Annotated in this window: 51 protein-coding genes and 1 tRNA gene (2 of these 52 running past the window's edge); 25 read left to right on the top strand and 27 right to left on the bottom strand. The window is 63.2% G+C overall.

What is annotated here, in order from left to right:
• A protein-coding gene (locus NKH67_RS00510) for a TIGR02302 family protein (protein WP_352471413.1) crosses the window boundary here: on the bottom strand, positions 1-2511 show its 5' portion. It extends 105 nt beyond the left edge of the window; only the first 2511 of its 2616 coding nucleotides appear in the window; it begins with the start codon at positions 2509-2511; its stop codon lies beyond the left edge, outside the window.
• A 212-nt stretch (positions 2512-2723) separates the two neighbouring features.
• Positions 2724-3665, bottom strand: a complete 942-nt coding sequence (locus tag NKH67_RS00505) for a threonine/serine dehydratase (RefSeq protein WP_352502689.1) — start codon at positions 3663-3665, stop codon at positions 2724-2726.
• 50 nt (positions 3666-3715) lie between these two features.
• Between NKH67_RS00505 and NKH67_RS00500 the strand changes: the two genes are divergently transcribed.
• Positions 3716-4018 carry an ArsR/SmtB family transcription factor gene (locus NKH67_RS00500; protein ID WP_352471409.1) on the top strand — a complete coding sequence of 101 codons (303 nt, stop codon included), beginning with the start codon at positions 3716-3718 and terminating at the stop codon, positions 4016-4018.
• 10 nt (positions 4019-4028) lie between these two features.
• Here NKH67_RS00500 and lysA read toward each other — a convergent pair whose 3' ends face one another.
• The 3 genes from lysA to argH form a co-directional block, all read right to left on the bottom strand.
• Entirely contained in the window at positions 4029-5297 is a 1269-nt protein-coding gene (gene lysA, locus NKH67_RS00495; RefSeq protein WP_352471408.1) for a diaminopimelate decarboxylase, read from the bottom strand.
• A gap of 15 nt (positions 5298-5312) precedes the next feature.
• Positions 5313-5519: a hypothetical protein gene (locus tag NKH67_RS00490; protein WP_023677931.1), complete on the bottom strand. Its 207-nt coding sequence runs from the start codon at positions 5517-5519 to the stop codon at positions 5313-5315.
• A gap of 71 nt (positions 5520-5590) precedes the next feature.
• Positions 5591-6991, bottom strand: a complete 1401-nt coding sequence (argH, locus tag NKH67_RS00485) for an argininosuccinate lyase (protein WP_352471406.1) — start codon at positions 6989-6991, stop codon at positions 5591-5593.
• 35 nt (positions 6992-7026) lie between these two features.
• Here argH and tlpA point away from each other — a divergent pair, with 35 nt between their 5' ends.
• The gene (gene tlpA, locus NKH67_RS00480; protein WP_023677933.1) at positions 7027-7710 is read left to right on the top strand and encodes a thiol:disulfide interchange protein TlpA; all 684 of its coding nucleotides are present in this window, start codon (positions 7027-7029) and stop codon (positions 7708-7710) included.
• 2 nt (positions 7711-7712) lie between these two features.
• On the opposite strand, the gene NKH67_RS00475 is transcribed toward tlpA, so the two are convergent.
• A complete protein-coding gene (locus NKH67_RS00475; RefSeq protein WP_352471404.1) occupies positions 7713-10145 on the bottom strand; it encodes a bifunctional diguanylate cyclase/phosphodiesterase in 2433 nt (810 codons plus the stop codon).
• Between the two features lie 296 nt (positions 10146-10441).
• Here NKH67_RS00475 and ugpB point away from each other — a divergent pair, with 296 nt between their 5' ends.
• The 4 genes from ugpB (at position 10442) to ugpC (ending at position 14650) form a co-directional block, all read left to right on the top strand.
• Positions 10442-11752, top strand: a complete 1311-nt coding sequence (ugpB, locus tag NKH67_RS00470) for a sn-glycerol-3-phosphate ABC transporter substrate-binding protein UgpB (protein WP_352471403.1) — start codon at positions 10442-10444, stop codon at positions 11750-11752.
• An 81-nt stretch (positions 11753-11833) separates the two neighbouring features.
• Complete coding sequence (gene ugpA, locus NKH67_RS00465) at positions 11834-12718, top strand: sn-glycerol-3-phosphate ABC transporter permease UgpA (protein ID WP_352471490.1); 885 nt, start codon at positions 11834-11836, stop codon at positions 12716-12718.
• Between the two features lie 8 nt (positions 12719-12726).
• A complete protein-coding gene (gene ugpE, locus NKH67_RS00460) occupies positions 12727-13575 on the top strand; it encodes a sn-glycerol-3-phosphate ABC transporter permease UgpE (protein ID WP_352471401.1) in 849 nt (282 codons plus the stop codon).
• Between the two features lie 7 nt (positions 13576-13582).
• On the top strand, positions 13583-14650 hold the full coding sequence (gene ugpC, locus NKH67_RS00455; RefSeq protein ID WP_352452447.1) for a sn-glycerol-3-phosphate ABC transporter ATP-binding protein UgpC: 1068 nt from the start codon (positions 13583-13585) through the stop codon (positions 14648-14650).
• 22 nt (positions 14651-14672) lie between these two features.
• Here the strand turns inward: ugpC and NKH67_RS00450 are convergent, their stop codons facing one another.
• The 3 genes from NKH67_RS00450 to NKH67_RS00440 all read right to left on the bottom strand — a co-directional run bounded on the left by NKH67_RS00450 (position 14673) and on the right by NKH67_RS00440 (position 18512).
• The gene (locus tag NKH67_RS00450) at positions 14673-15755 is read right to left on the bottom strand and encodes an ABC transporter ATP-binding protein (RefSeq protein ID WP_023677939.1); all 1083 of its coding nucleotides are present in this window, start codon (positions 15753-15755) and stop codon (positions 14673-14675) included.
• A complete protein-coding gene (locus NKH67_RS00445) occupies positions 15752-17335 on the bottom strand; it encodes an ABC transporter permease (protein ID WP_352471397.1) in 1584 nt (527 codons plus the stop codon). Before NKH67_RS00445 ends, NKH67_RS00450 begins: the two co-directional genes overlap by 4 nt.
• Positions 17336-17504: 169 nt before the next feature.
• Complete coding sequence (locus tag NKH67_RS00440) at positions 17505-18512, bottom strand: iron ABC transporter substrate-binding protein (RefSeq protein WP_352471489.1); 1008 nt, start codon at positions 18510-18512, stop codon at positions 17505-17507.
• A gap of 202 nt (positions 18513-18714) precedes the next feature.
• Between NKH67_RS00440 and NKH67_RS00435 the strand changes: the two genes are divergently transcribed.
• Together NKH67_RS00435 and NKH67_RS00430 are read left to right on the top strand one after the other, a co-directional pair.
• The gene (locus NKH67_RS00435) at positions 18715-19257 is read left to right on the top strand and encodes a sigma-70 family RNA polymerase sigma factor (protein ID WP_352489432.1); all 543 of its coding nucleotides are present in this window, start codon (positions 18715-18717) and stop codon (positions 19255-19257) included.
• 7 nt (positions 19258-19264) lie between these two features.
• The gene (locus NKH67_RS00430; protein WP_352471395.1) at positions 19265-19903 is read left to right on the top strand and encodes an NrsF family protein; all 639 of its coding nucleotides are present in this window, start codon (positions 19265-19267) and stop codon (positions 19901-19903) included.
• Positions 19904-19911: 8 nt separating this feature from the next.
• Here NKH67_RS00430 and NKH67_RS00425 read toward each other — a convergent pair whose 3' ends face one another.
• The 7 genes from NKH67_RS00425 to NKH67_RS00395 all read right to left on the bottom strand — a co-directional run bounded on the left by NKH67_RS00425 (position 19912) and on the right by NKH67_RS00395 (position 25465).
• Positions 19912-20790: a 3-hydroxybutyryl-CoA dehydrogenase gene (locus NKH67_RS00425; RefSeq protein WP_023677945.1), complete on the bottom strand. Its 879-nt coding sequence runs from the start codon at positions 20788-20790 to the stop codon at positions 19912-19914.
• A 114-nt stretch (positions 20791-20904) separates the two neighbouring features.
• Entirely contained in the window at positions 20905-21834 is a 930-nt protein-coding gene (locus tag NKH67_RS00420) for an electron transfer flavoprotein subunit alpha/FixB family protein (RefSeq protein ID WP_023677946.1), read from the bottom strand.
• A 155-nt stretch (positions 21835-21989) separates the two neighbouring features.
• The gene (locus NKH67_RS00415; protein WP_023677947.1) at positions 21990-22739 is read right to left on the bottom strand and encodes an electron transfer flavoprotein subunit beta/FixA family protein; all 750 of its coding nucleotides are present in this window, start codon (positions 22737-22739) and stop codon (positions 21990-21992) included.
• A 208-nt stretch (positions 22740-22947) separates the two neighbouring features.
• Positions 22948-23751 (bottom strand): rhomboid family intramembrane serine protease, encoded by an 804-nt coding sequence (locus NKH67_RS00410; RefSeq protein WP_352471393.1) that lies wholly within the window; start codon positions 23749-23751, stop codon positions 22948-22950.
• A 25-nt stretch (positions 23752-23776) separates the two neighbouring features.
• Complete coding sequence (locus NKH67_RS00405) at positions 23777-24358, bottom strand: cob(I)yrinic acid a,c-diamide adenosyltransferase (protein ID WP_352471392.1); 582 nt, start codon at positions 24356-24358, stop codon at positions 23777-23779.
• Between the two features lie 25 nt (positions 24359-24383).
• Positions 24384-24575, bottom strand: a complete 192-nt coding sequence (locus tag NKH67_RS00400) for a twin transmembrane helix small protein (protein ID WP_023677950.1) — start codon at positions 24573-24575, stop codon at positions 24384-24386.
• Between the two features lie 23 nt (positions 24576-24598).
• Entirely contained in the window at positions 24599-25465 is an 867-nt protein-coding gene (locus tag NKH67_RS00395) for an SDR family oxidoreductase (RefSeq protein ID WP_352471390.1), read from the bottom strand.
• Positions 25466-25522: 57 nt separating this feature from the next.
• Between NKH67_RS00395 and NKH67_RS00390 the strand changes: the two genes are divergently transcribed.
• Positions 25523-26377, top strand: a complete 855-nt coding sequence (locus NKH67_RS00390) for a YihY/virulence factor BrkB family protein (protein ID WP_292656768.1) — start codon at positions 25523-25525, stop codon at positions 26375-26377.
• On the opposite strand, the gene NKH67_RS00385 is transcribed toward NKH67_RS00390, so the two are convergent.
• Positions 26344-27234, bottom strand: a complete 891-nt coding sequence (locus NKH67_RS00385) for a DMT family transporter (RefSeq protein WP_352471389.1) — start codon at positions 27232-27234, stop codon at positions 26344-26346. The two genes, NKH67_RS00390 and NKH67_RS00385, sit on opposite strands and share 34 nt — an antisense overlap.
• A 127-nt stretch (positions 27235-27361) precedes the next feature.
• On the bottom strand, positions 27362-28237 hold the full coding sequence (gluQRS, locus tag NKH67_RS00380) for a tRNA glutamyl-Q(34) synthetase GluQRS (protein WP_352471387.1): 876 nt from the start codon (positions 28235-28237) through the stop codon (positions 27362-27364).
• Positions 28238-28359: 122 nt separating this feature from the next.
• Between gluQRS and NKH67_RS00375 the strand changes: the two genes are divergently transcribed.
• Both NKH67_RS00375 and NKH67_RS00370 read left to right on the top strand, forming a co-directional pair.
• A complete protein-coding gene (locus NKH67_RS00375) occupies positions 28360-29001 on the top strand; it encodes a DNA-3-methyladenine glycosylase family protein (RefSeq protein WP_352471385.1) in 642 nt (213 codons plus the stop codon).
• Between the two features lie 129 nt (positions 29002-29130).
• Positions 29131-29688 (top strand): HNH endonuclease, encoded by a 558-nt coding sequence (locus tag NKH67_RS00370; RefSeq protein WP_023677956.1) that lies wholly within the window; start codon positions 29131-29133, stop codon positions 29686-29688.
• Positions 29689-29839: 151 nt separating this feature from the next.
• Here NKH67_RS00370 and NKH67_RS00365 read toward each other — a convergent pair whose 3' ends face one another.
• Together NKH67_RS00365 and NKH67_RS00360 are read right to left on the bottom strand one after the other, a co-directional pair.
• Positions 29840-30358 carry a disulfide bond formation protein B gene (locus NKH67_RS00365; protein WP_352471383.1) on the bottom strand — a complete coding sequence of 173 codons (519 nt, stop codon included), beginning with the start codon at positions 30356-30358 and terminating at the stop codon, positions 29840-29842.
• A gap of 29 nt (positions 30359-30387) precedes the next feature.
• On the bottom strand, positions 30388-30975 hold the full coding sequence (locus tag NKH67_RS00360) for a YqaA family protein (protein WP_352471381.1): 588 nt from the start codon (positions 30973-30975) through the stop codon (positions 30388-30390).
• A 456-nt stretch (positions 30976-31431) separates the two neighbouring features.
• Between NKH67_RS00360 and NKH67_RS00355 the strand changes: the two genes are divergently transcribed.
• The 9 genes from NKH67_RS00355 to NKH67_RS00315 all read left to right on the top strand — a co-directional run bounded on the left by NKH67_RS00355 (position 31432) and on the right by NKH67_RS00315 (position 41135).
• Positions 31432-31516: transfer RNA gene (locus NKH67_RS00355), tRNA-Leu, on the top strand.
• A gap of 643 nt (positions 31517-32159) precedes the next feature.
• Entirely contained in the window at positions 32160-33599 is a 1440-nt protein-coding gene (locus tag NKH67_RS00350; protein WP_352471380.1) for an NAD(P)-binding domain-containing protein, read from the top strand.
• A 24-nt stretch (positions 33600-33623) separates the two neighbouring features.
• Complete coding sequence (locus tag NKH67_RS00345; RefSeq protein WP_352471378.1) at positions 33624-34799, top strand: acyl-CoA dehydrogenase family protein; 1176 nt, start codon at positions 33624-33626, stop codon at positions 34797-34799.
• 13 nt (positions 34800-34812) lie between these two features.
• Positions 34813-36168 carry an LLM class flavin-dependent oxidoreductase gene (locus NKH67_RS00340; RefSeq protein WP_352471376.1) on the top strand — a complete coding sequence of 452 codons (1356 nt, stop codon included), beginning with the start codon at positions 34813-34815 and terminating at the stop codon, positions 36166-36168.
• 7 nt (positions 36169-36175) lie between these two features.
• On the top strand, positions 36176-36517 hold the full coding sequence (locus NKH67_RS00335; protein ID WP_352471375.1) for a DUF3088 domain-containing protein: 342 nt from the start codon (positions 36176-36178) through the stop codon (positions 36515-36517).
• 4 nt (positions 36518-36521) lie between these two features.
• A complete protein-coding gene (locus NKH67_RS00330; protein ID WP_352471374.1) occupies positions 36522-37703 on the top strand; it encodes an acyl-CoA dehydrogenase family protein in 1182 nt (393 codons plus the stop codon).
• Positions 37700-39055: an LLM class flavin-dependent oxidoreductase gene (locus NKH67_RS00325; RefSeq protein WP_352471372.1), complete on the top strand. Its 1356-nt coding sequence runs from the start codon at positions 37700-37702 to the stop codon at positions 39053-39055. The genes NKH67_RS00330 and NKH67_RS00325 overlap by 4 nt, the downstream gene beginning before the upstream one ends.
• A 74-nt stretch (positions 39056-39129) precedes the next feature.
• The gene (locus NKH67_RS00320) at positions 39130-40224 is read left to right on the top strand and encodes an LLM class flavin-dependent oxidoreductase (protein ID WP_352471371.1); all 1095 of its coding nucleotides are present in this window, start codon (positions 39130-39132) and stop codon (positions 40222-40224) included.
• Positions 40225-40274: 50 nt separating this feature from the next.
• Positions 40275-41135 carry an NADPH-dependent oxidoreductase gene (locus NKH67_RS00315; protein WP_352471369.1) on the top strand — a complete coding sequence of 287 codons (861 nt, stop codon included), beginning with the start codon at positions 40275-40277 and terminating at the stop codon, positions 41133-41135.
• Between the two features lie 31 nt (positions 41136-41166).
• Here the strand turns inward: NKH67_RS00315 and gcvA are convergent, their stop codons facing one another.
• Positions 41167-42177, bottom strand: coding sequence for a transcriptional regulator GcvA (gene gcvA / locus NKH67_RS00310; protein WP_352471368.1), 1011 nt, complete (start codon positions 42175-42177; stop codon positions 41167-41169).
• A 342-nt stretch (positions 42178-42519) separates the two neighbouring features.
• Between gcvA and NKH67_RS00305 the strand changes: the two genes are divergently transcribed.
• Both NKH67_RS00305 and NKH67_RS00300 read left to right on the top strand, forming a co-directional pair.
• Positions 42520-44115 (top strand): ABC transporter substrate-binding protein, encoded by a 1596-nt coding sequence (locus NKH67_RS00305; RefSeq protein WP_352471367.1) that lies wholly within the window; start codon positions 42520-42522, stop codon positions 44113-44115.
• A gap of 96 nt (positions 44116-44211) precedes the next feature.
• On the top strand, positions 44212-45807 hold the full coding sequence (locus NKH67_RS00300) for an ABC transporter substrate-binding protein (RefSeq protein WP_352471366.1): 1596 nt from the start codon (positions 44212-44214) through the stop codon (positions 45805-45807).
• A gap of 80 nt (positions 45808-45887) precedes the next feature.
• Here NKH67_RS00300 and NKH67_RS00295 read toward each other — a convergent pair whose 3' ends face one another.
• Positions 45888-47327, bottom strand: a complete 1440-nt coding sequence (locus NKH67_RS00295; protein ID WP_352471365.1) for an FAD/NAD(P)-binding protein — start codon at positions 47325-47327, stop codon at positions 45888-45890.
• A 181-nt stretch (positions 47328-47508) separates the two neighbouring features.
• Here NKH67_RS00295 and NKH67_RS00290 point away from each other — a divergent pair, with 181 nt between their 5' ends.
• Complete coding sequence (locus NKH67_RS00290; protein ID WP_502893705.1) at positions 47509-48870, top strand: LLM class flavin-dependent oxidoreductase; 1362 nt, start codon at positions 47509-47511, stop codon at positions 48868-48870.
• Entirely contained in the window at positions 48867-49958 is a 1092-nt protein-coding gene (locus NKH67_RS00285) for a rhodanese-like domain-containing protein (RefSeq protein ID WP_352502691.1), read from the top strand. Before NKH67_RS00290 ends, NKH67_RS00285 begins: the two co-directional genes overlap by 4 nt.
• 36 nt (positions 49959-49994) lie before the next feature.
• Here the strand turns inward: NKH67_RS00285 and NKH67_RS00280 are convergent, their stop codons facing one another.
• Genes NKH67_RS00280 through NKH67_RS00260 form a run of 5 tightly spaced genes read right to left on the bottom strand, consistent with a single transcriptional unit; the run spans position 49995 to position 56401 of the window.
• Positions 49995-51257 carry an FAD-dependent oxidoreductase gene (locus NKH67_RS00280; protein WP_352471362.1) on the bottom strand — a complete coding sequence of 421 codons (1263 nt, stop codon included), beginning with the start codon at positions 51255-51257 and terminating at the stop codon, positions 49995-49997.
• Between the two features lie 5 nt (positions 51258-51262).
• The gene (locus NKH67_RS00275; protein ID WP_352471488.1) at positions 51263-52480 is read right to left on the bottom strand and encodes an acyl-CoA dehydrogenase family protein; all 1218 of its coding nucleotides are present in this window, start codon (positions 52478-52480) and stop codon (positions 51263-51265) included.
• An 18-nt stretch (positions 52481-52498) separates the two neighbouring features.
• Complete coding sequence (locus NKH67_RS00270; protein ID WP_352471361.1) at positions 52499-53536, bottom strand: ABC transporter substrate-binding protein; 1038 nt, start codon at positions 53534-53536, stop codon at positions 52499-52501.
• Positions 53537-53545: 9 nt separating this feature from the next.
• A complete protein-coding gene (locus NKH67_RS00265; RefSeq protein WP_352471360.1) occupies positions 53546-54730 on the bottom strand; it encodes an LLM class flavin-dependent oxidoreductase in 1185 nt (394 codons plus the stop codon).
• 60 nt (positions 54731-54790) lie between these two features.
• Positions 54791-56401: an ABC transporter substrate-binding protein gene (locus tag NKH67_RS00260; RefSeq protein ID WP_352471359.1), complete on the bottom strand. Its 1611-nt coding sequence runs from the start codon at positions 56399-56401 to the stop codon at positions 54791-54793.
• Positions 56402-56715: 314 nt separating this feature from the next.
• Here NKH67_RS00260 and NKH67_RS00255 point away from each other — a divergent pair, with 314 nt between their 5' ends.
• Positions 56716-57129, top strand: partial view of an ABC transporter permease gene (locus NKH67_RS00255; RefSeq protein ID WP_352449708.1) — the 5' portion only. The gene runs 573 nt beyond the window's last position; the window shows 414 of its 987 coding nt (coding positions 1-414); it begins with the start codon at positions 56716-56718; its stop codon lies beyond the right edge, outside the window.

Raw genomic sequence — 57129 nt, 5'->3', positions numbered from 1 at the left:
CACGTCGATCTCGTCGGGCACTCTCACCGAACTTCCGTCGTCGGGACCCTCGCTGGTGCGAGGCCGCCCGAGCGGGTCACGGTCGGCATTCTGCTGGCGTCCGCCCTGGCCGTTGCCGCCCTGGTCGCCTTGCATCGCCTGCAGTTGCTTCATCATGTCCTTGGCGCCCCTGCGCAAGGCTTCCAATGCGCGGCCCTGGTGACCGACGGCCTGGTCGCCTTCGCCCTCGCCGAGCGCCTGTTCGGCATTGCCCATGGATTTGCCGGCCTCGCCAAACCCCTCATTGGGGTCGAGGCCCATGCCTTCGAGGCTCTTCCTCAATTGATCGAGCTCGCTCTGCAGCTTGCCCTGGCCTTCCTGCAATTGCTTCAGCGCGTCAGCAAATTCCTGCGGCGTCATCGGGTTCGGCCGGCCGAGCGGATCGCGGTCGTCACCTGGGCCGGGCTTGCCCTCTTCGCCCATCGGGCCTGGCTCACTGTTCTCGCCGAGCTGCTCGTCGCGGTTCTGCCCGCGCTGTTGCTGGCCGCGCTGCATCTGGTCCATGCGGAAAGTGTCGTTCATCATCTCCTGCTGGCGCCGCATGATTTCGCCCAGCTTGTCCATCTGCTGGCGCATCTCGCTGTCCTGCTGACCGCCCTGTTGCTGGCGGCCTGCCTGCAGATTGTTCATCATGTCCTGCAGCTCCGACAGCAATTGCTGCGCCTGGTCGCGATTGCCGGATTTCGCCAGGTTCTCGATCTGGTCCATCATGCGGTCGATGTCGCTCTGGCGCAGTTCCTGGCCGTTCTGCTGCATCTGTGGCGCATTCGGATTCTGCTGCGCCCGCGCCGCGAATTCCTGCAGGAACTGATTCATCGCCTCGCGCAGTTCCTTCATCGCCTTCTCGATCTCTTGGTCGCTGGCGCCGTTCTTGATCGCGTCCTGCAGCGCCTGCTGCGCCTGACGCAGCCGCTTCTCGGCCGCCGAAAGATTGCCTTCCTCGATACCGAGCGCGATCTCCCAGAGGTAAGCGACCTCGTCGCGCAACTGGTCGTCGCTGTCGGCCATCTTCAGCCGGGTGCGGGCGCTCATGATGGCGAGATAGTGCGTCATGTTGTCGAACGTGTCTTCGGGCCTGAGCGTGATCGCATCCATCAGGTCGAGCACGCGGTCCTTGGCATAGGCGTCGAGCGCCAGCATGCGGCGCTGCTCGACCACAGCCCGCGCCAACGGGTTGGAGAATGGCCGCTCCGGCATCACCAGCGTCTTGGTTTCGCTGGTCGCCGTGTGTCCGGCACCGTCGGTGACGACAAGCGACAGCTTGACGTTGCCACCGGCCCAGACATGGTCGGTCAGATCCTTCGTCGTCTTAGCGGCATTGGCCTTGCCGCCGCGGCGCGGCAACGTCAGCGGCATTTCCGGCGGGCCATAGAGCGGATGCGCGTTGGGCACTTGCGGATCGGCCAATGCGAAAACCGCCTTGGCGGAGGCCGCGCCATAGTCGTCGTCGATCTGGTAGTTGAGTTCGAAGGCGCCGTTGACGGCGCGCTTCGGCTCGCCGACAAAGCGGATCTGCGGCGGCTTGTCGGGAATTATGGCGAAGGCCCAGCGGCCGAGCTCGCCGTCGCTGGACTGCAGCGTCAGCGTGCCGTCGGCGGTTAACTTGCCGCTGAACTGGCGCACGGTGGAAGGCGTTGCCGGACTTGCCTCAGTCTTGGCGGCTTGCGGCCCGGTCGGATCGATGGCGCGGGTGTTGCCGCCGGTATCGGCGTAGCTCAGCGTTTCCTCGCCCGAACCGCCGGTGACGCGCAGCGACACATCGCTGCCCTCCGGAACCGTGAAGGTCGGCGACGCTTGAGTGGCGTTGTTGGCCAAGACGGGGGCGTTCAGGAATACCGGCGGCCTGCCGGTATAGGCCGGCGGCGTCACCCAGGCATCAATGCGCGGCGGCACGACGTCGCGGGCGGCACGGGCAACAAAACCGTCGCTCAGCCTGCCGCCCGATGGCCCGAAGGAGAAGGCAAAGGCAGTGACCAACAAAAGCGCGGCAACGGCGCGCAGCGCCCACGGGTCGCGTTCCGGCACGCGTGTGCGCGGCACGTCGCCGCCAAGCTCGCCCAGCCGGTCCGCCATGCGCCGCTGATGCTCGCGCCACAGGGCTTGCGAAAAAATGCTTTCCTTGCCGCTCGGGCGATCGGTCTGGACCTGCACCGGGCTGTGCAGCAAACGGTTGGCCGCCTCGATGCGGCGGTCGACCTCGGCCCTGGATGGCGTGCGGAAGAAACGCAGTGGATAGAGTGCGGCAAGCGCTGCGACGCCGAATGCCGTGATAAGACCGATCCGCGCCAGATCGGGCAAAAATGGGAACAGGCCGAGCCACGAAATGCTGAGGAACAGGCTGGCGACGATGATCAGTGGCAGCAGCAATGGCCAGCCGCGTTCGACGATTATCGAGACCTGCGTCCCCAGCCGGCTCAAGGCAAGGCGCCTGGCCAGACTGCGATCGCTGGTGAAAATGGGTCGTTGTGTCATCGGCCCTTCCTGGCCGGGCGGGATAGCCCAGCCCTCACGAGTCTATCGCATGGGCCCGAAAAGTCGATTTTCGGGAAGCACGATGCGAAGACCTAAAATCTTAGCGCGTACTTCGTGCGTCCAAGCGGATGCACATCGCCCTAAGGATACCAACAAACACGGCGAAGGCGAGGCGGTTCCCCAAAACGTGAACAATAATGCCCCGGATATTGTCAGAATTTCGCCGGATTGGCGTTTGCGCCGCAGACCAGTACGGCAACGCGCTCGCCTGCAGCCGGTGCGTAGCGGCCGGACAGGAGCGCCGCGAAGGCGGCCGCACCGCCCGGCTCGGAGATGATTCGCACGCGGTCCCACAGCGCCGCCTGGGCGGCGATAATGTCGTCGTCGCCGACCAGGATCGAGCGCTCGACGAATGCCTCGGCGATAGGATACATCATTTCGCCGACACGCTTTGGCGCGAGCGAATCGGCGGCGATGCCCTCAGCCGGCGCGTCGACGGGTCGGCCCGCCTCGAAGGCGCGATGAAGCGTCGGCGCACCCTCCGGCTCGACCGCGATTATCCTGATGCGGCCGGAAAACCAGGCAGCGATGCCGCCGATCAGCCCGCCGCCGCCGACGGCGACCAGCAGGGTGTCGAGCTTCGGCAGGTCGGCCTCGATCTCGAGGCCGAGCGTGCCTTGCCCGACCAGCGTCTCCTCCTGGTTGAAGGCGTGGATCTGCAGCGCGCCGGATTTTTCGGCGAAGCTCTCGCTGGCGGCCAGCGCCTCGGCATAACGGGCGCCGCCGACGATCAGCTCGGCGCCGTAGCCGCGGATGCGGTCCAGCTTGGCCTGCGGGCTCACTTCGGGAACAAAGATGGTCGCCTTGTGGCCGAGCCGCATGGCGGCATAGGCGACGGCGGCGCCGTGATTGCCGCCCGACGCGGCGACGACGCCGGCCGCAGGAACCGGCCGTTCGAGGAGATTGGTGAACGCACCACGTACCTTGAACGAGCCGGAATGCTGCAAGCACTCAAGCTTCAGGTCGACGGGCAGAGGCGGGCGGCCGAAATCGGCCATGTCGACGCGCAGCACCGGCGTGTGGCGCACGAAGGGCCGGATGCGGGGTTCTATCGCCGCAATGCGCTCGCGTGTGATCGTGTGGCCGTGCAGCATGCTTTCACTCCCAGAGTTGACATTACTTAGTAACTTGGCAAAGTGCCTAAATGCAAGAGGTCGACGTTTTCAAAGCGATTGCCAACGAGCGCAGGCTCCAGATCCTCGATTGGCTCAAGGACCCGCGGGCGCATTTTCCGCCGCAGACGGACGGCGATCTGGTCGAGGACGGCGTCTGCGCGCTGCTGATGGCGGAGAGGCTGGGGATCACCCAGGCTACGCTCAGCGAGCATATGCGCGTGCTCACCCAGGCAGGGCTTTTGCGCAGCAAGCGCATCAAGCAGTGGATATTCTATCGCCGGAATGAGGACAGAATCGCCGAAATCAGGGCGCTCATTCAGCACCGGCTGTAGCTGCAGAGTTCTACTCCAACCAGTCCGGCACCGAGTCCAGTCCGATCAGCTCGTCATAGGTCTGGCGCGGACGCACAACGTGGAAGCGGTCGCCGTCGACCAGCACTTCCGGTACCAGCAGCCTGGTATTGTAGGTGCCGGCCTGAACGGCGCCATAGGCGCCGGCGGTGGAGACAGCGATCAGGTCGCCGGATTTCAGCCGGGGCAGGTCACGGTCGAGCCCGAGATAGTCGCCGGTCTCGCAAACCGGGCCGACGACGTCGACCTTCATGCGTGGTGCAGCGGCCGGCTGCTGCGCCACCGGCTTGATGTCGTGAAAAGCGTCGTAAAGCGTCGGCCGGATCAGGTCGTTCATCGCGGCGTCGACGATGAGGAAGTTCTTGGCGTCGCCCTCCTTCACGAAGATTACTTCCGACACCAGGATGCCGGCATTCCCGACGATCAGCCGGCCTGGCTCGAACATTACCTTCAGCCCAAGTTTGGCAACATGTTTCCTGACGATCCGGGCATAGGCATCGGGCAAAGGCGGCGGGTTGTTGTCGACGCGGTAGGGAATGCCAAGGCCGCCGCCGACATCGATGTGCTCGATGGCATGACCGTCGGAGCGCAAGGCGCCGACCAGCTCCACCAGCAGCGCAAAGGCGTCGTCGAAGGGCTGCAATTCGGTGATCTGGCTGCCGATATGGGTGTCTATGCCGGTGACCTTGATGCCCGTCAGCTCAGCCGCGCGCGCATAGACCTTCCGCGCATGCTGCCACGGAATGCCGAACTTGTTCTCGGCCTTCCCAGTCGAAATCTTCTTGTGCGTCCTGGCGTCGACATCCGGGTTGATGCGCAGCGAGATCGGCGCGATCTTGCCCAGCGCGGTGGCGCGGGCCGACAGCAGCTCCAGCTCCGGTTCGGATTCGACGTTGAAACAGAGAATGCCGGCCGAGAGCGCAGAATCCATTTCGCGCGCGGTCTTGCCGACGCCCGAAAACAGGATCTTGCTTGCCGGGATGCCGGCCGCCAAAGCGCGGCGCAATTCGCCCTCCGAGACCACGTCGGCGCCGGCGCCGAGCCTTGCCAGCACCCTCAGCACGGCCTGGTTTGAATTCGCCTTCATGGCATAGCAGACGAGAGCATCGAGCCCGGCAAAGGCCTCGGTGAAGACGCGAAAATGCCTGGTCAGCGTCGCCGTCGAATAACAGTAGAACGGCGTGCCGACGCTGGCGGCGATGTCTGATATCGCCACGTCCTCGGCATGCAGCGCGCCGTCGCGGTAGTCGAAATGGTTCACGAGATTGGTCCGAAATCAGAGCAGCGGGTCGAGGATGAATTTCTTGTCCTCGACAGGTTTTTCCGGCTCCGGCGGCAAGGGTTGCTTGGCCTTCTCGGCGTCCTTGCGGGCCTGCACGGCTGCCGCGTACGGCGTGTCGAGCGCAGCCTTCCTGCCGCAGGCCGCAACGGTGGCCATTGCCGCCAGCAGCGTCAGCGTCACCAAAATCCTGCTTCCGGTCATCGTGCCATCCGTCCGAAACTGTTGCCCGCAGCCGCTTCTAGCCGAGTTTTGCGGCCATTGCACCCCGCGTCTTACGCCTTGGCGAGCCGCTTTTTCCAGTAGCGGATCTGCTTGCGCACCTCGGACGGCGCGGTGCCGCCGAAGCTCGTGCGGCTCTTTACAGAATTCTGCACGGCAAGAACCGAAAACACGTCGGCGCTGATACCGGGGTGAATGGACTGCAGATCCTCCAGCGAAAGCCTGTCGAGCCCGACCTTCTTCTCCTCGGCCAGCGCCACCGCCCGGCCAGTGATATGGTGCGCCTCGCGGAACGGCAGGCCGAGCGAGCGCACCAGCCAGTCGGCGAGGTCGGTCGCAGTCGAATAGCCGGCGCCGGCCGCCTTCTTCATCGCGGCAGTGTTCACCGTCATATCGCGCACCATGCCGGTCATCGCCGCCAGCATCAGGTCGAGCGTCTCGGCCGCGTCGAAGACCGATTCCTTGTCTTCCTGCATGTCCTTGCCATAGGTCAGCGGCATGCCCTTCATCACCGTCAGCAGACCGACGAGATGGCCGGTGACACGGCCGGTCTTGCCGCGCACCAGTTCGGCAGCGTCCGGGTTCTTCTTCTGCGGCATGATCGACGAACCCGTCGAGAAACTATCCGACAGCCTGATGAAGCCGAATTGCGGCGTCGACCAGATGATGATCTCTTCGGCCAGCCGCGACAGATGCGTCGCGCAGATCGCCGCAAAGCCCAGGAACTCGAGCGCGAAATCGCGGTCCGAAACACTGTCGAGCGAATTGCGCATCGGCTCGCGGAAGCCAAGCGCCTTCGCCGTCTGGTGCCGGTCGATGGAAAAGCTGGTGCCGGCAAGGGCGGCGGCGCCGAGCGGGCTTTCATCCATCCGCTCGATGGCGTCGCGGACACGCGACAGGTCGCGCGCAAACATCTCGACATAGGCCATGCAGTGGTGGCCGAAGGTCACCGGCTGCGCCGCCTGCATGTGGGTGAAGCCCGGCATCACCGTTGCCGCATGCTCCTCGGCCCGATCCAGGAACGCCGTGATCAGGCCCTTCAGCGCCTCGGCGACACGAAAGCATTCGTCCTTGACCCACAGCCTGAGGTCGACCGCCACCTGGTCGTTGCGCGAGCGGGCGGTATGCAGGCGGCCGGCGGCGGGGCCGATCAAATCGGCCAGACGGGCCTCGACATTCATGTGGATGTCTTCCAGCCTGGTCGAGAACTCGAATGTGCCGGCCTCGATCTCTGCGAGGATCGTGTTCAGCCCGTGAGCGATTTTTTCTTGATCGGCCGCCGAAATAATGCCCGTTTGCGCCAGCATCTGGCTATGGGCGATCGAGCCGCGAATATCCTGCGCATAGAGTTTGCGGTCGAACGAGATCGATGCGTTGATCGCTTCCATGATTGCGGCCGGACCCGAGGCAAAACGTCCGCCCCACATCTGGTTGCTGGCCTTCTTGTCGTTCATCGCTATAACCCGTGCTCCGGAGCAGTTTTTCAAAAATGGCAGACGGCAATAGATTTTTCCCGGCTTTGCGTCTCATCCTCGCCGCTTTGGTTGCGGGCGTGCTGGCCGGCGCGGTCGCGGTATATGTCAGGGAAAGCAGTTCTGGCAACAAGGCGCCCGCGCAAGTGGCCGCCGGCGGCGGCAAGGACGACGTCGCCTGCGCCGCCAAGACCGACCGTGCCAAGAAGATCGCCGCCGCTGCCACCGGCCAGGTTGCCGCGCTTTTGCCGGCGGATCCGCCGCAATCGCTGAAAAGCCTTGCCTTCAACGGCCCCGACGGCAAGCCGACGACGATCGCCGATCATGCCGGCAAGACGGTGCTGCTCAATCTGTGGGCGACATGGTGCGCACCTTGCCGCGCCGAAATGCCGGCGCTCGATGCGCTGCAGAAGGAGATGGGCAGCGATGCGTTTCAGGTTGTTGCCGTCAACGTCGATGCCGGCGACGATGCCAAACCGAAGAAGTTCCTGGAGGACACCGGCGTCAAGTCGCTCGGCTACTATCGCGATGCCACGATGGCGCTGTTCAACGACGTCAAGACGCGCGGCCTGGCGCTCGGTCTGCCGGTCACCATGCTGATCGATGGGCAAGGCTGCCTGATCGCCCATATGAATGGCCCGGCCGAATGGTCGGGGCCGGATGCCAAGCGTCTGGTCGAGGCGGCGCTTCAGCCGGGATAGGCTCAGACCGTGCGCAGGCGCGGCTTGAGCACGGCAATGCTTGCGCCGCGTCGGCTGGCGGTGCGGATTGCCGGAGCGGCCACGCCCGTCAGTTCCCCGAATGTCTCGATCGGAGCCGGTTTGCCGAGGTAGTAGCCTTGCCCGATCTCGCAAGCCTCGGCGTCCAGGAACTGCAATTCACCCGGCGTCTCGATGCCTTCTGCCAGAACCGGTAAGCCGAGACCGCGTCCAAGCCCCAGCACGGCGCGAACGATCGCCGCGAACTGGGCGTTCTTGTCGACCGATTTGATGAACGACCCGTCGATCTTGATCTTGTCGAAGGGAAAGGCGCTGAGGTTGGACAGCGAAGAATAGCCGGTGCCAAAATCGTCCATCGCCACATGCACGCCAAGCGCCTTGACCTGCCTCAAGGTTGCCAGCGCGCGCGGCATGTCCTTCACCAGGGCCGTTTCGGTGATCTCCAGTTCGAGCCTGCCGGGGGCCAGGCCGGATCTCGTCAATGCGTCGTGCACCTTGCGGCTGAAGTTCGGATTGTGAAGTTGCACGGCGGAGACGTTGACGGCGACCATCAGCGGGTTTGTCCAGCGAACAGCATCGTTACAAGCCGTCGTCAGCACCCAGTCGCCGATCTGCGCGATAGCGCCACTGTCCTCGGCCACCGGGATGAAAACGGCCGGAGAAATGTCACCCCGCTCAGGGTGCTGCCAACGGACCAGGGCTTCGAAGCCGATCATCCTGCCGCCGCGGATCTCCTTCTGCGGCTGATAGACGAGGTGGAACTCCTTGCGGGCGATCGCCTGGCGCAATTCATGCTCCATCACGCGCTTGTCGCGGGCCGCGGTGCCCATGGCCATCTCGAAAAACCGATAAGTGTCCCTGCCTTCGGTTTTGGCGCGATGGAGTGCCGTGTCGGCATGGCTGATCAGGCCGGCCTGGTCTTCGGCATCCAGCGGAAAGAAGGCGATGCCGATGCTGGCCGAGACGAGGCCGGAGCCGACCGAAACCCTGTTTTCCTCTCGGATCGCCGCCAGCAAGTCCTCGGCTATCCGGCCTGCGGCCAGGGGGTCGGGGAGGTTCGGAGCTATGATGGCAAATTCATCGCCGCCGAGACGCGCGAGCATCTGTCCGTGGCGCGGGATGCCGGAAATGCAGTGCGCCAGCTTCTGCAGCATAGCATCGCCGGCCCCGTGGCCATAGAGGTCGTTGACTTGCTTGAACCGGTCAAGGTCAAGCAGCAGGAGCGCCAGATGTCCATCCTTGCCGCCACGATCCATCGAGGCGAATTCTGCTTCCAGCCGGGAAGAAAAGCTCCGCCGATTGGCAAGCCCGGTAAGCGGATCGAAATGCGCGAGGCGGAGGATCTCTTGTTCTGCCTTCTTGCGCTCACGGATGTCGCGAACGGCAAGCACCGTATGAGGCCTGCCGCAGTAGGTGATTTTCCTGGCGATCAGCTCGACAGGAATTCTCGCCCCGTCGCTGCCCCTTAACTTCGCTTCCTGCGCCTGTTCGCCGAAGCCGGACATATCGGCTGCGCTCTGTCCGTCGAAAAGCTCGCCGAATTGCATCGTGTTCAGGGTGGCTGTCGCTGTTCCGGTCAGCTTCGCCATACTGTCATTGGCGCTGACAATGCGGGTGCCATCGCAAACGATCAGACCTTCCACCGCCGCATTGGCGAGATCGTGCATGCGATCGGCCTCGAGCTTCTGGCGGCGAAAGCGCAGGTCGATCCACAGCGCGGCACCCGATAGCACAAGGATTATCAGGCTGGCGACCGCTGCGGCAAAGGCCTGGGAAATGGGCTCGATGGAATGTTCGGATATTTCAATCGAGGAATCCGGAATGATCGACACCGCGGCCATCGCGATGAAATGCAAGCTGCAAATCGCCAGCGTCAAAAGCGCGGCGCCGCCGAAAGTCGCGAGCGCTGACGGACGGCGCAAGACGACAAGGAGCGCCAGTGCCGCGAGGGTCACGCCGGCCAGAAGCGATATCGCGACAAGGAGCAGGTTCCATACGACCCGGCCTTCGACCTCGAAAGCTGCCATGCCGATGTAGTGCATCGTCGCGATGGCGCCGCCCAGAATGGCGCCACCGACGAGGAAATGGTCGATGCCGCGGCGCAAGGTGGCGACCCACATCCCAAGCGCGGTCATGATAACGGCGGCGGCAAGCGAAAAGGCGGATAATCCCGGATTGTATGCGTTCGGTATTCCCGGCGTAAACGCGGTCATGGCGATGAAATGCGTCGCCCATATGCCGAACCCGGTCGAGGCCGCGGCGATCATCAGCCAGACAAGCCGGTTTCGCTCGGTCGATCGGCCGACATGCTTAAGGAGATTAACCGCTGAGAAGCAAGAAATTCCACAGATGAGTGCGGCAAGCGCAACCAGTCTCGGATCGTGCTGACTTACAATACAATTATAGACCGTCAGCATCCTGGTTCACTCGGTCTGCCAAAATTAACAGGGGAGGTGTGACTGATTAGCTCTTGGAGATTTTAACGAATGGTTAACCCGTGGGCCATGAGGCGGGTCTTTTCGGGGGAAAACCGACGCCGCTGCGCCGAAAAGACGGTGATGTGATTTCTGGCGCCCGGTTTCAGTAGCGAGTGCACTTTAGGAAGGAATGATGTTCATTGATCCGCAATAAAACCGTTGTCCGATTGTCATCAGCGCCACATATTGGCTTTGCGGAAGTGCCCCTTTCGCCAATGACAAACGGGAGATGAAACATGAAGTTCTTCGGCTTTGCGGCCGGTATCGCCGCCACCGTGACCCTGCTTTCCACCACCTCCGCCTTCGCCGTCACGCAGATCAGCTGGTGGCACGCCATGACCGGCGCCAACGCCGAGGTCGTCGCCAAGATCTCCAAGGATTTCAACGCCAGCCAGAGCGACTATGAGCTCGTTCCGGTGTTCAAGGGCACCTATCCGGAGACGCTGAATGCCGGCATCGCTGCCTTTCGTGCCGGGCAAGCGCCCGATATCCTCCAGGTGTTCGACGTCGGCACCGGCGTGATGATGGCGGCCGAGGGTGCGATAAAGCCGGTGGCCGATGTGATGACCGGCGCCGGGATGACTTTCGACAAGAGCCAGTATCTGCCCGGCATCGTCGGCTATTATTCGAAGCCGGACGGCACCATGCTATCGTTCCCCTACAACTCTTCCTCGCCGATCCTCTATTACAACAAGGACATCTTCCAGAAGGCAGGCCTCGACGTGAACAATCCGCCCAAGACGTGGAACGAGGTGTGGGAAGCTGCCAAGAAGATCAAGACGAGCGGCGCCGCCCCTTGCGGCTATACCTCGACCTGGCTGACCTGGATCCACCTGGAGAATTTCGCGGCGTGGAATGACGTGCCTTGGGCCACCCAGCAGAATGGCCTGGCCGGCGGTGATGTCGAACTCAAGATCAATGCGCCGATTTTCGTCAACCACTTCCAGGCGCTCGCTGACCTGGCCAAGGACGGCACATTCAAATATGGCGGGCGCACCTCCGAAGCCAAGCAGATATTCCTCGCCGGCGAATGCGGCATCTTCACCGAATCGTCGGGCGGCCTCGGCGATATCGTCAAGTCCGGCATGAACTATGGCATCGGCCAGCTTCCTTACGACAGTGACGCCAAGGGTGCCCCGCAGAACACGACGCCGGGCGGTGCCAGCCTGTGGGTGTTCGGCAACAAGTCGGACGAGGAATACAAGGGCGTCGCGGCCTTCTTTGCCTATCTGTCCAAGACCGATGTGCAGGAATATCTGCACCAGAAGTCGGGATATTTGCCAGTGACGCTTGCGGCATACGAGGCGACTAAGAAATCAGGCTTCTATGACAAGAACCCCGGCCGCGAGACACCCATCCTGCAGATGATCGGCAAGTCGCCGACCGACAATTCGAAGGGCGTGCGCCTGCCGAATCTGCCGCAGGTGCGTGATATCCAGAACGAGGAGCTGGAGAAGATGCTGGCCGGCCAGCAAACCGCCCAGCAGGCACTCGACAATGCGGTTGCGCGCGGCAACGCGGCGATCAAGGAAGCGCTGGAGAACTGACGGGATTATCTCGGTTAGTCGGTTGGAATATCGCCCACGCGAGCTCGCGCGGGCGATACCTGGATAGCGAGGGAAATCAGCCTGTCTCCACGCGTCGTCTTTCCCAACAAGATCCTGCCCTACCTGCTGGTGGCGCCACAACTCGCCATCACCCTGGTTTTCTTCTACTGGCCGGCCGGTCAGGCGCTTTACCAGTCGATGCTCAGGCAAGACCCGTTCGGGCTGAAGAGCAGGTTCGTCTGGTTGGCCAATTTCCGGAAGGTGCTGGCCGATCCGGCCTACCTCAACTCGATCAAGGTCACAGTAGTGTTCTCTCTTGCGACCGCGATCGTTGCCATGGTTGTGGCCCTGCTGCTTGCGGTCATGGCCGAGAAGGCCGTGCGCGGCAAAGGCCTCTACCGCACACTGTTGATATGGCCTTACGCCGTGGCGCCGGCGATTGCCGGCATGCTTTGGCTTTTCCTGTTCAATCCCTCGATCGGCTCGTTGGCCTATTTGCTGAGAAGCCTCGGCATCGTATGGGACCCGCTGCTCAACGGCACCCACGCCATGATCCTGCTGGTGTCGGCTGCTGCCTGGAAGCAGATCAGCTACAACTTCCTGTTCTTCGTCGCCGGCCTGCAGGCGGTGCCGAAAACGCTGATCGAAGCGGCGGCCATGGACGGCGCCGGCGAAACCAAGCGCTTCTGGACCATCGTCTTCCCGCTGCTTGCGCCGACAACCTTTTTCCTGCTGGTCGTCAACACCGTCTATGCCCTGTTCGACACGTTCGGCATCGTTCATGCCGTCACCGGCGGCGGGCCGGGCAAGACGACAGAGACGCTGGTCTACAAGGTCTACAATGACGGCTTCGTCAATCTGATCCTGGGCGATTCGGCGGCGCAGTCGGTCATCCTGATGGCCATCGTCATTGCGCTCACAGCGATCCAGTTCCGCTATGTGGAACGCAAAGTCCATTACGGCTGAGGGCAGCGATGATCGGCCAGTCCCCGCTCCGCACCTTCATCGCCCATGCCGTGCTCATCCTCGGCATATTGATCGTGGCTTTTCCGATCTACTACACCTTCGTTGCCTCGACGCACACGCTGCAAACGATCCTCAGGCCGCCCCTGCCGCTCTTGCCCGGCGGCCAGCTATGGAACAATTACAGCGAGGCGCTATTCGGCGGCGTCGGTCGTATCGGCGGGGTCAGCGTCGGCAGGCTGCTGCTCAACACTACGATCATGGCGCTCGGCGTTGCGGTGGGAAAGATCTTCATCTCGATCCTGTCGGCCTACGCGATCGTGTTCTTTCGCTTTCCGCTGCGCATGACCTTCTTCTGGCTGATCTTCATCACCTTGATGCTTCCAGTCGAGGTGCGCATCCTGCCGACCTACAAGGTGATGGTCGATCTCGGCATGATCGACACCTATGCCGGCCTGATCGTCCCGCTGATCGCCTCGGCCACCGCAACGCTGCTGTTTCGCCAGTTCTTCATGACCATACCGGGCGAATTGGTCGAGGCGGCGCGTGTCGACGGTGCCGGGCCATGGCGCTTCTTTTTCGATATTCTGGTGCCGCTGTCGCGGACAAACATCGCCGCGCTGTTCGTGATCCTCTTCATCTATGGCTGGACGCAGTATCTTTGGCCGCTGCTCGTCACCAACAGCAACGACATGAACACCATCGTCATCGCGCTGAGAAAGATGGTTTCCTTCGCCGATGCCGACACCCAATGGCACCTCGTGATGGTCACGGCAATGCTGGCCATCGTGCCGCCGATCCTGGTGGTCGTGCTGATGCAACGCTGGTTCGTGCGCGGTCTGGTCGAATCCGAAAAGTGAGAAGCCGATGGCGACCGTGGATCTGAAGGATGTCAGGAAAATCTATCCCAGCGGCGTCGAGGCCGTGAAGGGCGTTTCCATCGCCATTCCTGACAAGGAGCTTTGCGTGCTGGTCGGCCCGTCCGGCTGCGGCAAGTCTACGCTGCTGAGGATGATCGCCGGGCTGGAGACGATTTCTGCCGGTACAGTCGCCATTGACGGCAAGGTGGTCAACGCCATTGGCCCGACCGAGCGCGACATCGCCATGGTGTTCCAGAACTACGCGCTCTACCCACATATGAAGGTTTATGACAACATGGCCTATGGCCTGCGCAACCGCGGCACGCCGAATGACGAGATCGACAGCAGGGTACGCTCGACTGCCAAGGTGCTGGAGCTTTCGGCGCTGCTCGACCGGCGCCCGCGCGAGCTTTCCGGCGGTCAGCGCCAGCGCGTCGCCATGGGTCGCGCCATCGTGCGCAACCCGAAGGTCTTCCTGTTCGACGAACCGCTGTCCAACCTCGATGCGAAATTGCGCGGGCAGATGCGCATCGAGATCAAGAATCTGCAGCGCTCGCTTGGCGTCACCTCGGTTTATGTCACGCACGACCAGCTTGAGGCGATGACGCTGGCCGACATCCTCGTCGTCATGAACGCCGGCCTGGTCGAGCAGACCGGCGCGCCGCTTGATGTGTACGAGAAACCGGCCTCGACCTTCGTCGCTTCGTTCATAGGCGCACCGCCGATGAATCTGCTGGCGCTCACAGGGGCCTCCCCAAGCTCGGTATTGGCGGACGGTACTGTGATTGGCTTGGCGCCTCGACAGGGCAAGGCAGTGACGCTAGGCTTTCGTCCGGAGGACGCCGACATCACCTTCGCGGCAGAGGCGCCGGCCGGCGCGCTCGCGCTGCCGGCAACAGTGGAAGCGGTCGAACCGGTCGGTGCCGAAAGCTTTCTCCATTGCGTGGCAGCCGGCAGCCGCATCGTCGTGCGCGTCTCAGGCCGCGCCAGCGCCAAGCCAGGCGACCAATTGCGCGTCGTGGCCAGGTCCGAAAAGCTGCATTGGTTCGATCAGGCGGGCAAACGGGTCGATTGAAGTCGGCCTTGCGCAAAACCGTTCAGGCAAACACATGCGCCTTGCCCGACACGGTCAGCCGGACGATCTCGCCGATCGCCGGCGCGTCCATGCCCGGCTTGCGCAGGATCAACGGCGTATTGCCGATAGCGGCGGCGTCGGGCGGATCGGGGCTGTTCAACAGACGCACCGCGATGGTGCACATCGAGCCGGCGAACTCCGATTCTGTCACCTCGCCGAACAGCATGTCCGGCGTGCCGGACATGCCTTCACGCGATGTGCGTTTCAGCAACACCTGCTCCGGCCGCAGCATGATGCGGGCGACGTCGCGCCGCTCCGAGCTGTCGACAGCGATGCGGCCGAGCGGCGAGATGGCGAAGCCATCGGCGATCCTTGCCGGCAGGACGATGGCGTCGCCAAGGAACTCGGCGACCATCCTGTCCTTCGGCTTGAAATAGAGCTCGCGCGGCGTGCCGACCTGCGAGAATTTGCCGTCGCGCATCACCGCGACCTGGCTGGCGAATGACAGCGCCTCGGCCTGGTCGTGGGTGACCAGGATGGTGGTGATGCCGGCGGTTTCAAGGAGCTCGGCCACGGCCTTGCGCATCGAGGCGCGCAGGCCGGTGTCGAGCGCCGAGAACGGCTCGTCGAGCAGCATCAGCCGCGGCTTCATGGCCATGGCGCGGGCGAGCGCGACGCGCTGCTGCTGGCCGCCGGAGAGTTCGTGCGGACGGCGCTTCAGGATCCCTTTGTCCAGCCCGACGACATAGGCGAGCTCGGCGATGCGCTCGCTGCGCTTTTCCTCGTGACGGCCCATGCCGAAGCCGATATTGGCGGCGATGCTCAGATGCGGGAATAGAGCGCCGTCCTGCGCCACCAGCCCGATGCCGCGGCGATGCGCCGGCACGGCCGTGTCGCCATCGGCCAGCACCTCGCCATCGAGCACGATGCGGCCCTGGTCCGGCGCCTCGAAGCCGGCGATCAGCCGCAGCAAGGTGGTCTTGCCGCAACCGGACGGCCCGACGATTGCCGTACGGCTGCCGCTGGCCACGCTGAGGTCGACGCCGGCAAGTGCTGCGACGGGCCCGTAGTGCTTGTGGATGCCGCTCAGCTCGAGAAAGCTCATCGCCCGGCCATCCGCTTCGACTGGACGTAGAGCAACCAGGTCAAAGGCAGCGACATCGCCACCATGATCAGGGCATAAGGCGCCGCCGACGCATAGTCGATCTCGCCGCTATAGGACCAGAACGCCATGGCCAGCGTGCGAGTGCCGTTGGGCGCCAGCATCTGGGTTGCGGTCAATTCGTTCATGATACCCAGCGCGACCAACGCCATGCCGGCTGCGGCGCCCGGCGCCGACAGGCGGATGGTCGTCGACCACAGCGCCTTGAGCGGCGACCGGCCGAGGCTGGAGGCGGCGCGTTCGAGCTCGACCGGCGCCTGTGCGATCGACGCCCTGAGGCTAATCAGGGCGCGCGGCAGGAACATCAGCGCATAGGCGACCAGGATGGTGAACAGGGTCTGGTAGAGCGGCATGGCGATACGCACGGCGATGGTGACCAGCGCCAGGGCGATGACAACGCCGGGCAACGCGCCGACGATATAGTTGCAGCCCTCCAGGACGCGTTGCAGCCGCCCCGGCGCGCGGATCGAAATCCACGCCATCGGCATTGCCGCGACGGTGGCGAGCAGCGCGCCGGCAATTGCTAGGAACACCGTTTGGCCAAGCGCCAGGCCGATCTCGTCGAGCCGCCAGACATCGGCGCCGCCGGCCATGAGCCAGCGGCCGATAGTGGCGAACGGCACGCCGAGCGCCAGCAGCGTGGTAATGGCAGGCAGCAGCAGGCAAGGAATGGTGGCGCGCCCAAGGCCCGTGCGCTGCTGCTGGCGCGCAGCACCCGAACCGACGCGGGCATAGCGCTCCTCGCCGCGCACCAGCGCCTCCAGCCCGAGCAGCACAAGGCAGCAGGTCACCAGCACGCCGGCCAGCATGTTGGCGGCGGGACCGTTGAAGGTCGACTGAAACTGGTCGACGATCGCGGTGGTGAAGGTGTCGAAGCGGATGAAGACATAGAGCCCGTATTCGGCCAGGAGATGCAGGCCGACCAGCAGGGAGCCGCCGCAAATGGCGAGCCGGAGCTGCGGCAGCACGACACGCCTGAACACACGCCACGGGCCGAGACCAAGGGCTGCCGCTGCATCCTCGAGAGCGGGATCGAGCCGGCGCAATGCCGCCGCCACCGGCAGATAAAGGAAGGGGAAATAGGCGATGACCGACACAAGCACGCCGGCCCACAGGCCGTGCAGTCTGGGCACCATGGTGACCCAGGCGTAACTGTGGACGAAGGCCGGAATGGCGAGCGGCGCCACCGACAGCCAGGCCCATAGGCGGGCACCCGGCAGATCGCTGCGCTCGGTCAGCCAGGCCAGCGCCACCGACAGCACGATCGAGATCGGCACCGCCAACACCACCAGCAGGCTGGTGTTGACCAGAAGTTCGCCGACGCGCGGCCTGAACACCAGCGCCGCCACCGTTTCCCAGCCGGTCTGCACCGCCACCCAGACGATGAAGGCAAGCGGCAGCAGCGCGAAAAGCGAGACAAAGACGGCAGTCAACGCAATCCATGAGACCGACCAACGACGTGCCCGCACGGCCGTGGCGTCGGCCGGCAAGCCTGGGCGTGCGAGATCGATCGCGGATTGCATCAGATCAGACGTTGCGCCAGCTCCGCCCGGAGGCGGAAACGATCGGCGGCGGATAATCTCGCGGGTAGCTTGTGGTCATAGGCAAATGCCATCTTGAAAACAGAGCGCTCCTGTGGAAAGCGAATTCCCACAGGAGCGCAGTCGGTTGCCCTTTTAGGACGAACGCCGGCTAAAGCAAGCCGGCCGCCGTCATCAGGTCGGTCACCTTTTTCGAGTTCAGCGTCGTCGGGTCGACTTTCGGCGCCTGCAGATCGGCCAGCGGCACCAGCTTCGGATTGGACTCGGCGCCCTTGCCGACTGCGTATTCGAACGAATCGCCTGTTTTCAGCACGTCCTGGCCACGATTGCCGGTGACCCATTTCAGGAAAGCCTGCGCTTCCTTCGGGTGCTTGCTCGAGGCCAGCACGCCGCCGCCGGAAATCGACACGAAAGCACCGGGATCCTGATGCTTGAAATAGTGCAACTCGACGTTCTTGCTGTTCTCGCCGGTCTTGGCCTGATCGCCGTAGTAGTAATAGTGATAGATCACGCCGCCTTCGACCTCGCCGGCATTGACCGCCTTCATCACCGTGCTGTTGCCCTTATAGGCGGTAAAATTCTCCTTCATCGCCTTCAGCCATTCGGCCGTCGCCGCCTCACCCTTGAGCTGCAGAAGCGCGCTGACGATCGCCTGGAAATCGGCGCCGGAGGGCGAAGCGGCCCAGCGGCCCTTCCAGCTCGGATCGGCGAGATCGAGCAGCGATTTGGGCAGCTGGTCGGCGCTCAGCTTGGTCTTGTTGTAGGCAAAGACGGTGCTGCGCGCGGCGACGCCGACCCATTTGCCGCTCGCCGGCTGGTACTCCTGCGGAACCTGGGCCAGCGTCTCGGTGCCGACCGGTGCGAACAGGCCGGCCGCCTCGACCAATGCCATGGCCGGCGAATTCTCCGTCAGGAATACATCGGCGGGCGAAGCGGTGCCTTCCGCAACGATCTGATTGGAGAAATCGCTGTCGCCGCCATTGCGGACGGTAACCTTGATGCCGGTTTCCTTGGTGAATCCCTCCGCCCAGGCCTTGGTCAGGTTTTCGTGCTGGGCGTTGTAAACGACGATGCCCTCGTCCTCTGCTATTGCCGGGCCGGCGATCAGGCTGATTGCAAGTGCTGTCGCACCGGCAAGGGCGGAAAGAGCATATTTCATGGCGTCGTCCTCGATTTCGATGGTCTTTGGCTTGGCACGCTGCACGTACCAATACCTGACTGGTGCAGTCAACATTGCTGACCCACTCAATCGCTCAAAAGGAGCAAACTTTCGTGATGCTCAGCTAATTTGCCTTGGACATTATTTCGCCGGCCACGTAACAAATCAGCGCCGAGACGCGAATATCGGGGAGTGAACTCTTGTGAGCGGCAAGGACGAAGCCGAGCTTTCACGGCTGTTGCGGGCCGCGATCGCCGGAGACGAAAGAGCCTATGCCGACTTTCTGCACCGGATCGCCGCGCTCGTTCGTGGCTTTGCCCGGCGCAAGATCGTGCAGGGCGGGGTGGATCCCGAGGATGTCGTGCAGGAAACCTTGCTGGCCATTCATGTGAAACGACACACCTGGCGCCATGATGCGCCGGTGCTGCCTTGGGTCTATGCAATAGCCCGCTTCAAGCTGATCGATGCGTTCCGGCGGCGCGGTCGGCGGATCGAGATCGAGATCGACGAAATCGCCGAGACCTTTGCCGAGCCGGAATCGGAGACGGTGAGCGAGCGCGACGTCAACCGGGCGCTCGACAGCCTGTCGCCGGCACAGCGTTCCGTCGTCTCGGCCGTATCGGTCGAAGGCCGGTCAATCGGTGAGACCGCGGCCAAATTCGGCATCAGCGAGACGGCTGTGCGGGTGTCACTGCACCGCGGGCTTGCCGCCATTGCCAAACGGTTCAGGGCGGGGCGGGAATAAGAATAACATGAGGACCGAAGATTTCATCAGGGCGCTTGACGCCGATGCCCGCAGCAAGGCGCTGCCGCTAGGCACCGCCTGGTGGCTTGCCGCCGGTGTGGCCATCGTGATCGCGGCCGCGGTTTTCTGGCTGACGATCGGCCCGCGCCCCGACATTGCGATCGCCATGCACACGATGCGGTTCCTGTCCAAATTCGTCTTCACGATTGCTCTTGCCGTCAGCGCCTTTGTCCTGGTGCGTGGGCTGTCGACGCCCGGTGCATCGACCGGCCGGGCGGTGAGCTGGATGATCGCCGCGCCGCTGCTGGTGATTGTGGCTGTGATTTTCGAACTCTTCGCCGTGCCTGCGTCCGACTGGGGCACGCGCCTGGTCGGCACGAACATGGTCATCTGCCTGACCTTCATTCCGTTGATCGGGATCGGCCCGCTTGCCGTCTTTCTCGCGGTGCTGCGCCATGGCGCGCCGACAAGGCCGGTGCTTGCCGGTGCGGCCGCGGGCCTGCTTGCCGGCGGGCTGGCGGCGACCTTCTATGCGGCGCATTGCTTCGACGATTCGCCGCTTTTCGTCGGCACCTGGTATACGATCGCGGTCGCCATCCTTGCCGTGCTCGGGGCGCTCGGCGGACGACTTTTTGTGCGCTGGTAGCGAGGCGATCAGCGTGTCGGAACGGGATGCTCGCCGCGATAGTCGTAGAAGCCGCGCCCGGTCTTGCGGCCGAGCCAGCCGGCCTCGACATATTTGACCAGCAGCGGGCAGGGGCGGTATTTCGAATCCGACAGCCCGTCATGCAGCACCTGCATGATCGACAGGCAGGTATCGAGCCCGATGAAATCGGCAAGCTGCAGCGGCCCCATCGGATGGTTGGCGCCGAGCTTCATGGCGGTATCGATGGCGTCGACCGAGCCGACACCTTCATAGAGCGTGTAGATCGCCTCGTTGATCATCGGCAGCAGGATGCGGTTGACGATGAAGGCCGGGAAATCCTCCGAGACGGTGATCGTCTTGTCGAGCTGCTTCACATAGGTTTTTGCCGCCTCGAAGGTCTGGTCCTCGGTGGCGATGCCGCGCACCAGTTCGACCAGCTTCATCACCGGAACCGGATTCATGAAATGTATGCCGATGAAGCGTTCCGGCCGGTCGGTCTGCGAAGCCAGCCGTGTGATCGAGATCGATGACGTGTTCGTCGCCAGGATGGCCTCGGGGTTGAGCTGCGGGCAGAGCTGGGCGTAGATCTTGCGCTTGACCGTCTCGTCCTCCGTCGCTGCTTCGATCACCAGATCGGCGCCCGCAAGGTCGGCCATGGCCGGTGCCGCCGAAATGCGCGCCATCGCCTCATTGCGCAGCTTTTCCTCGAGTTTGCCTGAGCCGACCTGACGGGCCATGTTGCCGCTGATCGTAGCGATGCCCTTTTCGATGCGGTCGGGCGAAATATCGTAAACCAGCACCTTATAGCCCGCCAGCGCCGACACATGGGCGATGCCGCCACCCATCTGGCCCGCGCCGATGATGCCGATCGTTTCGATCTTGCTCATTACCCGATCCCGTCGAGGCCTTTGCGGCCCGTTTTTTGTGCAGTGCAAACTAAAAGGGCGGGGCGACTTCGTCTACCCCACCCCTCAGAATTTAATACGCTTTGGCAGAAGGCGTCAAAGCGCCTTTTGCAGTTCCGGCAGAATGACGAAGAGATCGCCGACGAGACCGTAGTCAGCGACCTGGAAGATCGGCGCTTCCTCGTCCTTGTTGATGGCAACGATCACCTTCGAATCCTTCATGCCGGCAAGGTGCTGGATGGCACCGGAGATGCCGACGGCAATATAAAGGTCGGGCGCTACCACCTTGCCGGTCTGGCCGACCTGCCAGTCGTTCGGCGCATAGCCGGCATCGACGGCGGCGCGAGATGCGCCAACCGCCGCACCGAGCTTGTCGGCGACCGGCAGGATGACCTCCTGGAACTTCTCGGAGGAGCCCAGCGCACGGCCGCCCGAGATGATGATCTTGGCCGAGGTCAGCTCTGGACGGTCGGTCTCGGAGAGCTTGTTCTCGACAAAGCTCGACAGGCCGGGATTGGCCGCCGCCTGGACCGTCTCGACCGGCGCGGAACCGCCCTCGGGCGCTGCCTGGAAGGAAGCGGTACGCACCGTGATGACCTTCTTGGCGTCACTGGACTGCACCGTCTGGATGGCGTTGCCGGCATAGATCGGCCGCTTGAAGGTGTCGGGCGACACGACTTCGATGATTTCAGATATCTGGGCGACATCGAGCAGCGCCGCCACGCGGGGCGCGACGTTCTTGCCCGACGAGGTCGCCGGCGCGATGATCGTCTCGTATGGCTCAGCAAGCGAAACGACGAGTGCCGCCAGCGGTTCGGCGAGACGCTCGGTCAGTTCGTCGGCGTCGGCGAGCAGCACCTTGGTGACGCCCTTGAGCTTGGCGGCGGCGTCCGCTGCCGGCTTGGCACCTTTGCCGGCAACCAGCACATGCACGTCCGAACCGATCTGCAGCGCCGCCGAAAGCGCCTTGGCGGTCTGGTCGGAAAGCGCAGCGTTGTCGTGTTCGGCAATCAGAAGAATAGCCATGATGTTTTCCTGACTTTCGTCTTCGAGGCTCCTGAAATCCGGTCAGGCCGAGTCGAAAACGGTTGGTTTCGAGAACCGGAGCGGAGCGTACTTCAGTACGTGAGCACCGGAAGCGGAGAAACCGGCCGTTTGCAGGCCGGCCTCATCGGATTTCCTTAGAGCACGCCGGCTTCGTTCTTCAGCTTGTCTACCAGTTCGGCGACGCTCTTGACCTTGACGCCCGCCTTGCGGCCGCCCGGCTCCTCGGTCTTGATCACTTTAAGCCGCGGCTTGACGTCGGCGCCGTAATCGGCAGGGCTCTTCTCGTCGAGCGGCTTCTTCTTGGCCTTCATGATGTTGGGCAGAGACGCGTAGCGTGGCTGATTCAGCCGCAAATCGGCCGTGACGATCGCCGGCATCTTCAGTTCCAGCGTCTGCAGGCCGCCATCGACCTCGCGCGTCACCGTGGCCTTGTCACCGTCGAGCACGATCTTGGAGGCGAAGGTGCCCTGCGCCCAGCCTAGAAGCGCGGCCAGCATCTGGCCGGTCTGGTTGGAATCGTCGTCGATCGCCTGCTTGCCGAGAATGACAAGGCCGGGCTGTTCTGCCTCGACGACGCCCTTCAGCACCTTGGCGACGCCCAGCGGCTCAGTCTGCTCGTCGGTCTTGACCAGGATGGCGCGGTCGGCGCCCATGGCGAGCGCCGTGCGCAAGGTCTCCTGTGCCTGCTGCGGCCCGATCGACACGACGATGATCTCTTCGGCCTTGCCAGCTTCCTTCAGCCGGATCGCCTCTTCGACCGCGATCTCGTCGAACGGGTTCATCGCCATCTTGACGTTGGCGAGTTCCACCGCCGAACCGTCCGCCTTCACCCGGACCTTGACGTTCGCATCCACAACCCGCTTCACGGGCACAAGGATCTTCATTTGCCTGTCACCTCTTTCACGATAGTCTCTTCACGCTCGTCGGGCGCGCTATAGCAGCGTGCACCTCTTCAGAGTTGTCGAAAGCCGACATTCCGGACGGAATTCTGGTCTTCGCCACGCCAGTAGGGTGGCGCTTCCGTAGTTGCGGCGACCCCGCGCGTCAATATCCGGGGCGCACTCGGATGCTCGGGGAAGCACTCAAATCGGTTCAGTCCGGACCGGAAACGGTCCCCCGGCCCCAGCGCGGCGCCGGCTGCGCAGGTTGTGAGTCGCTTGGCGCCGGCTCCACGGCTACGGGCACCGGACCGGCGACCACGGCCGGCTCCTCGTCCGCGCCGGCGAGTAGCGGTACGCCGCGGCTGCGCAAGACAAGCACCAGCACGGCTCCAGCGATGATGCCGCCGATATGGCAGGCCCAGGAAACCTGATCCTCGCCCCCCTGGGCGAACATGAAGATCTGGAAAAGGATCCACAGGATCAGCGGGATGAAGGCCGGGATGCGCAACGGGATGCGCGCGAAGACCAGCACCCATACCTTCACCCGCGGATAAAGGATCAGATAGGCGGCGACCACACCGGCGATGGCGCCCGACGCGCCAATCAGTGGCACCCGCGAATCCCAGGCAACCAGACCCTGGAGGAAAGCGCCGGCGATGGCGCAAAGCAGGTAGAAGACGAGGTAGCGGACATGGCCAAGTGCATCCTCGACATTGTCGCCGAACACCCACAGGAACAGCATGTTGCCGCCGAGGTGGAAGATATCCGCGTGCAGGAAGGAATAGGTCAGATAGCTCAGGCTCTCCGGAATGACGACAAATTGCGGAGCGAGCTCGACGCTGTCATGCACAACCGACGGGATGAAACCGAGGCCCATCACCGCGGCGTTGGCGAAATCCTCGCCGCCCAATGTGGTGACAAAGTAGATCAGCACGTTGAGCGCGATCAGGCTGATCGTCACATATTGCAGCTTGATGTGCCGCAGCCGGTTGGTGTCATAAAGCGGGATAAACATCAGGCCTCTCCCGGTTCCGGCAGATTCAGCGGTTCTTGCCGGGAACCCATAGCACGTCGGCATTTCCGTTGTCATTGACCGCGCGTGCGGCGACGAACAGAAAGTCCGAGACACGGTTGATGTATCTTATCGCCTCGCGGTTGACCTGCTCGTCTGGATCTTGCGACAGCGCCACCATGATGCGCTCGGCGCGGCGGGCCACCGTGCGGGCGAGGTGAAGGGCAGCCGCTGCCGGCGTTCCGCCGTTGAGCACGAAGGATTTGAGCGGCTCAAGGTCCTTGTTGAGGAGATCGATATCCTGTTCGATGCGGTCGGTCTGCGAGGCGATGATGCGCAACGGCTCGTAGTCGAGCGGCTTGCCATTATCGGGGACTGCCAGATCGGCGCCGAGGTCGAAAAGGTCGTTCTGGATGCGGCCGAGCATCGCATCGATCGCCGGATTTACTGCCGCGGTATGAATGCGGGCCATGCCGATGCAGGCATTGGCCTCGTCGACCGTGCCGTAGGCGTCGATGCGAAGGTCGGATTTCAGCCGCCGCTCGCCGGAGCCGAGACCGGTGGTGCCATCGTCGCCAGTGCGGGTGTAGATCTTGTTGAGCTTGACCACGGGGTACCTCCCGGCTGGTGCTGCGTCACTTACGGGTGAAATACACCGCCAGCATGATCAGCACCAAGGCCACGAACTGCAAGAGCACGCGCGTCTGCATCAGCTTGTTGGAGGTCATGCTGGAGCCGCCGCGCATCATGTTGATGAGGCCGCGGATCAGCACGATCACCACTGCGACCATGACAAGAACGGCGAGGATGTTGAAGACGGTTGCCATGGTGTGTTCCAGTTGAATTGCGTTCAGGCGCGATTGGCGAGCAGACGGTAGAGTGCAGAAGCCGGCAGGATGCGTTTAAGGATCACACCGATCCTGGCCGGCACTGTTACCACATAATGCGGGCGCGGGCGCCGCGACAGAAGCGCATGGTGCAAGGCGGCATAAACCACCTCCGCCCCGGGCTTCAGCCGCGATGTGCTGCCGCCGGCCCGCAGCCGTTTGAGTTGCGCCGCATAGGCGAGGCGATGAACGGAATTCTCGTGATCGATATTCGCCAGGAACCATGCGAGGCTGTTGCTGGCGATCTTCGATTTCACCGGCCCCGGCTCGATCAGCGAAACATGGATGCCGCTACCCCGGAGTTCTTGATAGAGGGACAGCATCAGCCCTTCGATAGCGTGCTTCGATGCCGAGTAGGCGCCGCGAAAAGGCACCGGCGCGAGGCCGAGGATCGATGAGCAATGAACGAGACGACCATGGCCCTGACGGCGCATCACCGGTACGACGCGGCGAGTGAGATCATGCCAGCCAAAGACATTGGCCTCGAACTGCTGCCGTAAAGCCTCGACCGGCAGGTCCTCGACGGCGCCGGGTTGTCCGTAGGCGCCATTGTTGAAGAGCGCACCGAGCCGGCCGCCGGTCCGTTCCAGCACCGACGCCACCAGCGCCTCGATCGATCCGGGCTCGGTGTAGTCCAGATAAAAGGCCTCGATGCCGTCGGCCTCGAGCGCGGCGATATCTTCGGGCTTTCGGGCCGTTGCGAACACCCGCCAGCCTTCCCTCTTAAGAGCATGGGCGCAATAGGCGCCTATGCCGGAAGAGGCACCTGTGACAATGATGGTGCGCAACTCTTCTCCGGGAGGAATGGTGGTTTGACCTAGGGTTGTCATTTACCGCAAACCCTTCCCATATTCGCGGCGTCGGGACAATCGAAGGGAACGCGGTTCTTGTTGCGGAAGATCGTAGCCCTCAAACGCGTCCTCTACGACGCGCTCGGCCATTTCAACACCGACGACGGCTGGGCAATGGCCAGCCATCTGGCGATCACCGCGCTGATGGCGCTTTTTCCTTTCCTGATCTTCGCTACGACGCTGGCGAGTTTTTTCGGCGCGCAGGCTTTCGCCGACACCGCCGTGCACCTTGTGTTCGACACATGGCCCGAGCAGATCGCCAAACCGATCGCGCGCGAGGTGCTCAACGTGCTTACCGTCCGGCGCAGTGACCTGTTGACCTACGGTATCGTGCTTGCCGGATATTTCGCCTCGAACGGCATCGAGGCGCTGCGCACCTCGCTCAACCGGGCCTATCGTGTCTCGGAAACGCGCGGCATCATCTACCGGCGGGTGCAGAGCATCATCTTCGTGCTGATCGCGACGGCCGGGTTTTTGGCCATCAGCGTGCTGCTGGTCTTCGCGCCGTTGCTGGCACGGCTGGCCGAGTCGCATTTCGAATGGATAAAGCCCTACATGGGCACGATCACGCTGTGGCGTTACGTCATCGCCTCGGTCGTCATCATCGGCGGCCTGTTCGCCGTGCATTTCTGGTTGCCGGCCGGCAAGCGCCGCTTCGTTTCGATCGTGCCTGGCATCATCTTCACGCTGGTCGGCTGGCTCATCGGGTCGACCATCTTCGCCGCCTATCTCGATCATTTCTCGTCCTATGTGACGACCTATGCCGGCCTCGCCTCGATCATGATCGCCGTCGTCTTCCTCTACATCGTATCAGCGATCTTCATCCTCGGTGGCGAGCTCAACGCCGCGATCAGCCGCTATTTAGAGGCGCGTGCCCGCGTCGGCGGCTGAGCCGTCGCCAGCCCGACGCCGAGCGTCGCGATCGCCATGCCGGCGATCTGGAGCGGGCTCAAGTGCTCACCGAACAATGCCCAGGCGATGACCGCGGTGACGGCCGGCACGAGGTAAAACAGCGAGGCGACCTTCGACATTTCGCCGTCGCGGATCATCACCATCAACAGGAAGATGGCGCCGATCGACAGCACCAGCACGAGCCAGGCCATGGCGAAGATCAGTTCGCCATTGACGATGACCGTTCGCGTCTCGAAGGCTAGCGAGGCCAAGGCCATTACAGATGCGCCGCCGACATATTGCCAGAACGTGGCAGCCACCAGATCGCCGCCGGAAGCAAAGCGCTTCTGCCAGATCGTGCCGGCGCTCATGCCGAGCACCGAGACAAGTGAGGCGCCCAGTGTTTCGGCCGTCACCCCGCCGCCGAGCGCGCCGAGCTTCGGCCAGAGCACGATCACCACACCGATCAGCCCGAGGCCGAGACCGGCCCAGTGGCGCGGCAGGATGGCCTCGCCGAGAAGCCTGCCGGCGAGCACTGCCGTGATCAGCGGCTGCAGGCCGACGATCAGGGCTGAAAGCCCAGCGGGCATGCCCCGGTGGATGGCCCAGAACACGCCGCCGAGATAGACGCCATGCATCAGGATGCCGGCGCCGGTCGCGTGCAGCGCCTCGTCGCGGGTGGCGCGGCTCGAACCAAGTGCGGCCATCAAAGCGACAAGCAGGATTGCGGCCAGGACAAAGCGCGCGGCCAGGAAAGTAAAGGGCTCCGCCCACGGCATGGCATAGCGCGCGCCGATGAAGCCGGTCGCCCACAGGACGACGAAAGAGGCGGGGATGAACCGCTTGAGGCTGTGCATTTTTCCGGAGGCCACGCGTCGGTGAGGACTGATTGTCGCGCTTGCTCTAATGCCGTTCCGAGCGGAAGGCAAAACCAAACCGTTGATCCATAGGCTCAATTCCATTCAAGGAATGCCTTTGGCGCCGCTAGAGACCGACCAGCCGCCTCACATCGTCCGGCGATGCGCCCGTCTTACGCTGGGCGGCAAGGCCGGTATCGCCAAGACTCTTCGACAGCTTTCGTCCGTCCGGGCCGAGGATCAGGCGATGGTGAAAATAGGCCGGCTGCGGCAGGCCAAGCAGTTGCTGAAGCAGCCGCTGCACGCTGGTCGCGGAATAGAGATCCTGGCCGCGCACGACATGGCTGACGCCCTGCAGCGCGTCGTCCATGGTGACGGCGAGGTGATAGCTGGTCGGGATTTCGCGGCGCGCCACGACCACGTCGCCCCAATCCTGCGGATGGGCTTCGACACGACGCGTCGCGGAGAGCGTCTCGTTCGTGTATTCGGCCCATGACAGGTCCTTGCCGGCGCGCGCTATTGCCGCATCGACGTCCAGCCGCCAGGCAAATGGCACATTTTCGGCCTGGCGCCGCTTGCGTTCGCTCGCCGTCAACGCCTTGTCGGCGGCAGGATAGAGCGGCACGCCGTCCGGGTCGCGCGGCCAGTCGCGGCCACGCTTCTCGCTGTCGGCGATGAAGGCGCGGATCTCACTTCTGCTCATGAAGGCCGGGTAGACAAGTTCTTCCTCGATCAGCCGCTCGAGCATCGCCCGATATTCGGCAAAATGCTCGGACTGGCGGCGCACCGGTTCCTCCCAGCCAAGCCCCAGCCATTTCAGGTCGCGAAAAATGCCTGCCTCGAATTCCGGCGTGCAGCGTGTCGTGTCGATATCCTCGATGCGCAGCAGCAGGCGTCCGCCCGTCGCCTTTGCCAATTTCTGATTGAGCAGCGCCGAATAGGCATGGCCGAGATGCAGTTCGCCGTTCGGGCTCGGCGCGAAGCGGAATGTCAGCAGTGTCATTGTCCGGCGGCAATCGGGTTGTGTGGCGCTTTCGCCAATTGCTACTTTGCGCCGGTGGCGTCGTGCGTCCAGAGGGACACGTGACGAAGCGTGCGGCACTTTTGATTTTGGAACAAGCAGACATGCAACGCATCGCCAGTCTCGACGACATTGCGCAAGGGCTGGATAGGCTATGCTTACTCGACCCACGCCTGGAAAGAGTGCGCGGCATGGCCGGCGAGGTGCCGCTCAGGCTATCGGAGCCGGGGTTCAGGAGCCTTGCTTCCATCGTCGTTTCGCAACAAGTGTCCCGCGCGAGCGCCGACGCCATCTTCGGCCGGCTGACGAGACTGCTCGATCCGCTGACGCCGCAGGCGATACTTGCCGCCGACGAGGTGATCTTTCGCGAGGCCGGGCTGTCGCGACCCAAACAGCGCGGCCTGCTTGCCGTCGCCCGGGCGGTGGCCGACGGGCTCGACCTCGATCACCTCTGTCGGCTCGATGCAAGCGAGGCGATCGCGGCCATGACCAGGGTGCCGGGGATCGGCCCGTGGACGGCTGAAGTCTACCTTTTGTTTGCCGCCGGACACCCGGACATCTTTCCGGCGCGCGACGTTGCATTGCAGAGCGCGGTCGGCCATGCACTAGGCATCGACCCGCGTCCGCCGGAGAAAATGCTGATCCGGCTTGCCGAATCATGGAGCCCGTGGCGCGGTGTCGCATCGCGGCTTTTCTGGGCTTATTATCGCGAATTGAAGGGCAGGGATGCCGCGCCTCCGGCCTGAATCCGCAAAAAAGCATTGAAATCATGCGTTTTTGAGACCCGGCATGATCGACAATCCGCTTCACATCCCTGTCATGTCGGGCTTACAGTATCCGCGTCGACCGGTTCTAGGGTGAAGGAGGTCAACGACGTGACGGTTGCCGTATCTCCGGATGGGCTTCCAGCGCTGGTGCTGAATGCGGATTACCGTCCGCTCAGCTATTACCCCCTGTCGCTCTGGTCCTGGCAGGATGCCATCAAGGCGGTGTTCCTCGAGAGGGTGAACATCGTCGCCGAATACGAACACGCCGTCTCTTCACCGACCTTTTCGATGAAGCTGCCGAGCGTCGTCAGCCTGAAGGCTTACGTCAAGCCGTCGAGGCATCCGGCGTTTACCCGTTTCAACGTCTTCCTGCGTGACCGTTTTCAATGCCAATATTGCGGCACGCCGGACGATCTGACGTTCGACCATGTCATTCCTCGCCATCGCGGCGGCGCCACGACCTGGGAGAATGTCGTCGCTGCCTGCTCGCCCTGCAATCTGAGGAAGGGCGGCATGATGCCGGCCCACGCCAAGATGTGGCCGCTGCAGAAGCCCTATCAGCCGACGGTGCATGATTTGCATAATAACGGCCGGCTGTTCCCGCCCAACCATCTACACGAAAGCTGGATGGATTATCTGTACTGGGATGTCGAACTCGAGCCGTGAGATCATCCGATAATTCGGGAGGCTGGCCGTCTGAAGCGATTTTCTGCGCTTCCGATGCTCACGGACCAATGTCCGCTCCGCTTCGGTTCTCGACAATCACTCCACCCGACTCAGCCTGCCGAATTCTTGGATGATCTCGTGTCGCGCTAAATCAGTCGCGGGCGAAGGCGCTGCGGAAGGCTACGACTGCCAGGACAAAGCTGGCGATGGCGTTCCAGCCGGCCAGCGACAGGCCGAGGATGCGGAGCGCCGCCTTGTCGCAGGAGGGCGGGACGAATTTGTCGAGCGCATCGAGCACGCCCTTGCCGCCGGTGTCCACCGGCCCGGCGGCTGCGGTGCAATCGGTCGGGCCTGGCCACCACGCCCATTCGACGCCGGAGTGATAAACGCCGAGATAGCCGCCGTAGAGCATCAGCAGGCCGCCAATGGCCAGCAGGCCACGGCTTACCCAGGCTGGCGCCTGAAGAGCCGACGCAAGCACCGCCAGCAGCATCAAGGGCACGCCGACGTAGTAAGGCGTGCGCTGCTCGAGGCAGAGCTTGCAGGGGATGTAGCCGCCGAGATACTGGAAGGCCAGCGCCGAGCCGACCGTGGCGGCCATGGCGACAGCGAGGAACAGGGCGGTGCGCAGCCGCTGGCGTCCGGTATCGGTATTCACGGTCGCTGTCATCGGGCTCAGTCCATTCGGTTCGATGCCGTTCAGACGGCGTATTTGACGACGATATAGAGCAAAATCAGGGCGGCGGCGGCGGCGCCTGCAATCTGGCCAAGGCGCTTTTCGATGAAGTGGCGGATCGGCTCGCCATAGCGGCGCAAGAGCCACGCGAGAAACAGGAAGCGAGCACCGCGCGCCACGATTGCCAGCACGATGAACAGCAGCAAAGGAACACCGATGACGCCCGACAGGATCGTCACAACCTTGATCGGCGGCAGATGGGCGAGGCCGGAGGTGACCAGCATCAGGATGATGAAGCCAACACCCGATGAGACGCGCATCGCCTCGAACTCGTCATATTTGCCATAAAATTCGAGGATCGGCCGCGCCATCGCATCATAGGCATAATGGCCGATGAACCAGCCGGCGATGCCGCCCAGCACCGAGGCGACGGTGGCGACCAGCGCGTAACGATAGGCGCGATCCGGCCGCGACAGCGCCATCGGCAGATAGAGGACGTCGGCCGGCACCAGGAACACCGAGCTCTCGACGAAGGCGATGAAGGCCAGCCACCATTCGGCGGATTTGCTCGCCGCCAGCGACAAGGTCCAGTCGTAAAGTCCGCGAAGCATCGGCACTCCTAATGCACGCCCAAACCAGAAGCGGTCTTGGGATCACGACATGTACAAACAAGACTTGGAAGCGCCCAGCATCAACCTCGTCGGACGAGGTGCGCTTCAATGACATGCGCCGCCTGTCTAGAAAGATTTTCCGCGCTGCACAATGGCAGCTGCTTCACGAAATCGAAAGGCTGAGGCTTGAGCGAGCCCAGATGTCGGGATTTGGCCAGTTGACGAACAGGCCTCCAACCGTATAGTCCGCGCCCATCCAGGCCGCCCGGCCTGAGCCCCTATGGCGGAATTGGTAGACGCGCTCGACTCAAAATCAGGATGCGTCTACCGTCAGCCCGCAGGGTAATAGGATTGGAGGTCAATGGGTTAGGAGTTAAGAGCCGCTTAATTCTCGAACTGCCACCCTCTGCGTAGGTGCAGCATGAGAGCGTTGAGAGGTAAATGAGTTAGCGCCTTGCGGGTGTGGTGAAACTGGTAGACGCGCTGGATTCAAAATCCAGTTCCGAAAGGAGTGTCGGTTCGAGCCCGACCACCCGCACCAACTATCGGCCAACAAACTTTGAGAACGGCAGTCATTTCACCTGTCGCGCCAGAGTTCGAATCGTGTCGGCCGCCCACCTCCACCAGGATACTCCGCAATGTCCGGTGATGGATGGGACAGATCAATACATAAAATCAATATGTTATGAGAGATCGTGTGCAAAAACTGCACACGAAAGGTCCGCTACTCTTCTGGTTTTCGTTCCTGCGATGGAGTAGCCGACGGGCCTCTTGGGACGCCTGTTGAGTAGCTGCGCTGTCCTATCCTGCGAGGACCGTTGCTGGTGTATCCGCGATCTGCCGTCTTTCAGATGGCGGACGTCACCCATGTCGGTCGACCAAGATCAAGCTTGATCCCGCTGACCACGCGACGCCGCTGATGTGCTCGACACCAATGCCCGACTGCGTCGGCGCATTACGCGTGAGCCGTAAGAAATAAAATGACCAGTGCGCTTGAGCCCGCTGCAATATCAAAAAGATGCCCCGGCTTCAGGGAGGCCACACGCGCCGCCCATTCGTCGGCTGTGAAAGCGCGTCGTTGCAATGCAAGTGAAAAAAACTACCGGCCAATCAAAGCGAACATTTCTGGACTGTTTGCCGACCGAGGCGGAGTTTGATGAGGCTCAACTTCAGCCGGGACCGAAATGGCCTTACCGACCGATCCAGATCACCACGCCCGGGAGACGCTCCGGCTGATCGGCCCCGATCCGCAGAACTGGGTGCCGGACCGGGAAGGCATCGACCACAATGTCTTCATCGTTGGCGGTGGGCAGACGGGGGCGACCTTTGCCTTCGCGTTGAGGCGTGCCGGCATCGGCAAGGTTACTGTCGTCGACGCGGCACCGGATGAAAGCAAGGCCGGCATCTGGTTCACTCATGCACGGATGAACCGGCTGCGAACGCCAAAGGGCTTGCCGGGGCCGGAACTCGGCTTGCCGGGCTTGAGCTTTCAGTCCTGGTACGAAGCCCGCCACGGTGCGGAAGCCTATGCCGGATTCGACCGCATCGCACGGACGGATTGGGCGAACTACCTGAAATGGTATCGCGCGTTCCTCGGTATCGGCATCCGTTACGGCACGCGTCTCATTCGCATCGAGCCGGCCGGCGGGCTTTTTCGCCTCCACCTCGAAGCCGACGGCACGCCATCGGTCGAAACGGCGCGCAAGATCATTCTGGCCAATGGCTTTGGCGGCAGCGGCGGTCCAGTGATACCGGCGGTACTTGCCGCCTTGCCGCGGGGCCTTGTCGCACACAGTTCGGCGGCAATCGATTTTGCCTCGCTCAAGGGCAAGGCAATGGCTGTCGTCGGGTCGGCGGCTTCGGCATTCGATGCGGCCGGAGCTGCCCTTGAGGCCGGCGCGAAATCGGTGCGTCTCTTTGCCCGCCGCAACAGCATTGCCAGTGTGCCGATCAACCGCGTGCGCGGCTATCCCGGCGCCTATGACAATTATCCTCGGCTGCCCGATGCGGTGCGCTGGCGCCAGGCATTGCGCTTCCGCGAGGCCGGTTCAACGCCGCCGCTCGATGCGGTGGAGCGGGCGGTGCGGCACCAGAATTTTCATCTCCATCTCGGTGCCCCCTGGACAAATGCGGATGTCGAAGACGGCAAGGTCGTCACCGATATCGCAGGCGAGACGTTTGCGTTCGACTTCGTCGTCGCCGGCACCGGCTATTTCGCCGACCCGACGCGCAAGCCTGAGTTCGCCGATTTCGCCGCCACCATCCGGCTATGGCGCGACCAGTACGCGCCGCCGGAAGCAGAGCTGGATGAATTTTTCGGCGCCCATCCTTATCTCGGCCTCGGCCATGAATTTCTCGAGAAGGCGCCGGGGGAGGCGCCATTCCTGAGGAATATCCATGTCTTCAATCCCGGCGGCTTTGTCAGTTTCGGCCTGCCGATCGGCGATGTGCCGTCGATCAGGCGCGATGTGCCGGCCGTTGTCGCGCGCATCAGCCGCGATCTCTTCCTCGCCGATCTCGACAGCCATGAGAGCCGCATAACCGGGAGCCATCCGGCCGAGTTCGGCGAAGACGCCTATGCCGCTTCCGTCTGGCGGCCGGCGCAGACCATCGCGGCGGAATAGGCATTTTTCGATGGACAAACGCCGATGACCTTCAGCCCTGACCTTTCCGACCCGTTCGTCGCCACGGCGGTCGAACTGCGCGATATCTTCGATCGGGATGCCGTGGCGCGCGACAAGGCCGGCGGGCGGCCCGTCGAACAGATCCGCCTGCTGAAGGAAAGTGGTTTGCCGTCGGCGCAGATTCCCAAGCGCTATGGCGGCAAGGGCGCACCCTGGCTGTCGGTGCTTCGCGTCGTGCGCGAATTCGCCCGCACCGACGGCTCGCTCGCCCATCTCTACGGATACCATCATCTGCCGCTCAATGGCGTGCTGTTCCGTGGCACGGAGGCGCAGAGGAACCGGCTGCTGACACGCTCGGCAAGGGAGAACTGGGTCTGGGGCAATTCCGGCAACGCCATGTCGAAGACGTCGACGGCCAGGCGCAACGGCACGGGCTGGATCCTGAGCGGCTTTCGGCCGTTCTCCTCCGGTTCGCACATCGCAGACTACATCCAGGTTGCCTGGGAGGACGGCCAGGATCGACTAGCGGCAGCGATCCCGGCTGACCGTGAGGGCATCGTCATCGAGGATGACTGGGATGGTGTCGGCCAGCGGCAGACCGGCAGCGGCAAGGTGACGTTCAAGGACGTGCATGTCGGCGACGACGAACTGATTGGCTCGCCCGCGGTGCCGCTGACGCCGTTCCAGACGCTGACGTCACTGTTCCAGCAGGCGGTCCTGCTCAACCTGTTCGTCGGCAGCGCGCAAGGAGCGCTGAGCGAAGGCCGGGACTATACGGTCTCGCAATCGCGCCCCTGGGTCTATTCCGGCTATGAGAAACATACCGACGATCCGTTCGTGCAACGCAAATATGGCGACCTCTATATCCGCACGCTCGCCGCGGCCGAACTGGCCGATATAGCAGCATGCAGCCTCGATGCCGCCTATGGCCAGGGCGAGGCGTTGACCCTGGAGCAGCGCGGGCAGACGGCGATCGATCTCGCCACCGCCAATGTCTACGCCGGACAAGTCGGCCTCGACGCGTCGAGCGAGGTTTTCGAGGTGATGGGCGCCCGCTCAGCCACCAAGGCCAACGGCTACGACAGGTTCTGGCGCAACGTGCGCACGCACACGCTGCACAATCCGGCCGAATACAAGAAGCGCACGATCGGCACCTGGTTGCTGACCGGGGAATTCCCGGCCGGCGGACTGTACCGCTGAGGAGGCGAAAAAAATGGCCAGGCGCAAGGACAAGCTCAAGCTGGGAGCGTTTCTGCTCTTCACCGGTCACCATGTGGCGGCCTGGCGCCATCCAGCGGCAGGCGAGGGGACCAGCCTCGGCGACTACGTCGAACTTGCCCGGCTGGCGGAAGCGGCCAAATTCGACGCGATCTTCTTTGCCGATGGCGTCGCGGCGCGGCTGAGCAACCTCGAGGCCGCCAGCCGCAAGGCGCATAGCGGCGTCTATCCGTTCGAGCCGATCACGCTGCTGTCGGCACTGTCGGCTGTGACCAGGAACATCGGCCTCATCGCCACGGCGTCGACCAGTTTTTCCGATCCCTACAATCTGGCCCGCCAGTTCGCGTCGCTCGACCATCTGAGCGGCGGGCGCGCAGGCTGGAATCTGGTCACCTCTTCCGATCCGGAGGCAGCGTTCAATTTCGGTCACGAGACGCATATCCAGCATGGCGAGCGCTACGACCGCGCCGAGGAATTCGCCGATGTCGTGCTCGGCCTGTGGGACAGCTGGGAGGATGACGCCTTCCCGCGCGACAGAGCAAGCGGGCGCTATTTCGACAAGGACAAACTGCATGTGCTGAACCACAAGGGCCAGCACTTCAAGGTGCGTGGTCCGCTGAACACGCCGCGAACGCCGCAAGGTCGTCCGGTCGTGGTCCAGGCCGGCGCGTCGGGTCCGGGCAAAGAGCTGGCGGCTCGTACCGCGGAAGCGATTTTCGCCGCGCAGATCACGCTCGACGAAGCCACCGCCTTCTATGCCGACGTCAAGGGCAGGCTCGGCAAATATGGCCGCTCGGAGGATGACCTGAAAGTCCTGCCAGGCATTTTCCCGGTCGTCGGCCGCACTGAAGCCGAGGCGCGGGGGAAGTTCGAACAGCTGCAGGATCTCATCCAGCCGGAAGTCGGCCTCGGTCTGGTCTCGGCGCTGGCCGGCGGCTTCGACCTCAGCGCCTATCCGCTCGACGGGCCGGTGCCGGATTTGCCGGAGACCAATGCCGGCAAGAGCCGGCAAGCGCTGGTGATCGATCTGGCGTGGCGCGAGAACCTGACGATCCGGCAGCTTTATCTGCGCATCGCCGGCGCCCGCGGCCACTGGCAGGTGGTCGGCACGCCGCAACAGATCGCCGACACCATGGAAGAGCGGTTCGAGAATTACGGCGCCGACGGCTTCAACATCATGGCGCCGATCATGCCCGGCGGCCTGAAGGATTTCATCGAGCTGGTGGTGCCGGAACTGCGCCGCCGTGGCCTGTTCCGCGACGAGTATGAGGGCAGCACCTTGCGCGACAATCTCGGCCTGAAGCGACCGGCAAACCGTTTTTCGCGGCATGCCGCGGCAGCTGCGGAATAGGCCGGCAATGGCGCGCGACACGCTCTTTCTCATCCAGCCGGGTTTCGCCGACCCAAATCAGCCGGGCCAGACGTTCGTCTGCCCCCATTGCAACCAGGTTGAGGGATTGCTCGCAGCCTTTCCCGATCTCGCCGCCAGACTCGACGTTGAGCGCGTGCCGTTTTCGAGGCCGAGAGGCAAGGTGATCGACGCGCTCGGCGAACGGCACCAGTCGCTGCCGGTGCTGATCATCGGCAGCAATCCGCCCGCCGACTTGCCGACGGCCAAGGGCAAGGTCTTCGCCGATGACACCAGGCGCATTCTTGCACTGCTTGCCGAGCGCCACGGCTTTCCGCATCTGCATGAGTAACAGCATGACCTTCGATCCTGATACCTCCAATCCATGGATCGCCAAGGCGGCCGAGCTGCGCGAGATCTTTGCCCGCGACGCGGTCGAGCGCGACCAACTTGGCGGCAGGCCCGTCGAGCAGATACGGCTGCTCAAGGAGAGCGGCCTGCTCACCATCGTCATTCCCAAGGAATTCGGCGGCGCCGGCGAACCCTATTCGACGGCGCTGAAGATCGGCCGCGAGTTCGCCAAGGTCGACGGCTCGATCGGCCATATCTATGGCTACCATTTCAGCGCATTGATCGCCGCCAGGCTCAACTCGGACGAGCCGCGGTCAGCCGATCTGCTTCGGCGTTCGGCTGCCGGCGACTGGTTCTGGGGCAACACCGGCAACAGCTTTTCCAAAACGCTGTTCGGCCGCAAGGATGGCGAGTGGACGATCGTCAATGGTTTCAAACCCTTTGCCTCCGGCTCGCATGTTGCCGATTATCTTTCGACCTCGTGGGAGGACGAGAGCAGCGGCGAGAGGAAGTTTGCAGCGATCCCCGCGGACCGTGAAGGCATCACCGTTCTCGATGACTGGGACGGCATCGGCCAGACGCAGACCGGCAGCGGCAAGGTCGCCTACAAGGACGTCAGGATCCACGACAGCGAGTTGGTGCGCGGTTGGGTCGACGCGTCGTTGCCAATCCGCACCATCGGCCCGCTGCAGCAGCAGAGCGTGTTGCTCAATGTCTTTGTCGGCACGGCCCAGGGCGCGCTGCTGGCGGCGCGAGATTATACGCTCAACAGTTCGCGGCCGTGGATGTATTCCGGCGTCGAGCGCCATATCGACGATCCATGGATCAAGCGGCAGTATGGCGAGCTGTGGGTCAAGACGCGGGCGGCGACGGCGCTGGCCGATCGCGCGGCGGCGGCGATCGATCATGCGATCGCGCGCGGCAAGGCGCTGACCGAGCAAGAACGCGGTGAGGCGGCGGTTGCCGTCGCCGCGGCCAATGTGCTGGCAGGCGATGTCGCGCTCGAAGTCACGACCGAGATATTCGAGGTGATGGGTGCCCGCTCCGCAGTGCGCAAATACGGCTTCGACCGCTTCTGGCGCAACGCACGCATTCACACCTTGCACAACCCTGCCGAATACAAGACCCGCACCGTCGGCACCTGGTATCTGACCGGCGCTTATCCCGAGCCCGGCGTCTTTCGATGAGCGGCCGGCAGCTCCATCTCAACGTCAACATCCTGCATGCCGGCTTCTCGCCGGCGGCATGGCGGATGGACGGCGTCGACCCCTATGCCGCCTTCACCGTCGACCACTATGTGCAAGTGGCGAAGATCGCAGAGCGCGCAAAGCTCGACGCCGTATTCCTTGCCGACCAGGCGGCGATATCGGACCGCATTGACTATCGTCCGATCACGTCGCTGGAGCCGACCATCGTGCTGGCGACGGTAGCCGCCGCAACCGAGCGCATCGGCCTGATCGCCACCGCTTCAACCAGCTTCAACGAGCCCTACAATATCGCCAGGCGCTTCGCGACGCTCGACCATGTCAGCGGCGGACGCATCGGCTGGAACATCGTCACCACGGCCGATCCCGCCTCGGCCCGCAATTTCGGCCTCAACGGTGCCATCGATCATGGCCGGCGCTACGAGCGGGCGGCGGAATTCGCTGACATCGTCAAGGCATTGTGGGACAGCTGGGAGGACGATGCCTTCATCGGTGATGTCGCCAGCGGGCGCTTCGTCGATGCCACCAAGGTTCACGCCATCGACCACAAGGGCGCACATTTCTCGGTGCACGGGCCGCACAATGTGCCGCGTTCGCCGCAAGGGCATCCGGTGGTCGTCCAGGCCGGCGGGTCGGATGACGGCAAGGACCTCGCCGCCCGCCACGCCGAAGCCGTGTTTTCCGCATCGCAATCTTTCGAGGAAGCGCTCGGCTATGCGCGGGAACTTAAGGCGCGTGCCGTCGCCTATGGCCGCACCGGCGGCGTGCCGCTCAACCTCGCCGGCCTAGCCACTATCATCGGCAGCACAGAGGGGGAAGCGGAGCGGCGGCAAGAAGAGCTGTGGGATCGCATTCCGCTCGACTACAGCCTTGGGCGGCTGTCCGGCGTGCTCGGCATCGATCGCGAGCGGCTGAAGCTCGATGAGAAGTTGCCGGAAGGGATTCAACTGCCCCCCAACGGCGGCCACACCTTCTTCAAGGCCACGCTCGCGCTCGCCCGCAGCAATGATTTCACGGTTCGCCAGCTGATCCGGGCGCTGAACGGCAGCACTGGCCACCGCACCATCGTCGGCACGCCGGAGCAGATCGCCGACGATATCGAAAGATGGTTTGTCGCCGGCGCCGCCGACGGCTTCAATCTGATGCCGGACGTGCTGCCGACCGGACTGGAGGTCTTTGTCGATACGGTGGTGCCGATCCTGCGCCGGCGAGGGGTGTTCCGAACGGAATATGAAGGGCGCACGCTGCGCGACCATCTCGGCCTTATCAGGCCCGAAAGCCGCTTTGCACCGCAGCCGAGCAAGGCGCCAGGGCTGCTAGGGGCAGCCCTTTGAATGATCATCAAAATACAACGGAGCGGAGGGTCCTGCCATTGACCTCCATGCCCGGCCAAAATACAGGCCCGACAATGAGCGCTGATACCGAATTTCTTTGGTACATCCCGAACCAGGTCGCTCCCGGTCACCGCGGCGAGCCGGCCGTCGAGAACCACAACAGCCTGGAGACGCTGACCAGCCACGCAAAGGCGCTTGAGGAATACGGCTGGAAGGGCGCGCTGATCGGTACCGGCTGGGGTCGGCCCGACACTTTTACTGTCGCGGCCTCGCTCGCCGCGCGGACCACCTCCTTCGAGCCGCTCATCGCGATCCGCCCGGGGTACTGGCGGCCAGCGCACTTCGCATCCGCCGTAGCCACGCTCGACCAGCTGACCGCCGGTCGCGTGCGTATCAACATAGTGTCAGGCAAGGACAACCTCGCTGCTTATGGCGACAGCGAAGGTGACCAGATACATCGCTATGCCCGTACCAGAGAGTTCATGCGCCTGGTTCGCAGACTTTGGACTGAAGAGAACGTGACCTTTGCGGGCGAGCACTTCCAGGTCACTGGCTCTACCGTGATGCCCCGCATCCATGTCCGTGGCGATCGTCGCCATCCCAAGCTCTACTTCGGCGGCGCGTCGGAGGCGGCGGAGCGGGTGTCGGCCAGCGAGGCGGATGTCCAGCTCTTCTGGGGTGAGCCGCACGACGGCGTCCGGGAGCGGATCGAGCGGCTCAAAGCCTTGAGCAGGGAACTCGACCGAGACCTCCCGCCTCTGGAGTTCGGGTTGCGGGTCACCACGCTGGTCCGCGACACCGCTGGGCAGGCCTGGGCGGACGCAGAAGCGAAGGTCGACGAGATGGCCAAGGGCCAGGGAGCCGGCTGGAACGATCACGGTCGGGCGGTAGCGGTGGGCCAGCAGCGTCTGCTCGATCTGCACGCGCGCGGCGAGGTGCTGGACGACAATCTCTATACTGCGCCGGGCAAATATGGCGGCGGCGGCGCTGGCACCACCTGGCTGGTCGGCTCGGCCGCCGACGTCGCCCGCTCGCTCGGCAGATACCGGGATCTGGGCATCACGCATTTCGTGCTCTCGGACACGCCGTATCTTTCCGAGATCAAGCGGCAAGGCGATCAGTTGCTTCCGCTTTTGCGCAACGGGGCCCAAGCCGCGCTTCTTGAATGACCTGGGGTCGTCAGAACACCGAATAAGCCAGATTGCCAGTAGGGAAGACGATGTCACAGCCGGCCGCCTTCAGCATCCGACCTTCCGACGCTGACCTGCGTGGTGAAGCGGCGCTACGGCGGCGTTATCGAGCGCCGCAAAGCGCGCATACCGGAAGCTGGAACGAAGCCCTCGAGGCGATCCTTTCGCATCGCTCGGTCCGCAATTATCTCGCCAAGCCTCTGCCCGAAGGGACGCTGGAACTGATCGTCGCCGCCGCCCAGTCGGCGCCGACTTCTTCCAATCTCCAGGCGTGGAGCGTCATCGCAGTCGAGGATCCGGCGCGCAAGGCGCGGCTTGCCGAACTGGCGGCGATCAATCGCCATATCGAGCAGGCGCCGCTGCTGCTGGTCTGGCTGGCCGACCTGTCGCGGCTGCGCGCCATTGCCGAGGCAAACGGCCGGGTGGGCGAGGGGCTCGATTATCAGGAGAGCTTTCTGCTGGCCGTGATCGACGCCGCACTTGCCGCACAGAACGCCGTGGTGGCGACCGACGCGCTCGGGCTCGGCTCCTGCTACATCGGCGCGATGCGCAATCATCCGCAGGAGGTGGCGCGCGAACTCGGCCTCCCGCCGGAAACCGTGGCGGTGTTCGGCCTGACCGTCGGCTATCCCGATCTCCTGGCTGCGACTGACATCAAGCCCAGACTGCCGCAGGCTGCGGTGCTGCACCGCGAGCGCTATCGATCAGAGCCCGATCCGGACGATCTTGCAGCCTACAACCAGAGGCTTCGATTATTCCAGCAGGAGCAGGCGATGCCTGTGGTGGACTGGACAGAGTTGGTTTCGAACCGCATCGGCAGCAAAGCAGCGCTGAAAGGCCGTGATCGCCTGGGCGAAGTGCTCAAAGCGCTGGGCTTCAAGCTCAAATAGGCGCGCGCCTGCTCGCGAGACCGCGGCGAGGCTATTCGGCCGCGATAATGGCGATGCGCGCCGGAAGCGCCGCCGGCGGTGGGACGTCGAGAGCGCCGAGCTGGCGCGCCTCGGCCTTCAGCCAGCCATGAAAGCGCTCGACCGTCTCCAGCTTCGCCTTGTGCGGCGTCGTCGCAAAATAATAGGAAAACTCGACCGGCTGCGGTGAGCCGAATGGACTGACCAGACGCCCCGCGGCGAGGTCAGGCTCGGCCAGCCGGAATTTGCCGAGACCGATGCCCTTGCCGGCAGCAGCTGCGTCGAGCACCAGTGACGATTGGCTAAGCCGTATACCGCCCTCGACAAAGCGGCCGGACAGGCCGTTGGATCTCAGCCAGCCCTTCCAGTCAGGGCAGCTTGGATCGCGTTCCGGACCGTCCTCATGCAGGATCGGTGCGTCACGCAGCCCCTCCGGCCCGCGATAGAGACCGTGCATGCGAGCAAATTCCGGGCTGCAGACGGGCAGCACCGCTTCCGAAAACAGCCGTTCCGTCAGCAGGCCGCTATAGGCGCCCGACCCGTAGCGGATGACGCAGTCGACGTCTTCGCTGGCAAAGTCGGCAAGCCTGGTTGATGCGTCGACCAGCACTTCTAGGCCGGGTACCGCGTCGCGCAGTGCGTCGAGGCGCGGGATCAGCCATTTGCTGGCGAAGGAGGGCGCAACCGACACTTTGATCGGCGCATCCTCCTCGTCGCCGGAAATCCGCGCGACCGACTCGACAACGACGTCGAAAGCCTCGGTGAGGCCGGGCATCAGCGCCTGGCCGGCCGACGTCAGCAGAAGCTCGCCACGGTTGCGATGGAACAGCGGTTGACCGAGGTGATCCTCGAGCAGGCGGATCTGCTGGCCGATGGCGGCAGGCGTCACATGGAGTTCTTCGGCCGCCCGCGTAAAGCTCAGGTGGCGGGCGGTTGCGACAAAAGCTCGAAGCGACGTCAGCGGCGGAAGCCTCGCCAGCGTCGGCCGCAGCTTCCTTGATTTTGCGCGAATGAGATCGACCATGGAGCGCATTCAACACGTTCAGGCCGGGCGCGACGAGGGCGGGCTTTGCGCCAAAGTGCCCGGTGGAAAATTTCGTTTGCCGCAGCGTCGCGGCAGCGGGAACGGAAATCTAAAAAATCGTAATGTCTACAATTCTTGTAGAAATAAGATCGGAGCGCTGATTTGGGCGTCGAGCAGCTTTGCCAGATCCTGGAATGAAACGGTCGTGCGAAGCGGTGCTTTCGGCAGACGATAGAAAATCATTCTTCCGGTTTTGCGGCGTGGCAGGGATCATCGCGTCGAGGCGCCGGAGTGTGTTCGGCCGCCGGATGCCATCGTAGCCGTTTTCCGGAGCTCAAGGCCATGTCTGTCAATCGTCGTCATTTCAACCAGCTGCTGTTGCTTGGCGGTGCGAGCTTCGCATTGCCCGGGTTTTCCTTCGCTGCCGAAGGAACGCCGGTCCAGGGTGGCACGCTCAACTGGGCCTACTATCCCGACCCCACGTCGCTGATTGCCATCAACACCTCGTCGGGCACCGGCCAGGCGATCGGTCCCAAGGTGAATGAAGGTCTGCTTGATTTCGCCTATGACCTCAGCCCGAAACCGCTGCTGGCGACGGAGTGGTCGATCAGCGATGACGGCCTGCGCTACACCTTCAAGCTGCGCGAGAGCGTCAAATGGCATGACGGCAAGGACTTCACGTCGGAAGACGTTGCCTTCACCATCTTCCGGCTGAAGGAGGCGCATCCGCGCGGCCGCATCACCTACCAAAACGTGACCGTGGTCGAGACGCCCGATCCGCACACCGCCATCATCGTGCTTTCAAAGCCGGCGCCCTATCTGATCACGGCACTGAGCAGCTCGGAATCACCGATTGTGCCGAAGCACGTCTACGAAACGTTCAAGCCGGCGGAACAGCCGAAGCTCGAACAGACGATCGGCACCGGTCCCTTCATTCTCAAGGAATGGGTGCCCGGCAGCCATCTGATCTTCGACCGCAATCCGGATTATTGGGACGCGCCTCGGCCCTACCTCGACCGCATCGTCCTGCACGTCATCCTCGACCCGGCCGCGCGTTCGGCGGCTCTTGAAACCGGCGAGATCGATATCGGCGCCAATCCCGTGCCGCTGGCCGACATCGAACGGCTGAAGGCAAACCCCGCTCTGGTCGTCGACACCAACACCTACGCCTATTCCGGCCCACAGCAGCAATTGTTCTTCAATTACGAGAACGAAATCCTGACCAAGCGCGATGTGCGCCTTGCCATCGCCCACGCAATCGACCTGCAGAAGCTGGTCGACATCGCGCTCTACGGTTATGCGCAGGTATCGCCGAGCCCGATCAGCACGGCGCTGCCCAAATGGTATGACCCCAGCATCAAGGCGCGCGAGCCCGATACCAAACTGGCGGAGAAGCTGCTCGACGACGCCGGCTATCCGCGTGGCGCCGATGGGACGCGCTTCAAGCTCCGGCTTGCCTACAACGCGTTCCTGCCGGCGTCCTATGCCGATTTCATCAAGCAGTCGTTGGCGACGGTCGGCATCGATGCCGAGATCCTCAAGCTTGACCTGTCGACGTTCCTGAAGACCGTCTACACCGACCGCGCCTGGGACTTGGTGGTCGAGTCGCTGTCGAACACCTTCGATCCGACGCTCGGCGTCCAGCGCGCCTACTGGTCGAAGAACTTCAAGATCGGCCTCGTCTTCTCCAACGCTAGCCACTACGCAAACCCCGAGGTCGACCAGATCCTCGAAGCCGCGGCAATCGAGCCCGACGAGACCAAGCGGCGCGAGTTCTGGTACAAATTCCAGCACATCATCCATGACGACGTGGTGTCGGTCGATCTGGTCGCCGCCGGCGCCCAGATCGTCGCCAACAACAAGGTCCGGGATTTTGCGCCCGGCGCTCAGGGGATCAACAACAGCTTCGCGCAGATATGGCTCGCGCCAAACGCCTAAGCGTTCTGCAAGCCCTCTGGTTGGGACCGGCGCGTGAAAACGACGATCCCGACTTTTCTCCATCAAAGATAAATCGCGCAATTCGGAGTACCGACCATGACCATCAATCGACGCCTGTTCAATCAGTTCCTGCTGCTGGCCGGCGCGAGTGCTGGACTTCCCGCCGGGGCATTCGCAGAAGACGCAAAGCCGGTGGCCGGAGGCACGCTCAACTTCGTCTACTATCCCGAGCCCAACCAGATCGTTTCCATCAACACCAGCGCTGGCGGACCGGCCACCATCGGTCCGAAGATTTTCGACGGCCTGCTCGCCTACGACTACGATCTCAATCCGCGACCGCAACTGGCCACCGAATGGTCGATCAGCGACGACGGGCTCGAATACGTCTTCAAGCTGCGCCAGGGGGTGAAGTTCAGCGATGGCCATGATTTGACCTCCGAGGACGTGGCCTTTTCTATCTCCCGGCTGCGCGAAGCGCATCCGCGCGGGCGCATCACCTTCCAGAACGTCACCGACATCGACACGTCGGACCCGCATATCGTGAAGATCAAATTGTCGAAGCCATCCGCCGCCCTGATTTCGGGGCTGGCCGCGACGGAATCGCCTGTCGTGCCCAAACACATTTACGAGAAGCTGAAGCCGGCCGACGATCCGTCCTTCGAGCAGATCATCGGCAGCGGGCCGTTCGTGCTGAAGGAATGGGTAAAGGGCAGCCACATCCTCGTCGAAAAGAATCCGACCTATTGGGATGCGCCTAAACCCTATCTCGACCGGATCATTTTCCGCTTCATCACCGATCCGGGCGCGCGCGCCGCGGCGCTCGAAACGGGCGAGGTCGACATCGGACCGAACCCGGTGGCCTTCGCCGATCTGGAGCGTTTCAAGGCGCTGCCGCAATTCGTCGTCGACAGCACGGTCTTCGCCTATAGCGGCCCGCTGCACCAACTGATCATCAACCTCGAAAACCCGATCCTGAAGCAGAAGAAGGTCCGTCAGGCAATCGCGCACGCGATCGACCTCGACGCGATCAATGCAATCGTGTTTTACGGTTATGGCCAAGTCTCGCCGACGCCGATCAGCGTCGTCAACAAGAAGTATTTCGATCCCGATGTGAAGGCCGCGACGTTCGATACGGCGCTCTCGGAAAAACTGCTCGACGAGGCCGGTTTCAAGCGTGGGGCTGACGGCGTACGCTTCAAGCTCAGGCTCACCAATAATCCCTACAACCCGTGGGGCTATGCCGACTTCCTCAAGCAGGCATTAGCCAAGATCGGCATCGATGCCGAGATCGAAAAATTCGACTTCGGCACCTATGTCAAAACCATCTACACCGACCGCACATGGGACCTGTCGACGGAATCCTGCGGCAACATCTTCGATCCGAGCGCCGGCGCACAGCGACTCTACTGGTCGAAGAACATCAAGAAAGGGCTGCCGTTCTCCAACGGCGCGCACTATGAGAACCCGGAGGTTGACCGGTTGCTGGAAGCCGCATCGGTCGAGCTAGACGAGGCCAAGCGCAAGCAACTCTTCTTCAAGTTCCAGGAGATCATCGCCGACGAGTTGCCGATCATCAATCTGATCGCGCCACCGACCATCATCATCGCCCGCAAAACCGTCAAGAACTACGCGCCTGGCGCCGAAGGCCTGTCAGCGAATTTCGCCGACGCCTATCTCGACCCGAACGCCTAAATCGGCCGGGCAATCATGAGAGAAGGGCCGCATAGAGCTGCGGCCGTTTTCGTTTCTTCCATTTCGCAAAGCTGGTAACTTCAGGCCAAAGCACGCAGCCTTGGGCTGGCGCCGACTAGAAGGCCGGCAAGGGCTATGGCCTGCGCCAGTTGTTCGCCGATCGAGCTCGATTCCCAGGCGACGCCGCGCAGCGGATGGCCGATGGCGAACAGATTGCCATGGGTCTCGCCATCACGGGAAATCACCTGGCAGTCATGCGTCGCGTCGATGCCGAAGCCGGTCGCATGCGGCCTGACGATGCCGTTCTCGAGCAGGTTCTGGACGAATGGATCGGCGATCCGCCGCCAATCATGCTCCTGATGGCCGCGACAGTTGACGACGCCGTCGAAGCGCAGCCGTTCGACCGCGCCGGTATCACGCCAGCGGATTTCAGCGACGATGCCATTTGCCTGCGGATGGAGTGCCAGCACCCGTCCCGCTCGACCCGTCCAACGGCCTTGGCTTCGCGCCAGTGCCACGCGCTCAAAGCTCGGTGGCGCCGCGCGGTGCGCGGTGACATCCCAGAAGGCGCGCAGATGGCGTGCGAACTTCAAGCGCTCCCTGTCGGTGGCGCCTTGCCACAAAGCCAGGATCCACGGCCGGATCGTAAGCGGCAGCCCTTGCCAGTCCAGGCCGGTGGTTTCGATTGCCCGGCGTTCGGCCTTGACCAGTGCGAGAAGCGCCCTGGTGGTTTTCGGCAGCGGCCGCCCGGCGAGGAAATCGCGCCACGCTTCCGTGTTCCGCCGAGGTTCGACGATCTGTCCGCGCCGCGACACGACGCGATAACCGCCCTTGAAGCCGCGCGCTTCCATGCTGGCGACGACGTCGACCATGCTGAGGCTGGAGCCGATCAGCAGCAGTTCCTTGCTGCCGGCGAGCCGATCGAGCGCCGCCGAATCCCAGGGATTGGCGACATAACGGGGATCGCCGACGACGGCTGCTTCCGTGGTGGACGGCTGGCTCTGGAACACCCCGGTTGCCAGCACCGCCTCATCCGCCAGCAATTGCTGGCTATCGCTGGTGCCGACGCATACCCCGGACGGACCCGTCAGCATGTCGACGGCGGATGCCTTGATGTGGCGCAGCGAAGAACGCGGATCTGCTTCTCTGATCGCTCTCGTCAGTTCCGACTGGACATAGCTGCCGAACAGCCAGCGCGGCGGGCTTGAGTCCGGGACATCCTCGGGCGGTGTCCAGCCGTGCTCCGGCCCATTCCCCATAAGCCAGCGAACGAGGTGATCGGGATCGTCCGGATGCAGCGAGAAGATGCGCGCCGCGCCGTTGACGAGGTGTTGTGGATCGACGGTGCTATAGGCAACGCCGCGACCGAGCTCGGCCCGGCGCTCGATGATGGTGATTGCCAGCGGCTCAGTTGAACGGTCGAGCAGCTTGATCGCGGTAACCGCGCCGGCAAAGCCGCCGCCAACGATGATGATTGAACGAGGGATCGAACGTAGCGGGGAGGAAGGGGTATGAAGCATCAAGAACCTTTGCGATGCCGGTGGTCGTGGCTCCAGCCCATCGCCCCGGCAACGATCATCGTGCTTTCCCGTAACCCGATGTCAAAAAACAATAATTGCCAGCTGACGAAAGGCATTCTTTCACTCAGCGGGTTTGGCAGGCGCTAGATAGGAACGCCCTTTGCGACCAGCCCGAGAACCGCTGATGACTGAAAATCGAAAGATAAGGCTTGGAGCCTTTGTTCGCGGACCGGGCCATCATGTCGCTGCCTGGCGCCATCCCGATGTGCCTGCCAATCCGGGCCTGAGCTTCCAGCACTATGCGGACGCCGCGCGCACTGCCGAGCGTGGCCTGTTCGACATGGTGTTTCTGGCCGACAGCCTCAGCGCGCGCAATGGCGAGCAGCCGATCGACACCTTCGAGCGCACCGGCCATGTCGTGCATTTCGAGCCGCTGACGCTTTTGTCGGCGCTCTCGACCATCACGCAAGGGATCGGGCTCGTTGCGACCGCCTCGACCACCTATTGGGAGCCGTTCCACTTGGCGCGGCTGTTCGCTTCGATCGATCATCTCAGCGGCGGCAGGACAGGCTGGAATGTCGTCACCTCAGCCGATGCGCCGGCGGCGGCGAATTTCAGCCTCGACCAGCATCCCGTTCATGCCGACCGTTACGCCCGCGCCGAGGAATTCGTCGCTGTCGCGCAGAAGCTTTGGGACAGCTGGGACGACGATGCCTTCGTCGCCGACAAGGCTTCGGGGATCGCCATCGACCGGCGCGGCATCCACGCCCCGGACCATGCCGGCCGGCATTTCCGCGTCAAGGGACCGCTCAACGTCGCTCGCCCACCGCAGGGCCATCCCGTCATCGTCCAGGCGGGCTCGTCCGATGCCGGCCAGCACTTGGCGGCGCGGACGGCGGAGGTGGTTTTCACCGCCCACCCGACCATCGAATCGGCGCGCGGCTTTTACGGCGAACTGAAAGGCCGGCTGGGCTCGTTTGGCCGCTCCGCCGACAGCTTGAAGATCATGCCCGGTGTCTTCCCGGTCGTCGCGCCGACGCGCACGGAGGCCGAGGACAAGTTCGATGCGATCCAGCGCCTGGTCGATCCTGTGGTTGGTGTGGCGCTGGTTTCAGGATTGCTCGGCGGTGTCGATCTTTCCGGCCATTCACTCGACGGACCGTTGCCGGAACTGGGCAGTTCCGATGCCGTGAAGAGCCGCCTGAAAGTCGTTTCCGAATTGGCCGCGAGCCGGAACCTGACCATCCGCCAATTGTATCTCGCCGTTGCCGGCGCGCGCGGCCATTTCCAGATCGTTGGCACGCCAAAGGATGTGGCCGACATGATGGAGGAGTGGTTCGCCGGTGGCGCGGCGGACGGCTTCAACGTCATGCCGCCGATCCTGCCGACGGGCCTCACCGATTTTGTCGACCTCGTCATTCCGGAGCTGCAGCGGCGGCGTCTGTTCCGGACTGCTTACGAAGGCGGGACGTTGCGCGAGAACCTCGGCCTTGCGCGCCCGATCCGTGGCGCCGCTGAACAGCAAGAGAGGAAAGCATCATGAGCGACAGGACGATCGATTCGAAAATGTTTCGCCAATGGCTGGCGGATGGCGAAGAACTGGCGGTACTAGACATTCGCGACAGCGCGACTGTCGGATACGCATCGCCGCTGTTCGCCACCAACCTGCCCGCGGCTCAGGTCGAGGCCGAGATCGACCGCTTCATCCCGCGCAAATCGGTGCGCACCGTGCTGGCGGACGACGGCAGCGGCGTTGCCGAGCAACTTATCGAACGACTGGTGGGGTATGGCCGTACCCAGCTGTTTTCGCTGAACGGTGGAATTCCGGAATGGACGCAAAGCGGCGTTGAAGACCTGCCGACCTTCGATACGCCGGGCGTCGATTTTTCGCTGGCGATCCGCGACGAGAAGGGGACCCCGGTCGTCAGCATTGAAGAGCTCGCGGTGCTCAGAGGCCGAGGCGCCGACGTGGTGGTGCTCGACAGCCGCACGGTGGCGGAGTTCGAAAAGGACCATGTGCCGGGCGCCATCAGCGCGCCGGGCGCCGAGCTGGTGCTGCGCTTCGCCGACCTGGTGCGTTCACCGGAGACGCAGGTTGTCGTCTCCTGCGCCGGCCTGCCGCGCGCCATCATCGGGGCGCAGACACTGATCGATGCCGGCGTGCCCAACCGGGTCGCCTATCTGCACGACGGCACCAGGGCATGGCGCGAGGCCGGTCTTGCACTCGAAACCGGCAAGACCGCAATCTATGGTCCGGCAAGCGAGGATGCCAAGCGTTTCGCCGGGGAGCACATCGCAAAGCTTGCCGAAGGCGACAGCTTTCCCCGCATCAATGCGGCCACGGCCGCGAACTGGGCGAAGGACGAAAAGCGGACGACCTACCTGCTTGACGTGCGCACGCCCGACGAGTTCGCCGAAGCGCATATTCCGGGGTCGATCGCGTCTGAGGGCGGGCAGTTGCTCGGTGTCGCCTATCGCACCATCGCGGTGCGCGGCGCCCGCGTCGTGCTGATCGACGATCTGCTCGGTGTCCGCGCGGCGACGACGGCGCATTGGCTGCAGCGGCGCGGCTTCGAGATCGCGATCCTCTTGTATGACTTCCAGTCGACCAGCCTGGTGGAAGCGGCGTAGGGCAGGAGCACTGTCAGGCGATTTTTTCGGGGGCCACTATTCGGCGGCTTCCGATTGGCGGCGACGGCCCGCCAGCACGTTCTTCTGCATCGCCGTCAGCGAAGACCGCACGGCTTTGGCGCCGTGCTCCAGCATCTTGGCCTCATACTCCGACAGCGCCTGGAGAAGCGGCTTGTCGCCGCGTTTGGCGGCCACCAGCTCTGGCACCAGCAGCCCGGCGTCGTAGATCGCGGTGTTGCCGCCAAGCGCGCGAAAATAGGTCATGGCGTGGATGGCATCGCCAAGCAACGTCACCGGTTTCGTCGGCCAGGGATCGACAGGTTCGGAGCTGTGGACATGAAGCAGGGCCACCGTCGATGGGTCGGTATAGCGGATGAGGTTGAGGATTTCCGGGTGCCAGTGGGCGATCTTCGAGATCAGCAGGTCAATCAGTTCTGAACGGGAGAGCTTTGCCAGCGCGTCGTCCGTGGCAAGTTCGTTCTTTTCATAGGCGGTGTTCCACCAGACATAGCTGGTGGTGTTGTTGAAATGGAAACCGGAAAAATCCTTGTGGGTGGCGTCGTCCAGCCCGATCAGTCCATGCTTTCGGAATGCGTCGACATTGACCCTGTGGCTGGTGACCATCAGCCCACGACCTTCGGTTGGCCTGACGCCGGCATTGTAGTCGAGTAGCAGCGGCGAGATCTGGTGAAGGGCTGCGGCATGCAGCGTCATCTTGCCGGCCAGGCGCCTGGCGCCGGTGTCGAAGCTTCGCGCATGCGGCACCAGTTGCTGGCGCACGCGCGAGCGGGCGCCGTCGGCTCCGACCAGGACATCGGCATGGATTGCCGAACCGTCCTCGAAATGCGCGACGACCGAACCATCCGGCTGCTCGTCGTAGCGAGAGAAGACCCTGCCATAGCGCATGATGCCGTCGAGGCCGGACAACAGCACCTGGCGCAGCGTGATACGGCTTACCGATTTTTCGATATGCGTGTCGTCGGCCTCGCCCGGCGCGTTGCCGCCGCCCCAGGCATCCTCGCCCAGGATGTTGAAATTCTCGTCCAGCAGGATGTTGCGATCCGGCGCCTGGCCGAGCGTGGCGACAAAAGCGTCGTAGAGTTCCGGCGGTAAATTGGCGATCAGCGAATCGATGCCGCGCTGGCGGATGCGCAGACGAAAACCCTGGACATAGTCGGTGCGGGCGCGGTCCTTCTCGAAGACCGCGACACTGATGCTGTTCTTCTTCAGGCCTTGCGCCAGTGTCAGGCCGCCGGGGCCTCCGCCGATAATGGCGACTTCGACATGTTCTGTTGTCATGGCGCTCAACTGACCGCCACGAGCCTGGGCTTGCCAGCGGCAATAGCCGGTGTCTCGGCCAACTGCCGGGCGGTATGGCGGCTGAGCGTCGCCTTGGCGGCGATCGTGCGGATCATGTGGTTCTGCGGTGCGTGGGAACGGGCGGTCAGCGCATCACGGTGGTGGCGCTCAAGCTGGAAATCTCTGTTAAGGCCTGGATTGCCGGCAAGCTCCAGCGCCAGCGAGGTGACGGCAACGGCATTGTCGATGACGACATGCCTGACCGTCATGCCGTCGGTGCCCACAGGCCGGCCGGCGTCGACATCTTCGGCGAGTGAACGCAGCAGCCGCGCGCTGCTCGCAAGCCGAACCTCTATGTCGCCCAGCCCTGACTGGATGTGCGGCACGGTCGACAGCGGCGCACCAAGACTTGCCGGCGCGTGCGTGCTGACAAAGGAGACCAGCCGGTCACGGGCAGCACGGGCGGCACCGTGGTAGACAGCGCCGATCAGCGAGAAGAAGAACGCCGTCGCGCTTTCCTCGCGCCTCAGCGGCTCGGATGCCGGCTGCGCCTCGGTGATGTCTTCGGCAGGAACCGCAACATTATCCAGAATGATGTCGTCGCTGGCCGTCGCCCGCATGCCGGCGGCGTTCCATGTCTTTTCGACGCGAAATCCAGGCGCGTCGGTCGGCACCAGGAATGAAGCCAGACGCGGCTGCGGCTCGTCGGTCAGCGCCAGCAAGTTCACCCATTTCAGAATAGGAATGCCGGTGACGTAGTTCTTGTGGCCGGATATCCGCCAGACGTTGCCGTCCCGCCGGGCAATGGTTTCGGGCGGCTTGCCATGAGCTGGCGAGCCGATCCGGGGCTCGGCCTGGGCGGCGTTGATCAGGGCAGGGCCAAGGCGCCCGGCCTCGACAATCCGCTGAACCAGATGGCGCGGCCATTTTCCGGATTTCCGCATCGCATACTGGCTGTTGTAGTGCATGGCCAGCACCAGCGCTGTCGACGGCTCGCCACGACCGATCTCGGCGATCACCGCCTGTGCTTCCGTCAGCCCGCCACCGAAGCCGCCATGTTCGCGCGCCGTGACCAGGCCAAGCAGCCCCGCCTGGTGAAGCCGGTCGAAATTGGCGAATGGGAATTCCCCGGTCGCGTCGTGATGCGCGGCGGTCAGCGCGAAGTCGTCGGCGAGGCCGGCCACTTTCTCGAGGAGTTGCGGAAACTCGGCAATTGTCGACATCATGACGTTGGCTTTCTCTCAGGCGGCGGCCCGAATGTTCACCAGATCGAGCGGCCGGCGATCGACCCAGTGCTTGACGTCGAAATCGCCGGCGAGGAAGCCCCAGTCGCGCAGGAAATTCTTGTAGTGGGAAACCGCTGCGACGAGCTCAGGCTGCAGTCCGAGGCCGAGATGCTTATGGACATCCGGGCCATTGGCGGCCAGCACCTGTTCCTCGGTGGCCCCGGCTTCGCGGGCAACAAAGCGCTGCGTCTCTTCCGGATGCGCCTCGGCCCAGGCACTGGCGCGCAGGATGGTCTCGATCAGTCGCGCGACCAGATCGGGGCGTTGTTCCGCCAGCAGTTCATCGACGGTCAGCACGCGCGGCGAACCGGAATTGATGCGGATGTTCGGGTCGGGGTGGAAGCCGAATTCCACGACCTGGATGGCGCCGATCAGATTGGCGACATTGATGCCGGCCGTGCCCTTGACATAGATGGCGTCGACCTCGCCGCGGATCAGGGCTGCGGCTTCCTCGCCATAGGGCTGCTTGCGCTTGAGGCCGAACAGCGACGGTCCTTCCTGGCCGTCGAGCACGCTGTCGGCCAGCGCTATGTCGACGATCTCGACGTCGCCATAGCCAAGGCCCTCGAGCGAGAGCGCCGAGACCAGTCCCTTCAACGCCGTCGCTCGCATGAAGTCGACGATTCCCTCGGGGCGCCGGGCGATGCCGAAGCGACGGCCTTTCAGGTCCTGGATTGTCCTGATGCCGGAACCGGGCAGGGCGATGATTGCCTGGAATTCGTCGGTCCAGGTGATGCCGACGAGACGCGTCTTGCGCCCTTCGGACCGCGCGCGGATCGGCGGCACGTTGCCGCCGTGGCGGAACGACCAGTCGAGCGTATGGTTGAAATGGCTCTGGCGGATGTCGCGATTGGGCGAATCGATGATCGACTTCAATTCGATCCCCTCCTTGCGAAAGGTCTCGTCGAGAAGCCCGAGCTGTGCGGCGAGCCCGACAGGCGTCGGCACCGGGCAGCGTGTGTACCAGATTTCGGAGATCGCAGTCGCGGTCATGATGGCTCCTTAGGTGTTGCGCAGGCCGGCCTGCTTCATCAGCGGCAGGATGTTCTCGCCGAAGAATTCGAGGTCAGGCTTGAAATCGAAGAAGGACAGCTGCAGGCCGTCAATGCCGGCGTCCTTCAACTTGACGAACTGGTCGACGATCTGTTCGGGCGTGCCGATGAGATAGATGTTGCCGCCGACCTTGGCGTAGGGATCGTCGCGGCCCTCGCGTCCTTTCCAGGCCTGGGCATCGCTGTTGAAGGTCTGGAAGCCTTTCGGCGTGCGGCTGTCGGCATGGGCGACGATCTCATCGGCGACCGCCCAGGCCTCCTTCTCGGTCGGCCTGCTGATGACCAGCGGGTTGAGCAGCGTGCGCACGGTGCGGCCGACGCCGAGGGCTGCGTCCTTCACCTTCTTCGTATGCGCCGGCAGCGCTTCCAGCGCGCTGGCGATGTCGGAGCCGGCCGGGCTGGTGACGAAGACGATGTCGGAATAGCGGCCGGCAAAGGAAATGCCGGCGTCGGAGCCGGTGGCATTGACCAGGATCGGCCGGCCGTAATTCGGCTTGGGCGTGACGAAGCCGCCATTGAGCTTCCAGCTCGATTCTCCGGAGAATGAGAAATTCTCGTCGTCCTGCCACAGTCGCTGCAGCACTTCGACGAACTCGGCGGCGAGTTCATAGCGGCGGTCGTGCTCGATGCGGTTCCAGCCGAACATTTCATGTTCGACGGCGCGATGGCCGGTGACGACGTTGATGCCCCAGCGGCCGCCGGAGATGTGGTCGAGCGTGGCGCCGAATTTCGCCAGATGCAGCGGATGCCAGGGACCGTAGAGAACATGCATGGTCGAAATCAGCATGATCTTCTTGGTGATCGCGGCCATCGCCGCCACGGACACGAAACTGTCCAGCGCCTGGCCGTTGAAGACACCGCCATAACCGCCCTTGGGCAGCCACTGGCTGAGCGCGAAGACGAGGTCGAAGCCAAGCTCCTCGGCCTTCAACGTCAGATCGCGATTGTAGTCGAAGCGCCAGTCGGTCGAGCGCGGCAGCGTCGAGTTGGTCCAGCCACCGGCCTGGATCGGCAGGAATAGCCCGAGCAGCACCGGCTGCTGAAGCGCTTTCGACAGCGGGCTGTCCGGATAGTCGGTCGGCGCCTTGAAGAAGGGCGTGCCGACGATGGAACCAGGCTTGTGGGCGAGCGTCATGGCGAACTTTCTCGGGTGGAGGAAGGGAACCCGTGCGAAGGACCGCGCACGGGTCAGGGCTCAGGCGACGATATGGGTTGTTGCGAGGGAGCCGGCATTGCCCTCGGCGCCCACCGTGTGACCGGCTATGCGCCTGTTGTAGAGAGTGATTTCCGGTTGGCTGACGATGTCGATATCGGGCAGGTCCTCGACAAGGATCTGCTGGATCGCGGCCCATTGCTCGAAGCGCTTTTCGTGGTCGACCTCGACGGCGGCCGCTTCAAGAAGTTCGTCGACCTTGGCATTGCTGTATTTCGAACCGTTGGAGAACGGCACGCCGGGTTTGAAATTTTTCGACCAGTAGAGGCGCTGTACGCCTACCGTCGGGTCGAACAGATTGCTCATGCCGTTGAAGGTGAAGTCGAAGTCGCGGTCGGTGTAGATGCGCTTGGTGTAGGTGGCGAAATCCTGGCTGCGCACGGTGACCTCGATCCCGACCGCGGCCAATGCCTGCTTGATGTAATCGGCGCCGCGCTTGTAGGTTTCGCCGCTCGGGACATAGTCGTGGACAAGCTTGAGCCGGGTACCGTTGGCGTCGCGCGGCAAGCCTGCTTCATCGAGCAGTTTATCGGCGGCGGCCGTGTCGACCGGATAGGTCTTCAGGTCGGCGACGAACCACTTCTTCAGATTGGGGTTGATCGGGCCCGGAATGGTTTCGCCATAGCCATAGTTGATCGTCTCGCGAATGACGTTGCGGTCGATGACATGGGCGAAGGCACGGCGGACGCGAACATCCTGGAAATAGGCTTTCTCCAGGTTGAATTCGACCCGGCTGATGCCGTTGGAATATTGGTAGCCCTGTTTCTCGAAACCGATATGCGGCAGCGTTTCGAAGCGCTGCAAATCGCTGTACGGAATCGGCGTTGCCGGCGCCAGATCGATCTCGCCGGTCTCCAGCGCCAGCGCGCGCGCCGAAGCGTCCGGGATGAAGCGCACGATCAACCGGTCGAGATAGGGGCGCGGCGCGTCCCAATAATCGGGATTGCGTTCATAGACGATGTGGCTGCCGCGCACCCATTCTTTGAAGACGAACGGGCCGGTGCCGACCGGAGCGACGTTGACCGGATTTTCGGCTGCCTTTGTGCCGTCATAGAGGTGCTTCGGCACGATTGGCGTTTCGGCCGCAGCCAGGGCCGTGATCAAGTAAGGCGCCGGCCTCGACAGAACCAGCGCTACGGTCAGCGGATCCGGCGTCTGGATGTCTACAAGGTTGAGGAAGGTGTTGCGGCCGCGCGGATGAACCTCTCTGATCGTGGTGATCGAATAGGCGACGTCGGCGGCGGTGAACGGCTGGCCATCATGCCACTTCACGCCTTCGCGCAGCTTGAAGGTGTATTGCAGCCCATCGCCACTGACTGACCATTGTCTGGCCAGGGATGGGCGCGGCGTGAGATCGAAATCATAGGTCAGCAGGCCCTCGGTGGTCTTTGCCGACACGTAGACCGAATTGAATGCCGTGTGGGCGATGGTCGTCAGCACAGGCGGCTCAGCCGAGAGCACCAGCGTCGCCGTTCCACCCTGTTTCGGCTCGGCGGCGTAGGCGCTGCGCGATGCAGGCAACAGGGTCGCTCCGAGCGCGGCCGCCGAGATGCCGAGGAACCTGCGGCGGTTCGGACTGAGGAAATGAGACATAGCGTCCTGGTCCTTTTTTGCTGCCGGACCCGATCGGCCGATCGTCGGCCACCAGGCTAAAAATCCGTCGTTCCAAGAGCGGGCCCGTTTGCGAAAAGATTTGGCCGACCTGCTCCCGCGCTTAAGATTTCATACTTCAAACAGCTAAGTTTGTAGTATGAAATAAAATTCTATTCTGCAATGAAGCCATTTGCAGGATAAAATTTCTTAAATCAGGTTTGACAATGTCTATAAATCTTGTCAACTAAAAAGCGCGGAACTTTCCGGGAAACAGCAAACCCGCATCGTCAGCCACAGCCGGGATAGCGAAAACGATGTCGACCCTGACGCGCATTGGCAGAACCTTCCGGCGCACCGCCATCCAGGCGGTGCCGACCGTTCTGGGCATCGTCATCCTGAACTTCTTCCTGCTGCAGCTCGCGCCCGGCGATGCCGCCGATGTCATGGCCGGCGAGGCTGGCTCGGCCACTGTCGAAACGATGGCGGCGCTTCGCCAGCGCTTCGGGCTCGACAATCCGCTTCTCGTCCAGCTGTTCAACTATCTCTACAATCTGGCGCATTTCAGCCTCGGCTTTTCGCCGCGCTACGGCATGCCGGTCGCCGACCTGATCGGCCAGCGGCTGCCCGGCACGCTAGTGCTGATGGCGGTGGCTCTGGCCGTCGCCATTGTGCTCGGCCTCGCCCTTGGATCGGTGATGGCGGTGTTTGCCGGGCGCCTGCCGGATCGT

Source organism: Mesorhizobium sp. M0968 (genome assembly GCF_040319065.1).
Classification (GTDB): domain Bacteria; phylum Pseudomonadota; class Alphaproteobacteria; order Rhizobiales; family Rhizobiaceae; genus Mesorhizobium.
This window is presented reverse-complemented; position numbering and strand designations above follow the sequence as displayed.

Coding starts and splice junctions, on each gene's coding strand:
- NKH67_RS00505 (WP_352502689.1), bottom strand. CDS start 3,665: ATGCTGCACGGCCACACGATCACACGCGAGCGCATTGCGGCGATAGAA.
- NKH67_RS00500 (WP_352471409.1), top strand. CDS start 3,716: ATGCAAGAGGTCGACGTTTTCAAAGCGATTGCCAACGAGCGCAGGCTC.
- NKH67_RS00490 (WP_023677931.1), bottom strand. CDS start 5,519: ATGACCGGAAGCAGGATTTTGGTGACGCTGACGCTGCTGGCGGCAATG.
- argH (WP_352471406.1), bottom strand. CDS start 6,991: ATGAACGACAAGAAGGCCAGCAACCAGATGTGGGGCGGACGTTTTGCC.
- tlpA (WP_023677933.1), top strand. CDS start 7,027: ATGGCAGACGGCAATAGATTTTTCCCGGCTTTGCGTCTCATCCTCGCC.
- NKH67_RS00475 (WP_352471404.1), bottom strand. CDS start 10,145: ATGCTGACGGTCTATAATTGTATTGTAAGTCAGCACGATCCGAGACTG.
- ugpB (WP_352471403.1), top strand. CDS start 10,442: ATGAAGTTCTTCGGCTTTGCGGCCGGTATCGCCGCCACCGTGACCCTG.
- ugpE (WP_352471401.1), top strand. CDS start 12,727: ATGATCGGCCAGTCCCCGCTCCGCACCTTCATCGCCCATGCCGTGCTC.
- ugpC (WP_352452447.1), top strand. CDS start 13,583: ATGGCGACCGTGGATCTGAAGGATGTCAGGAAAATCTATCCCAGCGGC.
- NKH67_RS00450 (WP_023677939.1), bottom strand. CDS start 15,755: ATGAGCTTTCTCGAGCTGAGCGGCATCCACAAGCACTACGGGCCCGTC.
- NKH67_RS00445 (WP_352471397.1), bottom strand. CDS start 17,335: ATGCAATCCGCGATCGATCTCGCACGCCCAGGCTTGCCGGCCGACGCC.
- NKH67_RS00440 (WP_352471489.1), bottom strand. CDS start 18,512: ATGAAATATGCTCTTTCCGCCCTTGCCGGTGCGACAGCACTTGCAATC.
- NKH67_RS00430 (WP_352471395.1), top strand. CDS start 19,265: ATGAGGACCGAAGATTTCATCAGGGCGCTTGACGCCGATGCCCGCAGC.
- NKH67_RS00425 (WP_023677945.1), bottom strand. CDS start 20,790: ATGAGCAAGATCGAAACGATCGGCATCATCGGCGCGGGCCAGATGGGT.
- NKH67_RS00420 (WP_023677946.1), bottom strand. CDS start 21,834: ATGGCTATTCTTCTGATTGCCGAACACGACAACGCTGCGCTTTCCGAC.
- NKH67_RS00415 (WP_023677947.1), bottom strand. CDS start 22,739: ATGAAGATCCTTGTGCCCGTGAAGCGGGTTGTGGATGCGAACGTCAAG.
- NKH67_RS00410 (WP_352471393.1), bottom strand. CDS start 23,751: ATGTTTATCCCGCTTTATGACACCAACCGGCTGCGGCACATCAAGCTG.
- NKH67_RS00400 (WP_023677950.1), bottom strand. CDS start 24,575: ATGGCAACCGTCTTCAACATCCTCGCCGTTCTTGTCATGGTCGCAGTG.
- NKH67_RS00395 (WP_352471390.1), bottom strand. CDS start 25,465: ATGACAACCCTAGGTCAAACCACCATTCCTCCCGGAGAAGAGTTGCGC.
- NKH67_RS00385 (WP_352471389.1), bottom strand. CDS start 27,234: ATGCACAGCCTCAAGCGGTTCATCCCCGCCTCTTTCGTCGTCCTGTGG.
- gluQRS (WP_352471387.1), bottom strand. CDS start 28,237: ATGACACTGCTGACATTCCGCTTCGCGCCGAGCCCGAACGGCGAACTG.
- NKH67_RS00375 (WP_352471385.1), top strand. CDS start 28,360: ATGCAACGCATCGCCAGTCTCGACGACATTGCGCAAGGGCTGGATAGG.
- NKH67_RS00365 (WP_352471383.1), bottom strand. CDS start 30,358: ATGACAGCGACCGTGAATACCGATACCGGACGCCAGCGGCTGCGCACC.
- NKH67_RS00360 (WP_352471381.1), bottom strand. CDS start 30,975: ATGCTTCGCGGACTTTACGACTGGACCTTGTCGCTGGCGGCGAGCAAA.
- NKH67_RS00350 (WP_352471380.1), top strand. CDS start 32,160: ATGGCCTTACCGACCGATCCAGATCACCACGCCCGGGAGACGCTCCGG.
- NKH67_RS00345 (WP_352471378.1), top strand. CDS start 33,624: ATGACCTTCAGCCCTGACCTTTCCGACCCGTTCGTCGCCACGGCGGTC.
- NKH67_RS00340 (WP_352471376.1), top strand. CDS start 34,813: ATGGCCAGGCGCAAGGACAAGCTCAAGCTGGGAGCGTTTCTGCTCTTC.
- NKH67_RS00335 (WP_352471375.1), top strand. CDS start 36,176: ATGGCGCGCGACACGCTCTTTCTCATCCAGCCGGGTTTCGCCGACCCA.
- NKH67_RS00330 (WP_352471374.1), top strand. CDS start 36,522: ATGACCTTCGATCCTGATACCTCCAATCCATGGATCGCCAAGGCGGCC.
- NKH67_RS00325 (WP_352471372.1), top strand. CDS start 37,700: ATGAGCGGCCGGCAGCTCCATCTCAACGTCAACATCCTGCATGCCGGC.
- NKH67_RS00320 (WP_352471371.1), top strand. CDS start 39,130: ATGAGCGCTGATACCGAATTTCTTTGGTACATCCCGAACCAGGTCGCT.
- NKH67_RS00315 (WP_352471369.1), top strand. CDS start 40,275: ATGTCACAGCCGGCCGCCTTCAGCATCCGACCTTCCGACGCTGACCTG.
- gcvA (WP_352471368.1), bottom strand. CDS start 42,177: ATGGTCGATCTCATTCGCGCAAAATCAAGGAAGCTGCGGCCGACGCTG.
- NKH67_RS00305 (WP_352471367.1), top strand. CDS start 42,520: ATGTCTGTCAATCGTCGTCATTTCAACCAGCTGCTGTTGCTTGGCGGT.
- NKH67_RS00300 (WP_352471366.1), top strand. CDS start 44,212: ATGACCATCAATCGACGCCTGTTCAATCAGTTCCTGCTGCTGGCCGGC.
- NKH67_RS00295 (WP_352471365.1), bottom strand. CDS start 47,327: ATGCTTCATACCCCTTCCTCCCCGCTACGTTCGATCCCTCGTTCAATC.
- NKH67_RS00285 (WP_352502691.1), top strand. CDS start 48,867: ATGAGCGACAGGACGATCGATTCGAAAATGTTTCGCCAATGGCTGGCG.
- NKH67_RS00280 (WP_352471362.1), bottom strand. CDS start 51,257: ATGACAACAGAACATGTCGAAGTCGCCATTATCGGCGGAGGCCCCGGC.
- NKH67_RS00275 (WP_352471488.1), bottom strand. CDS start 52,480: ATGTCGACAATTGCCGAGTTTCCGCAACTCCTCGAGAAAGTGGCCGGC.
- NKH67_RS00270 (WP_352471361.1), bottom strand. CDS start 53,536: ATGACCGCGACTGCGATCTCCGAAATCTGGTACACACGCTGCCCGGTG.
- NKH67_RS00265 (WP_352471360.1), bottom strand. CDS start 54,730: ATGACGCTCGCCCACAAGCCTGGTTCCATCGTCGGCACGCCCTTCTTC.
- NKH67_RS00260 (WP_352471359.1), bottom strand. CDS start 56,401: ATGTCTCATTTCCTCAGTCCGAACCGCCGCAGGTTCCTCGGCATCTCG.